A 57,671-nucleotide genomic window follows, 5' to 3' on the forward strand; every position below is an offset into this window, starting at 1 on the left:
TGGAAAGCAGCAAAACAACAATAGCGAGAATTATTAAGAGAAATGAGCCAGGTGGAAGAGTGCCTATCTGGCTAATGCGTCAGGCTGGCAGGTCTCTTCCTGAGTACCGCAAAGCAGTAGAAAATATGAATAATTTTATGGAGATATGCTACAACACAGATTTAGTGACAGAATTGACGTTACAGCCGGTGACAAGATTTGACATGGATGCGGCGATAATTTTTTCAGACATTTTAATAATAGCTGATGTTTTGGGTTGTAACGTGAATTTCGTACGCGGTGTAGGTCCAATAATAAAACCCGTGGAAAGTCCTAAGGAATTGAAGGGTCCACAAGAAATTGAAACTAAAACCTTACCAATTCTAAACGCTATAAAAAAAGTCAGAAGCCAATTACCAAAAGAAAAATCTCTCATAGGATTTGCTGGTGGACCATGGACAGTAGCCTCATACATCATAGAAGGTGGGAGCAGCAAAACTTTTTCCAAAGTATTAAATTTTTATCCTTCGTGTTTGAAGGAAATAATTGAACGAATAACGGAAGTGACGATTATTTATCTAATTAAACAGATAGAATTTGGAGCAGATGTTATTCAGCTATTTGACAGTAATGCTGGTGCGTTATCGGAACCATTGTTTAAAGAATATGTTATCGAACCAACAAAGAGAATTATCTTGGCAATAAAGGATAGATTTTCTGATTTTCCAATAATAGGTTTTCCAAGGTCTGCTGGAAATCTTTATAAAGATTACTGCGAACAAACAGGTGTATCTGCAGTAAGTATAGATTATAATGTTCCAATAAAATGGGCGAAAGCGAATCTAAACATCCCTCTACAAGGAAACCTTGATCCTAATCTTTTAGCCTATAATAAAACGGAAGCAATCAAAGAAGCAAAACGTATAATAGATTGCTTTAGAGATTTACCCTTCATATTTAATCTTGGACATGGAGTACTCCCTGATACTCCAGTTGAAAATATTGCTGCGTTGGTAAACCTGGTAAAAAGCTACTAATACAATACACAAAATTCCTAGCTTTTTTGTTGTACGGGGTTTATCATTTAAATTTAGCTTCAGTAAAATATGTCAGACCTTGCAAAAAGAATGTTCCTAATAAAACCATCACCTACGATTGCTGTAACTGATAAGGCAAATAAGTTGAAAAATGAAGGAAAAAAGATCTGTGTTTTAGCTGCAGGAGAACCGGATTTTGATACTCCAGATCATATAAAAAAAGCAGCTATTCAAGCAATAAGTGAAGGTAAGACTAAATATACTGCTGTTGATGGAACGCGTGAGCTGAAAGAAGCAATAATTAATAAGTTAAGAAAGGATAATAAACTCGAGTACACGCTTAACCAAATCTGTGTTGGTACAGGTGCTAAGCAGGTGTTATTCAATTTGTTCATGGCAACAATTAACTCTGGAGATGAAGTTATTATTCCAGCTCCTTATTGGGTTTCATATGTTGATATGGTAAGTCTTTTTGGCGGCTTGCCAGTTGTAGTAGAATGCAAACAAAATTTTAAACTGACAGCGGAATTATTGAAAAGCAGGATAACTAAAAAAACTAAATGGTTAATTCTTAACTCACCGAACAACCCTGCAGGAGCTGTGTACACATGTGATGAATTGAAAGACATAGCACAAATATTGCTTGAATATCCACATATGAATGTCGTTACAGATGATATTTATGAGCATATAATATACGACGAAAAGTTTTTTACTATCGCTCAGGTTGAGCCGAAGCTTTATGATAGAGTTTTTGTAGTCAATGGAGTATCAAAAGCCTATGCAATGACAGGCTGGAGAATAGGGTATATTGCAGGTAGAAGTGATGTGGTAAAAGCTATCTCTACGCTGCAGTCTCAAAGCACTTCTAATCCAAATTCGATAGCACAAGCAGCAGCAGCAGCAGCATTAAACGGTGATCATAGTTTTTTGAAAGAAAGAACAACGATTTTTAAGAGTCGTAGAGATTTTATGGTGAAAGAGCTAAATTCTGTCCCGGGATTATCAGCGTCTGTTCCACAAGGTGCGTTTTATTTATTTGTCTCATGTGAAGGATTGCTCAGTAAAAGCACAAAAAGTGGTAAGATAATAAATAATGATTTAGATTTTACTGAATACTTACTGGGAGATCATTTGGTTGCTGTGGTTCCAGGAATTGCATTTGGTCTAGAAAATTTTATCAGAATTTCTTATGCAACCTCTCAGGAACAATTAGAAATTGGATGTGATAGTATTACTAAAGCGTGCCAGGAGTTAAAATGAAATAGACTATCCATAAGTTGTATATTTTGCCATACTTCGCCAAGGTTATTTTGAATGTTCTAACTTGTGTTTTTCTATGGAAGGCATTTTTATTGATTGAGCAAGTGTCTTTCTAATATTGAATTCCTCATTTTTTTCATTTTGTTGCAGTAAGTTAATGTTATTTATTTTATTTACTAAATCTTTCCCCTTTTCCAGAGTCTTTAAATCACTTTCGTTAATGTGATGTTCATTGTAAAATTCTGCAACAATTTCTTTTCTTTTCGGATAAGTATTTAAAAATTCCGACACCTGATGTTTAGCAACAGCTTGAATAAATTTCTTATTAAATCTTGAATCGTTATATAGATCTTCTAAATTTTCATCGTAGTGTTTTGCTTCATTTACAGCAAGCTTTATTATCTCTTCTATACCACTTAGAAGTTTCCTATACAATTTGTCGTATCTATTGCCTAGCACGTGTGTAGCGAATGTTTGTTCAATGTATTTTGTTATGTAATTTTGCAGCGTATTATCTATCGTGCTTATATTCATCAGCCTGCTTTAATATTATATTAACTATTTTACACATAAAAAGGTTAATATTGAATTAATAGAATACTTCTGAAGTCAAATTTTACTGAAAATTATGGTATTTAAGATATAATTGTCAGCATGAAATAAAAACATAAATAAAATGGATCTTGTAACAAAAGTGAAGCTCAAGATAAAGATGAATAAGGGTAAAATCATAAATATACTTATCATTTGTGGTGTAATTTTTTTCATATACCTTATTCATGAGCCAGTTGTAGATATGGTAGAAAAAATTATAAGTAAAATAAAAGGTCTCTTTTAAAAATAGAAAAAGTGAACTTTTTCCATCATCCAAACTTGAACCTGGAAAATTTAGTTAATGCATAAACTACTTATGTTGGCTATGAGTTCAACTGTATAAAATTCCGGTAAATTAAAATAAGTATTCATAAAAATATTGTTTTCTATAAACAGAGTATCTATAACGCTAGCTTTGGGGTAAAGTATTGCAGAGGAATTTTTAATCTGGTTGTTGGCGTCACTGTTTTATGCATACCAATATATATTACGCGTAATTCCAAATATTATAATTCCTGAATTGGTAGTAAGGTTTAATATAGGAACAACAGAAATAGGACAATTTTGTGGACTGTATTATGTAGGTTATGTGTTAGCACATATTCCTGTAGGTATTCTTTTAGATAGATTTGGTTCTAAAGTTGTTATACCGATTTGTATTGCATTAACATCTTTAGGTGCTTTACCTTTAGTCAGTTCTAATGATTGGAGTTATTCTATTATTGGAAGAATAATTACTGGTATTGGATCCTCTGCTTCAGTACTTGGACTCTTTAAAATAATAAGAATCTATTACCATAGAGAAAAATTTGCCATGATGTTCAGCATATCGGTTATTATTGGCATTTCAGGTGGTGTATTTGCCACCAAACCATTACATGTCTTACTTGATAAGTTTGGGTGGGATTATTTATTTACTGTGTGTATAATGCTTGGATTATTGCTTGCTTTAACTACCTTTATATCTATACCTAAAGTTGGCACCTCAGACGAAGAATTAAATATTAAAATTTTAAGCAAAGTTATATTTAATAAAGATATTTTATTGATAGGTTTGTTTGGCGGTTTTATGGTTGGACCATTAGAAGGCTTTGCAGATGCGTGGTCTGCAACATTCTTGCATGAGATGTACGCTATAGATAGACACATTGCATATAGCATTTCAAAATGGATACTAATAGGCTTTGGCTTTGGGCATTTATTACTTCCTTACATATTAGCAAAAAATCCAACCAAGCACTATGAAATAATAATTTCTTGTGCTATGGCCATGATAATTGTGTTCTTATTACTTTTTATATGCAATATTAGTGAACTCCTGGCATGTATATTACTATTCATTATTGGTCTTGCTTCTGCATACCAAATTGTTTTTACTGCTAAAGTTGTAAGTTGTGTAAAAAACGAAGCAGTAGCAAGTGCAGGATCTGTAGGTAATTCCATAGTTATGAGTTTTGGTTATTTTTTTCACGTCATTATTGCAAATATAATGAATTTTTATTGGAACGGTGAAATTATCGATGGAAAGCCATTTTATGGAACTGATGTAATGGTTAAGTCTATGTTAATAATACCTATATGCCTACTAATAGGAATGATAGGCTTTTGGTTACTTAAAGTTATAAGCTGTAAAAAGAGCTAAGCAGATTTAGATGATTAATATAGTATTGTTTTTTATAACTAAAGTATCTATAATCCTAAATTTTAGCTGAGATTCATGTTGCAGAGGAATTTTTTAATCTGGTTGTTGACGTCACTGTTTTATGCATACCAATATATATTACGCGTAATTCCAAACATAATTGCGCCTGAATTAATAACAAAATTTAACATAAGTATTGCAGATGTTGGCCAGTTTGGTGGGTTATACTATGTAGGCTATACGCTAGCTCATATACCTATTGGTCTTTTCCTTGATAGATTTGGACCAAAGTTTGTTTTACCTGCTTGTACCGTTTTGACATTTACCGGAACACTACCGCTTATATGCTTTGATGAGTGGAGTTATTCAATAATTGGAAGAATAATTGTGGGAATTGGGTCATCCGCTTCGGCAATTGGAATCTTTAAAGTTGCAAGCATGTATTTTGCGCAAGAAAAATCAGCAAGAATGGCCAGCTTATCTATAATTATAGGAATTTTGGGAGGGATATGTGGCGGGTTACCTTTAGACTTCTTACTCGATAAATTTGGCTGGAATTATGTTATCTATACATTCTCAGCATTTGGGTGTTTACTTGCTCTGTTGCTGTTCTTAGTAACGCCTGAAAGCAATGCTCAACAGGAAAAAGTTAGCATTAGAGACTTAAAAAACATACTTTTCAACAAGCATATTATTCTAATTAGCTTTTTTGGTGGACTCATGGTCGGTCCAATGCAAGGTTTTGCCGATGGTTGGGTGAAAGCATTCTTTTTTGAAGTATATAAAATGAATGAAGACTTGGCATCTTCTCTCTCTTCCGTAATATTGATAGGAATGTTAACAGGATCATTCTCTTTGGCTTATTTATTGGAAAAATATAAAAATAAGCATTATGAAGTAATAATTGCATGCTCATTTGCAATGATCGCTAGTTTTCTTTTGCTTTTTACTCAGATTGGTGGCTTGTATGTTGTATTACCTACGCTTTTTATTATTGGCTTCACATCTGGATATCAGGTGGTTACCATTTACAAAGCGATAAGTTATGTAAATAATAACTTAGTAGGCCTGGCTACAGCTGTGTCAAACATGATAGTTATGGTTTTTGGCTATTTTTTTCACACTGGGATCGCAAAAATAATAGATTTGTGTTGGGATAGGACAGTGATACAAGGAAATCCTGTGTATAGTGCTGAATTGCTGATAAAAGCAACATCTATTATTCCTGTATGTTTGCTGATAGCTGTTTTTGGGCTCTTATGGTTAAAAAAGCAGGATAAGCAGTCTTAAAATTGCTTGTGCATCTTAAAATTAAAGCGAGGTTTGATCTATGATGAGTGTTTTAAAAAAAATCTGTGGCTCTAAAAATAGTTTAAAGTCTTTTGATAACGAGGTTTATCAGTCTATAGAAAAAGAATTACAACGCCAAAAATCACAATTGCAATTAATTGCATCAGAAAATTTTGCAAGCAAAGCGGTAATGGAGGCACAAGGCTCTTTTCTGACTAATAAATACGCAGAAGGTTATCCAGGTAAAAGGTATTACTGTGGTTGTGAGCATGTGGACAAAATTGAAAGTCTGGCTATAGAGAGACTTTGTAAGTTGTTTGGTGTAGAATTTGCAAACGTTCAACCTCACTCTGGTTCTCAGGCGAATCAAGCAGTGTTTGCTTCACTACTTGCTCCAGGTGATACGATACTTGGATTGTCACTGAATTGCGGTGGGCATCTAACTCATGGTGCGGCACCAAGCCTTTCTGGTAAATGGTTTAAGTCAATTCAATATACAGTGAATAAAGACACTTACTTGCTGGATATGGATGAGATAGAAAAGCTGGCGCTGGAGCATAAACCGAAATTGATCATAGCTGGTGCTTCTGCTTATCCGAGAAAAATGGACTTCAAACGCTTTCGCGAAATTGTAGATAAAGTTGGTGCTTATTTGCTTGCAGACATTGCTCACTATGCAGGGCTTATTGCAGCGGGCGAATATCCATCCCCTGCTGAATATGCACATGTTATGACTTCCACAACTCACAAAACTTTGCGTGGTCCTCGTGGTGGAATAGTGATGACCAATGATGAAGCATTACACAAAAAAATTCAATCTGCAGTTTTTCCAGGATTGCAGGGCGGGCCACTTATGCATGTGATAGCTGCAAAAGCTGTTGCATTTAAAGAAGCATTAGCACCAGAGTTTAAGACTTATAGCAAGAAAGTCGTGGAAAATGCGAAAGTGCTGGCTCAAGAATTGCAAAAGCATGGACTTGACATTATAACCGGTGGCACTGACTCTCATATAGTGCTAGTTGACTTAAGATCGCAGAAATTAACTGGAAAAGACGTTGTAGATAGCCTTGAGAGAGCCGGTATTACCTGTAATAAAAACTCTGTACCATTTGATACAGCAAAGCCGACCATCACTTCAGGGCTCCGTTTTGGCACTGCTGCTGAGACAACACGCGGACTTGAGGCAGAAAATTTTAAAGGAATAGCCGGCCTAATAAATGAAGTGGTTCAGGGATTAATCAGCGGAAATAGCCCTGATATTGAAAGAACGGTAAAAACTAAAGTTGAAAAGATTTGTAGTAATTTTCCTATTTATTAATTTATGTGGCGTTATTCAAGTAGCCCGCAGAAACAAAAAACTTACTTGACACCCTTCGCCAGCCCCCTTATCATGAAACTGAAGCTATTGTATTTGCTTTCGCCAATCTGCAGATTAAAAGGTAAGGATTACTTAATGTATCGGCGTCTTATGTTCAATTTTTTGCAGTATATAGATACTGTATGTCTTTACAAAACTTCATCTACATCTAGGTTTTTATCTAAATAAGCTGAACGCGCTTATAAAGCGTTACAAGACATCAAAAAATGCCAATACTCGACAGAGATAGTAAAAGACTAGCTAACTCGGGGATTCTTTGTCTTTTTTTCTGCTTAGTAAATTTCTTAAACATTTGCAGCGTAAGTTAGTTGCAATTAAAAGCAGCTGAATTTCGCTTGTCAAGCGTTTAAAACATAAAAAACGCCAATATTTTAAAGCGGATAATAACCCCAGGGCTTCTTTTGCCTTTTTTTTCGTTTGGTAAATTTCTTAATGTTTGTAGCTAGCATGAACAAACATTTGAGAGTAACTTCTGCTGGTAGGGTGTCATCCCAGTGCTTGACACTGCTCTCCTTTGTCATCCCAGTGCTTGACACTGCTCTCCTTTGTCATCCCAGTGCCCAGACACTGGGATCCAGGAATTTTATTAAGTTGGTAAGCATAAAAGTAGCCGTTTTATGTTAAAATACAACATTTTAATGATTATGAAAAGGCTGGATTCCAGCGTCACGCGCTGGAATGACATTGTAGGGTGTTATCCGAGTCCTTTTTCCGTCATCCGAGGACCGTATGACGTCATCCAAGTAGCGTGACTACTTGGATCTAAGCTGTATTACCAAGTCCAATTAAGTGCAGCATCATCACTTGTTGGAGGCTCAAAATACGGTTGTGAAATTTCCTCTTGCACAGCTCTTTTAAATTCCGGACTTTCTATGCTTATCTTTGTTACATGCTCTTGTAAGGCTTTCTCAGCAGCTATTTCAGCAGCTGTTGGACTTTTACCATCTGCTCCTGGATCCCCTTTCTCTCCTTGTGGGCCTTGAGCTCCATCTTTACCATCTGCTCCTTTAGGACCAGTATCCCCTTTATCTCCTTTTAGCCCGGTGTCTCCTTTCTCTCCTTGTGGGCCTTGAGCTCCATCTTTACCATCTGCTCCTTTAGGACCAGTATCCCCTTTCTCTCCTTGTGGGCCTTGAGCTCCATCTTTACCATCTGCTCCTTTAGGACCAGTATCCCCTTTATCTCCTTTTAGCCCGGTGTCTCCTTTCTCTCCTTGTGGGCCTTGAGCTCCATTTGCTCCTTTTAGCCCTTTACCTACTAAGAACTCCTTTACTGTTTGGTTATTTTGACCATCATACTTTGCTTTATCTGGGCTATCAAGAAAGTTTCCTAATGTATCTACTAGAACTGATTCATTATTATCTTTTGTACTAAGTAAACTTCCCAGAGCTGTTGATAGACCAGTTATTTTGTGCTCTGTTATTTGACCACCATTTGGTGTATATCTCACTTTAAGATCATTTGTGGTTATATCCAAAGTATATTCATTACCCGTATTATCTGCCAAAGTTACAAGTTTGACTTCTGACAGAGTTGCTGCTGCTGTTCCTGCAGCACTTTCAAATTTTAAACTAGCTGGCATATCACACTCCACTAATTACAAAAACCATAGCATGCATGAAAATAGTATAATTTTCGTTAATGCTAGATTTTACATAAGATTTCCTTGAAACTTGTTGTTTCAGAATTCTTCTCTTGTCATTCAAGTGTGTAGCAGATGATGTCATTCCAGTCTGGAATCCAGCCTTTATTATGCAGCCACTTATTTAAAGTTAAGTTTTCTGGATCCCAGTGGGCTTTGTTGCATCGCTACTTATGAAAGGCTAACTATAGTTAGGATTATAAGCAACCTATTGAAAATCTTGTTTTTTTGCAATCAATCTGATCAAATTTAAGAATAGTAATTTGTTATTTATATTAATAAATTTAATTCTATTGAAAATAGCTAAAGCATTGAAATTCTTGAATTTTAGCCAGATTAGTGAGTGGTAGTGAAATTTCTTTTACTCAAATTTAGGTATTCACTGACCGTTCTTGTTATAAATACCAGAATAATAAGCTACTGATATTCGCTATCTTTTTTATCTTTAATCCATCATAGCTAGCGATGCAACAAAGCCATCCCAGTGTCTGGGCACTGGGATGACACCGAAGGGGCTACTCGGATGACAAACCCTGTCATTCCAGGGCGTGACGCTGGTTTCCATCCAAGACGGCAGTGCTTGACACTGGAATGACAAGAAGAGGGCACTGCCCTCCTTGTATGTATTAGATATAGGCCGAGTTGTGGTCGTGATAAATGTGATCGCTTGCGCAATCGAACATTTTCACAAAACCATTCTCTAGATAAAGATTATATTCGTGATGTTGATCTGATAATACAATATTATCTTGCTCCCCTGAATTGAAATGACTTGAATCTGACAGCAATTCGTAATTTGGATTATCTATTTTACTAATGCTGTTTATTACTTTGCCATTACCACTTGATATAGCTAAACTATAACTATCACCATCCTTCATTATCTTGATGGACACCTTATCTTCAGGTAACACTATAAGCTTCTTTGTGCCACTATCGTGGATTACGAATTTGCCTTTTTCAAAATAGTATTTGTCTTCCGGCAAAGCACCAACCTTATAATCTGATGTGTGCAGTTTGTTCCAAAAATCTAACACAGATTGCTTTTCTGCTCCTTCCGCTCTATCATACAAGGCTTTCACATCATTATAATTTATCGTTACATTTGCCTTATGCTTCCCTTCTGAGTCCTGCTCGTAGCTCTTTTCTATTTTGAGAATTGTGTCTTTTAATACTACCTGTTCTTGCTCTTTCTCCTCCACTGAAGCTGACCTTTTTGCCCTTGTTGGAATTTGTGGCTGATCAGACTGCATTTCACTATTGTCGTTTGATGCAGTTTTCTCTTCAGCAGCTTGTGCAACAACATTAGTAGTACTATGAACTTCTGTCTTAGTTTCACTTACTTGCCCTTTTGGACTTTCGGTTTGTTTCTCTTTTGTAAATATTCTCTGATAGTCCGTGTAGCCTCTATTAGTATCACCGATATCGCCACTGCCTTGATCAAAAGTTATTTTTTTACTTCCATTTCCCATATCTTCAATTTCAACTTGAGGAGAAACAGATGCTAGGAAATCGTTATAACTGTAGTTGTAGTCAGCAGAAAAGAATATTTTCCCTTTGAAGTTATGGAAGTTATTAGATAACATACCAATTTCTTCGTCGCCATCAAACAATTTTACTTTAGTGAAATATGTTTGATCTTTTATTCTAACTATTTCACCGCTAGAGTTTTTTTGTATGTGGTAATCATTTGGGTCGTGCTTTATAGCAAAAAGTTTGCCAGAGCCATATTTCTCTAAGTTTATAAGGCCCACATTTACATGTTTATGGGAATAATCTCTCTTTTCATATTCATGTGCAAATATTGGATCTATGTATCTATATTCGTCTGATATATTTGGCATACCTACTGGATGTTCATTCCCATCTTTCGTCACCGGAACAAGCTTATATGCTCCATCTTTTTCCACTAATTTTAGGTGAGTAATACTTTGTGGTAGTTGAAACCTTACATTTGCTCCATGGTCATGAATAAATAGATCACCTTTCTCAGTAATATAAAAGCCCATATTTTTGAACTCATGTAAGCGCTCGTCTCCTTGCTTTACAACCGCTTCGTGTACATCATCGTCTGTTCTATCTGTTCCCTTATTATCCAATAATTTTCCTTTTTCCACGATTACTCCATTTGCCTTTTGCTCATTAGAATATTGAGCATGTTCTGAATCCTGATGATTCAAAATTTTGGTACCCCTAAGGAGCAGAGAATCTAAATCTTTTTGGATGTGTCCAGTGCTAGGATGCAACAATTCATTTTCATGTAAATGCGCCTCATCAAAGTATTCATCGCGTTCAACTGTTCTGCCATCTATTAGGGAAGCTTTATAATGACCATTTTCTTTTGTAACTGCCATGTAAGCACCGCCTTCGTATGAAACATTTAAGTTGTGTAATATATCCTCAAAAACGAAAGTTTCTTTAGTTTGGCCTTCAACTTGCTTAAAAAATCCTGATTCGCTCAATAATTCTCCAAGCTTTGTATTTCCGTCATATATAGACAGTGCACCCATATCTCCTTGACCATGAGCTTGCATAGAAAAAATCTTACCTTCTTGTAGATCAATATGAGTACCTCTGATTAAGTTTGGATCGATATTGACCAGCCCATCTAATATTTTTGCTGCTTGGGAATTATTTTCAATCTTATCAACAGCTTTGTTTTTTAGTTGATCAAACTTTAAAAATGCTGGTCTGTATTTTGTATTTTCCTCATTACGTAACTCTTCAATAGTAATCTCTCCTTTATGATATTTTTGATACATTTCACCACGTTCTTTATTCAAATTATCAAATTCATCTACCTGATTCTTAATTTCTGTATCATATTTTGATAATATCCTTAAAGCCTGATTTTTATACTCTTGACTGTTTCGATATTCATTACCTTGTTGGTCAGAGTAAGTTAGTTTATCCTGTCCATCGGAAGTTTTTACTACCTTGAGGAAATGATATTCCTTTGATATATCAAGTGTATCATTTGTTGCCCTATTTATAGCACGAGCAACATCATAAAATGCAACGTGTTCTACAGGAGAAAAACTTCCAACGTTTTCTCCATCCATTTTTTCTATATTTGCTTTATAGTAGGATACGTTTTTAATTTCTCCACCCACTATTTCTTGACCAATTGCTATGAAATCTCCTTTTGTAACTTGCAAAGCGTTGAGATGTTCCATTGCAGTTTCTGTATCATTCTCAGCAAGCCAACTTTTGAAGTCAGTATCGTGTCCTTTTATGTCTTTCAAGAAACTTTTTGACTCATCTGAGTTACCTTGACGTAAAGCATCTAGGTAGTCTCTTAATAAACTAGGATCTTTTTCCTGTAAGTACATTATCAACGCATGACCTGTTTTATAAACCAAGCTATTTGCTTCGCTGTCCTTTGAGTATTCTAAACTTAAAATTTTATCTAAATCCAAATTTGCAGCTTCAGTTTTGTCGATACTTGATCCTTGAGAATTGAATTTATGATCTGAATGATGCTCAAAGTAGTCTGCAATTCCTTCCATTAATACTGTAGGTAAAGATTTGCCTCCTGTAGCCAAGTAAGTTAAACCATGTGCAAATTCATGCTGAAGGTTATGAACGCCACCTTGCTGGTAGACGTACATTTCAGCAAAAACGTCAGCTTTCCCTTTGTAGTAACATTTACCACCTTCGTCTCCAAGGTAAGAACCGAAACGCTCGCTTCCGCCAAGGTGAGTGTAATCATCCTTGTCATCAAACATGTAAATTTTAAATGTTTGTTCTGAACTGCCGCGTTCTAACTCGAATGCGTTTTTAAAATTAGTAGCTGTTTCTCTTATCTCACTTTCAATGTTAGCAACTTTACTTGCTCTTAAATTGTGAGAATAAACCTCTACTTTAATATTTAAATCTTCAACTTCTATAACATGTGGCGAATTAAACCCTTTGCCGTTATTGTTGAAATATTCTGCTTTAGTTATATTTTTATTTACTTGTTGACTAATTGTCATAATTTTAACCTCTAATTTGCTGATTTTTCAATATCAAGCATAAAGTAATTTCCCTAAAAAAAACGTAAATCCCTGTATTAATATAATTTATATCTTAATAAATAAAGTATAGATAGTTAACTTAATATGTAAAATTTAGAATATGGCTGAAATTCTATACAGCTATATTCCGGAATCACATTGGACAAGGACAAAAGCAAAGTGGTTTATTGACTTTCATTCCACCAAAGCACTATACTAAAACCACGATGGGTAATTAGCTCAGTTGGTAGAGCACTTGCTTGACGTGCAAGCGGTCGCTGGTTCGAACCCAGTGTTACCCACGTTTTTGTTTATGAAAAGATTTTATATGACAGCAGTGCATAACGGTAAACACTCAGCAGCGCAGTCCAAGCGCTTAATCTATTCCATAATAATAGTTGCGATAACAATGTTTATGGAAATAGTAGGTGGAATAATTTCACATTCGCTTGCTCTATTATCAGATGCAGGGCATATGCTCACTGACCTCTTTGCCTTGGTTTTAAGCTGGTTAGCACATAGGTTTTCAGCTAAGAAATCCGATTTGCAGAGATCATACGGATATCATCGGTTGCAGATAATTGCAGCATTTGTTAATGGTTTAACTCTATTCCTCATTGCAGTAATCATTATAATTGAGTCAATAAAGAGGTTTATTTTTCCAGTCAATGTTGAGTGGAAAGTAATGTTAGTAATTGCTACACTTGGCCTGATCTCTAATATCATAGTCTTTTTTATATTGCATAGTAAATGCGAGAGCAATATAAACATAAAAAGTGCTGTACTACACGTTATAGGAGATATTTTAGGTTCTGTAGCTGCTATACTTGCATCCATAATTATCATGTTTACTGGATGGCAAATGGTGGATCCGATTTTATCGGTATTTGTCAGTGTAATCATTTTGAATAGTGGCTACAAAATTCTAAAGAATTCTTGCCACATACTTCTTGAAGGTACACCTGAAGGGATATCTACTGAGGAAATAAAAAGTAAGATCACATCAGAATTACCTGAAGTGATAGATGTGCACCACATACATGCATGGTCACTGTCTGATAATTATTTTATAATTACCATGCATGCCAAAGTAAAGCAAGATGCACAACACACTGATATTTTGTATGAGATAAAAAAAATACTACTAAATAGGTTCGAGATAGCACACTCTACAGTCGAGATCGAATACGATGAGTGTGCGGATAATAAAATACTTAAACATTGACGTTTTAAATTATTATGCTATTACTAGAGTGCAATGATGTCAAAGGTAGGCTATGATAGGCATTTCTCAAATACAATTTCCTTCAAAGGAATCTAGCAAGCTAAAGTTTGTTAGTTATTTTGCAACTTTTGTTTCTTTAAGCATTATCACTAATCCCGTTAATGTTCTTTTTTCTCTTGGTACTATATTCTTCAGGTCTGAAATTAAAACTCTTTATATCTACAAAGAAATAAAAACGGCAAAACAGCAAAAAATGAGCAAAAGGGAATATTGGGAAATATTTTTTAAGAACAATACAATCAAGGTAGCAGCCTTCCTCTTGTTTTCTGCTTTCATAACATATCTAACTTTCACTACCACTTTCTTGCTTATTTCGTTACTGGGAACTATACCACTTACAATGCTATTAATTTTATTGCAGAGTGAACTAAGGCCAAAAGATTTTAACCCATTTACGCTGCTTAAAGCTTCTATAAATTTCTTTTTGGAAGGTATAAAAGAGAATTTACGTGGTATGGTTAATAGTTTTGATGTCAAGCTTGAACATTTACTGCCCCATCAATTAAATGATGATATCATTAAAAATATTGATAAATTAAAAGATAAGTATGGTGAAGAAGTATCCAAAGACGTTATTAATGATAGGGAATTCAAGCAATTTATTGAATATATAAATGATTTATATGAACTTAATTATCGTCAATTTAGTGATGAAGATAAAGGAAGAGTAATTGCATTTTTAAATGACTTTTGCAAAGATGATCAAAAGCATAGCTCCGGCTTTACAGGTGGACGGATTTTACTTTTAGTTCTGAAAGCCTGAAATGATGGAGACAGAGAAGCTGTAAAAAATAAAAAAGACGCGTTAATTACAAATTTGCTTGATAGCCAAACTTTCTCTAGAAAAGAGCGAATTCCTAACACTTGCTTCACCGGTATTATCTATAGAATGTTAAGCACGCTAGAGGGTATTCATCCTGATCCAGAAATTAGATTTACTCCTCCAAGGCAAATATTACTTTCAGAAGCACAAAATGAAGCACGTAAGTTCATGTTAGACAGGTTAAAAAACAAGAAAAACAATAAAGAAATTTTTAAGGCTTGGTATGACGTTCAAAATGGTTATGAAGACGATGAAAGTCAAAAAATAGTTGATGATTTTATTTCAGAAGTAAGTATTCCTTTAATGAGAAAATTATTGAGTATTACTTCTCAATATAGTGAACAAATTGTGCTGACGTTAATGAAAAATATTAGCTCTATAAAGTTAAATAAATTACAATGTTGTGAGCTGGTTCAGCACATGAGAAATAAACTGCAGGAGCATGGTTTAGGTGACCAAGAAAGTTTACTCGAAAACATCGGAAAAAAAGTATTCTTAGAGCTATTAAATCGAGATCTACTCGAGACAGATTTTTCTCTCAAGGATTCATCTTTGGATGGAGCTAAAAGAATAGCTAACAAAATAATAATAGGAGAAGTTGAGAAATTTAGGTCAGAAGCTGCTGAAAAGGCTAGGGAAGTTAACTCTATAGAAGTTCAAGTGGATGTTACATTGCGGGGTCTGTCAACCTTGCCGCGAGAAAAGAAGTGTTGCATTGCATATAGCAGACTAAGTGGCCAGTATGAAGGTGATGAGAGAGAGATAATGGAGAACATCTTACTAAAAAAATTAGAGATAACGAAAAAAGAAATGAATAAGATGCTAGAAGAGAATGATATACGTAAACTAAAATTAGCACTTGATGATGCATGTAAGAAAAGTGGAAAAAACATGGAAGAAATGATAAAAGAAGTAGAAGAAGTAGTCTCAAGTCGTTTCTCGCATGAAGTATCTGTTAGTAATATAGCAACAGAGTCAGCACACTTATAAAAATTTATTTTCCTTACCTTGCAGAAGATTCACAATATTTCTGTGGTGTTTTAGGAAGACCAGTGCTCCTATAATTAGTAATGTTAAGAACAAATTCCTCTGAAAAAAAAAGGACCATGCTACAGCCGTTGAAGTAGCACTGAGTGAAGCAAGGGAAGAGTATTTAAAGGCAAGAAAGACTATTATCCAAATTATTACGAATACTGAAGTAATATCAATGTTAAATGCTATCAGTATCCCTAGAGTGGTTGCAACGCCCTTTCCTCCACTGAATTTTAGCCAAATAGGAAACATGTGTCCTAAAACTGCTAAAATTGCAGATACATATATATAAAAATCGTTATTATCACAAAATTGTTGTGCTATATAAACGGCAATAAATCCCTTAAAGGAATCCAGAAATAATGCCAAAGCAGCAAGAAATTTATTTCCCCTCCTTGCAACGTTTGTAGCACCAATGTTTCCTGAACCTACTTCTCTTAAGTTTATCCCTTTTATTCTTGTAATAATTAAGCTAAACGGTATTGAACCGAGTATGTAGGATAGTGTAAGGACTATAACTAACACAGGTAAAATTTACTGATTAATAATCGCAAAATTTCGTCATCCCGCTGCTTGTTAGCGGGATCTATGCTGAGATACCGCGAATAAATCGCGGTATGACGTAGGGAAATCTTACTTATTATAGCTATACCTCTCCGCATATGCCAAAATTTAATTGATTTTATTATTCCTCAGCCTTTTTAGGTAGCACTGAACTTCCTCGTTAATCTGATTACTAAACAGTATAAGCGCTGTCATGTTGATAAGAGCTAAACAAGAGAATAAAGTTCCGCCAATATTAGCAATAGCCATTATGTCTTTAGAAAGGCCAGAGAAAAACGCCACAATTATTACCGCTATGCGATATATCACTATACTTTTTGCACCAAACAAATATAACCACCCCATTTCACAACAATATACAAATGAAATTACCGAAGAAAATGCAAACAAAGGTGCAGCTATGGTTAAAAGTATAGGAAACCATGGAGAAACTGTCTCAAATGCCTTTTGAGTAATTAATATCCCTTCACCAACACTAGTCTGGTATGCACCTGTTATTACTATTGTTATTCCTGTTAAACAGCAAATTAACATTGTGTCAAAGCATGGTTCTATCATAGCAACAAGCCCAGTTCTTACTGGTTCTTCATCTTTAGTTGTTGCATGAGTAATTGAAGCAGAACCAACACCCGCTTCGCTGGCAAAGATTGCCCTTTGAATTCCAGCAACAAATGCTCCTACCATCCCTCCACCAACAGCATTGAAATCTATCATAGTGGAAAATAATATTTTTAACGTATAACCAAGGTTATGAATATTAAATGCAATAATAATAATACAACTAAAGATATATATAAGTGACATAATAGGCACTAGTGCAGAAGATACTCTAGCTATCCTTTTAATTCCGCCAATAATCACTAGAGCAAGCAGCGCAGAGATTATGGAAGAAAGAAACCAAGAGTGACCATCTACCCAACTTGAATAGCCAGATAATATTGAAACCATTTGATTGGTTTGAAACGCTACACTTCCACCAAGACCTGATAATACAAAGAATACTGCATACATGGCAGCCAGCACAATACCAAGTTTTTTAAATCCAAATTCCTCCAGACCATTCCTTATATACTGAAAGGGACCACTAAACAATTGGTCCTGATCTTCTGTTCTATGTCTAAACGCCAACGTTACCTCAGCAAATTTTGCTGACATACCAAAAAAACCTGTAATCATCATCCAAGGCACCGCTCCTGGCCCTCCCATTGAAACTGCAATTGCGACTCCAGCAACAGTTCCAAGACCTACTGTGCTTGAAAGTGCAGTCATAAATGCCTGAAAATGCGTAATATGACCATCATGGTGATTCGTGTCATATTTTCCACATAAAACAGCAAATGCATGCTTAAACATTCTTATGTTGAGAAATCCAAACCGTAATGTTAGAAACACATAACCAAAAACTAGTAGAAGGATTATAAATGGCACGTAAAGGATCTTGAAAAACAGTACTTCATTCATGAAATTATTTATTCCGTTCAACACAGCGTCATAACTTTCGTAAAAACCTGAAGCAGCGTACACATCATTAAACAATAGGCAAAATAACACCATACAAAGCAATCTATAAATCATGTTAATACCCTTTAGAATTGTAATAAGAATCTATTGTATTCAAAACTTCCCTTCTTAGTAGATATATTGCAACAGCATTTGGAATCATAAGGCACATAAACAAACTGTCACCTAGATAAGATATAAATTCTATATTCTTTGACATACAGCTGATATACACTGAAACCACCATAAGAATTTGGAACGGTATCAGTATTTTTTTACTACCAAATAAATACAGCAAAGCAACTTCACAGTAGTAACAATAAGCTATTATTGTGGAAAATGCAAAGGAAAACATCATTAGCGGAAAAACTAACTTGCTGAACAAGGGCAAAGCTGTTGAAAATATCGAACTAATTAGTGTAATATCACCCACGTTATCAGTGCTATGCATACCAGTGATAATTATCACAATACCAGTCAAAAATGAGATTAATATTGTGTCTATAAGTGGTGCAATCATTGCAACGCACCCAACTTTAATTGGATCTTCTTCTTTTACAGCTGAATGTGCTATAGCTGCTGTTCCGGTACCTGCTTCGTTAGCAAACACTGATCTTCTCACTCCGGCTATTAATCCGCTCAATACTCCGCTTCCTATAGCTGATTTATTGAAGATATCTTGGAATATTATGGATAGAGCATTCAGCAAATTACTTCCGTTTACATAAATTAAATATATACACATACCCACATATAGCACTATCATAATTGGTGCTAAGCTCGTTGAAACGAAAGCAATGCGCTTTATTCCTCCCAATATTACAATAAAGACAAGCAGGGATATAATAATGGATGCGTTGTATTCTAGGAGGTTATTTGATAGTGCTGCTATTTGATTTGCTTGAAATGGTATACCGCCCAAAATCATTGCAATAAGTAGCATAATCGCATAAGTGAAGGCAAGAAATCTACCAGTTTTTGCAAATCCAATTTTTGCAAGCCCGTACTTCATGTAATAAAAAGCCCCGCCAGTTGTATTTTCAGAGCGATAAGTAAATGCAAGCACCACCTCGGCAAACTTTATCGACATACCAAGTATTCCGGTAATTACCATCCAAAAAACTGCACTTGGGCCCCCTATTGTGATAGCTATTGCAACTCCTGATATTGTTCCAAGACCAACTGTTCCTGAAATTACTGTTGCAAACGCTTGAATATGAGTGATTATGCCATTGTTGCTGTTATTACACTTTAGATTGAATAGCGTCTGTATTCCATATTTAAGTAACCTAAAGTTAATGAATTTGAACTGGGCAGTACAAAAGATTCCAGTTGCAATTACCCAAATAATTATAAATGGAATGTTGAATATCTTTATATACAGAAATGAATTTAATAGTTCACTTATCTTCAAAATCATGCAGTTTTCTATTTTTTGTTAGCTAACGAGTTTTATATGTAAAATATATGTAAAACCCGATGCTTATTGGAATAGTAAGTGTATACACTATACCTAAAATTGGTAGAGTCATCCAGGGCTTACTGATGAAAAATACAATAAGTACTCCAAAAAATGACACAAATATATAGGATAGGCTTTTGGGAATATAAATATATTTTGCAGAGAAAGTTGGAATGTGACTTATCGAAAAAAATGAAATGGCCAGAAAGTAACAAGCTACGTTTCTTGTGTTAAAAAATCGCTCTATGAGAAGTAAGTATTCACTCTCATGAGATTGAAAGGTAATAATTATTGGTAACAAAGAAAGTAAAGCACACACTGGAGCTGGAACACCAGAAAAGAAAAATTTTTCCCAGTATGGTTGTTCTGAGTGTAGCGAAACATTAAATCTTGCAAGTCTTATTGATATGCAGATTACGTATATCATTACTAAAATCCAACCTATGACTTTGATTTCGTTTAGCTTCCAAAAATACAAAAGAAATGCAGGCGCTGCACCAAAATTTAGAAAATCTGCAAAAGAATCAAGCTGGGCTCCAAAATCGCTAGTTGATTTTAGAATTCTAGCTATTCTGCCATCCATTCCATCTATTATTGCTGCAATGATGATAAAAATTACTGAGAATTCCCATTGTTCATTAAATGTAAATTTAAGTGAAGTGAGACCAGAACATAAACCCAATAAAGTTATAAAGTTTGGGAATAATTTAGTAATAGGTAAGAATCTACTGTTACTTCCATCGTTATTCATATAACGTCAAAAGTAAGCTTCTCTTGAACGTTTTCCTTATTTAAGTTTGCTATAATTGTTTCACCACCAATAACAGTTTGCCCTTCTGAAACTCTGACTTCTGTATCAGCAGGAACATAGATATTCACTCTACTGCCAAACCTTATAATTCCAAACCTTTCACCTGCTTTTACGTTCTGGGATATTCCTAAATTACAAACGATACGACGTGCAATTAATCCAGCTATTTGCTCCACAATAATTTCTTTCCCCTTTTCGTATTCAATTACAATAACCTGCTTTTCATTTTCATTACTAGACCTATTGCTCATTGCGGATACAAACTTGCCTTTTTTATAACTCATTTCCTTTATCGTACCAGATATTGGTATACGGTTCACATGGACGTTCAAAACACTTAAAAATATGCTAACAAGCGTAAACTTCTTCTCCTCTCCGTTTTCTGCTGATAAAGGATAATTAACTTCTTCAATTTTTGAAATCACACCATCAGCAGGACTTAATATAAGATTCTTATTGTTTGGCACAGCTCTTGCTGGATCACGAAAGAAATAAGTACACAATAATGTCGGAAACAAGCACGTAACGCCAAACCCCCAAGATATAGAGAATGCTATACACGTTACTATAAAGGAAACTACTATAAATGAATAACCTTCCCTGTTTATATTAGGTAAACCAAAACACATAATCTTATTAACAATAACCTATTGTTAACAATTTATCATTTATAATTTCTCATGAAAAGCTTTTTTTAACTGCTTCAGCAAAGTCTTTTTGATACAAGGTAACATTACAGATTGTTATATTAGCACATAGAATTACCGTCATACTGTAACAACCCGTCCAACACAAAATCTAATGCCTAAGTTTAGATCAGAAAACTGATTCTTCTAAAAGTTGCTCACTATCCTCGTCTATTATGATAGAATTATCATGATTTCTGAGTAAATCTCTGATTTTTGTTTCTATTTCATTTGCGACTTCTTTGTTTGTTTTTAGGTAAGTTTTTACATTCTCTCTTCCTTGCCCAAGACGTGTGTTGTTATATGAATAGTAAGCGCCTGCTTTTTCAAGCACACCAAGCTTTGCTCCCATATCTATTATTTCTCCGAGTTTTGATATACCTTCATTGTACATTATATCAAATTTCGCTTCTCTAAATGGAGGAGCAACTTTATTTTTTACAACTTTAACTCTTGTTTCATTACCTGTAATATTTTCTTTGTCTTTTATTACACCAACTTTTCTTATATCAAGCCTTACAGAAGTATAGAATTTTAATGCATTTCCACCCGTGGTAGTTTCAGGATTTCCATACACTACTCCTATTTTCATACGAATTTGATTAATAAATATCAATATACAGTTCGCTTTTGAAACGGCAGAGGTTAGTTTCCGTAGCCCATGACTTAGAAGCCTTGCTTGCAGCCCCATATGTTGATCACCCATATCACCTTCAATTTCAGCTCTTGGAGTTAATGCTGCGACAGAGTCAATAACTATCACATCAACCGCACCAGAACACACTAAATACTCAACAATATGCAACGCCTGCTCTCCAGTGTCTGGTTGTGAAATCACTAAATCATCAGTGCTTACCCCAAGTTTACGAGCATATAAGACATCCAATGCATGTTCTGCATCGATAAATGCGCATGATCCTCCTTTTTTTTGTGCTTCAGCAATCACGTGCAAGGCAAGAGTGGTTTTACCAGAACTCTCGGGGCCAAATATTTCAATTATACGCCCTTTTGGCAGACCTCCAACACCTAGAGCCGAATCAAGCGCAATTGATCCTGTGGATATTGTGTCTATTTTTTCTACAGGGTTTTGCTTCAACTTCATTATTGCACCTTTACCGAATGCTTTTTCAATCTGGCTTATTGCGTTATCTAGCGCTTTTTGTTTATCACTATTTCTTTCTTCTGGGTTACTTGCCATAGATCATTTATTAATTTATATAATTCTCTATGATAATCAAACGCGAATAACCTGCCAAGGTTTTTCTAGTATTTATGTATTATTTCAATGAAAAATATTAACGTTTTCATAAAGCAGATATTTGTTTGCCTTCGTTAGTAACACACTATACTTTAGTGTACGAACGTTGCAATTTGCAGCATAGCAGGTGGTGTCATCCAAGTAGCCAACACTGAAATGACTAAATTCGAAATGGCTACATGAATTTATTGTAAATTACTACCGTATAAGGTGCGATGCAACAAAGCCATTCCAGTGTCAGCTACTTGAATGACACCTCTTAGATGGGTCAGCTACTCAGATCTGCCATGAAAACTGCAACCCTAAATGTTGGAGCACTGTCGTACACTAAGCGCTGTAATGACAATTTTAGTCGCTTCATACACTTGTCATGCTAGTCATAACAGAAATAATTTTTACCAAAGATATTTATGAAATAATTGACATAGTTTGGAAATATGTATATTATAGAACATTAATAGTTAGAGGTTGTCCGGAAACAAGTAAAAGGCTATAATATCTGAAATTTTAGTACGGGGTAAAGATGAGAAAAAAGTATCCAACAGATCTAAGCGAAAGGGAATAGGCAAGAATAGAAAAACACTTCAGAGTATCATACAAGAAAGGAGGAAGGCCGCCAAAGTATAGCAAAAGAGAAATATTAGAAGCAATTTTCTATGTATTGCGTACAGGGTGTCAATGGCGGTATTTATACCAATTCTCATTGTTGTCCAGTCAAATAGGAAACATTGCAGAGTTGTTTAGTTGTGGAGCTGGCAAGAGAAGTAATAAATTTGCACAAAGCACCCTCAAGTAGAGCAATTGTATCGTATATTTTATTGCGCAAAATGTTCTGTTTTATATATAACCAAAGCCTCTCAACAGGATTTAGCTCAGGTGAGTATGGAGGTAGGTATATAATGTCGATATTTTTAGGTACCTTTAAATTTTTTGACCTATGCCAACTAGCACAGTCCATAACGAGAAAAGCCTCTCGTGTTTCTAGATATTGCGAAATTTGCTCAAGAAATATGTTCATGCAATCAGTGTTGACATTTGGTGCAAATAAGCTAGAACTCTCTCCATTTCTAGGATTAACTGCACTATAGAGATAGAAATTTTGCCTACCTAATTTTGTTTTAACCTGTGTTCTAATCCCCTTTTTAAACCACCCATGTCCAACTTTTGAATGTGTGCCAAACCGTGATTCATCAAAGAAAAATAGCTCTTTTTCTGGATACTTGCTAATAGCTCAATTGAGATTTTTTTTTGAATTCCTCTTGTTTGCTTTTATCTTGTCCATTATGAACTGGTCTTGGTGTAATATATGAGAATTTCATCTTTTGCATATGGCGGTGTACTGTAGATTTGCTGATATTTAATCCGAACTTTTCCTGGATTCTTATTCTCATTTCTTTAATGGTGATATTAGGATTTTCTTCTATCCACTCTTCAATTTGCTGTAGTTGAGCCTGATTTAATTTAGTTTTTCTACGACGTTGTGAAGGAGCAAACAGTTTTTCTTCTCTGCCAATTTTCAAGAGTTTTACCCACGAAGTTAGTGCGCTTCTTGAAATGCAATATATTTTTGCTACAGCCGTTATACTGTACTTTTTTGCTGCAATTACAGCATTTAGTTTTTTTGAAACATATGCATTATTCCTTACTTTCTTCAGCATTTCTTTTGCTGATTCTACTACTTTTTCATCCAATAATTTTGATCTTAATGCCATTTAAACCTCGCTATTTTACTTACTTCAGTATGGCTTTTCTTCCATCATTGTCCATCTGTTTGCCCTGTAATGGGAATTGGTATAAAACCAAACTTTTCTGCTTGAGCTCTTAATGTAACTACTGGGTTTTCCTTTTCTTTTGGTGTAGAGCTGTTCATCATTAATACCTTGATATAGACTGCTAATGGTATAATAACACATAAAAATGATTAATAAGTTAATAAAATACCTACTATAAGCCCTATGATAGCAAATATAGTTAGGGGTAACTTAGGCTTACCGACGATTTTAAAAACAACAAATTCGTCATTCCGTTACGTGTTAGCGGCTGAGATACCGCGAATGAATCGCGGTATAACGTTAGAGAGCTGTGCTAGCTATAGTGCATACCTGACCATAAGGTGACAAGATTTTAAAAAGGCTCTATAACAGTTTTACACATGTATGAATCTCAATGAGCAATCAGATTTTTCTAAATAGCAGGCTGGAGAATATACCTAAATTTCATTCCGCAATATTACCTAAACTTTGTGGTGGGGACAAGGTGGTGGATCTGCTGTTTTATAAGCCACTTAGTTATGTGGATAGAAGCAAGTTACTATCTGATGCTCGAGTTGGAGAATTTACAACTTTCATTGCAAAAGTTTATGAACATCAGTCGCCCACTTTTAGAGGTAGACCATATAAAATAGTCGTTGAAAGTGAGAGTCAGTATATATTCATAGTCTTTTTTAATTACTCAGTTAAGTATTTATATAAACTATTTCCAATTGGAGCGAATGTGATCATCAGTGGCAAACTCGAAAAATTTGCTGAACATTGGCAAATTACTCATCCAGATTACGTGTCGCTTGACATCAACCAATTTAAAGAAATAGCTTGCATAGAGCCAGTTTACCAATTATGCCGTGGCATTACCAATAAGCGCATTGGGAACATAATAAGCTCTAATCTAAAGGAATTGCCTGATTTACCAGAGTGGATAGATGATACATTAATCAAGCAAAAAAAATGGTTAAGTTGGAGGGAAAGCATCATAAAGTTGCACAGACCAAGCTCATTGGCGGAAGCTGAGGTTTGTAGAAAAAGGCTTGCTTATGATGAATTGTTTGCGTATCAGCTAGCGCTGAAACTTGCAAGAAAAAATCATGTGAAAGAAAGGGGAAGAGAATTTATAATATTGAGTAAATACAAAGAGCAAGTTTTAAATGAATTGTCGTTTCAATTAACAAATGATCAAACTCGTGCAATAGATGAGATCTCAGAGAGACAAAAATCCAAGTATCGCATGATAAGCTTGCTGCAAGGTGATGTTGGTAGTGGCAAAACCGTAGTTGCACTTTTTGCAATGATAAATGTGGTAGAAAACAACATGCAGGCAGCTCTAATGGCACCGACTACTATCTTGGCGGAGCAACATTATAATTGGATTGAGGAAGTTTTATCCTGTACCGATATAAAAGTTGCGCTGCTTACTGGTAAAACTTCGCGCAAGGAAAGAAAGATTATCATGAACGAACTTGCAAGTGGTGTTTTAAATATAGTGATTGGCACTCATGCACTATTTCAAGCTAACGTTACATTTAAAAATTTAGGGCTTGCAGTCATAGACGAGCAACAGCGATTTGGAGTGATGCAGAGAAATCGCTTGGTAGGAAAAGGAGAAAATGCCGATATACTTTTCGTTACTGCAACTCCCATTCCAAGAACCTTGCAGCAAGCTATGTATGGTGATGTTGAATGTTCAATTTTGAAAGAAAAACCAAAATCCAGATTGCCAATAAAAACTGTAACTATGAACATTAGTAGGGTGCCAGATGTTATTGAAAAGCTAAAAGGTGCTATAAACAGGGGCGAAAAAGCATATTGGATTTGTCCATATATAGAAGAAAACGAAGAGACCAATATTGCTGCAGCAGAGATGCGTTTTCAGGAATTACAAAAAACATTTCTTGATAAAGTCGGGATAATACACGGAAAATTGACTCAGGAGCAGAAAGATCAAGTTATGTTTTCCTTCAAAAGGAATGAATTTTCTCTGCTTGTTGCAACCACTGTGATAGAAGTTGGTATAGATGTGCCAGATGCAACCATCATGATTATAGAAAATGCAGAGCAATTTGGGTTATCACAATTGCATCAGTTAAGAGGCAGAGTAGGGCGAGGAAACAAGCCATCTTTTTGTGTATTATTATACGATAATTTAAGTAAAAGCTCATCTTCAAAGTTAAAGATCATGTGTGAGTCACAAGATGGATTTTACATTGCTGAAAGGGATATGATGCTAAGAGGCAGTGGAGATATTTTAGGCACAAAACAATCAGGATGTATGGAATTTAAATTTGCTGATTTATATCAGGACAAAGAGCTGCTCAATCTCGTGTATAATAACGCAAAAGGCGCAATGGCTGATTTTGAATTACTGCTTGATATATTTGAATATAGGAGTAGATTACATTTTTCAAAATTTCAGTAGAAAAACCAGGTAGCCCGCAGAAACAAAAAAACTTACTTGACACCCTTCGCCAACCCCCTTATAATGAAACTGAAGCTATTGTATTTGCTTTCGCCAATCTGCAGATTAAAAGGTAAGGATTACTTAATGTATCGGCGTCTTATGTTCAATTTTCTGCAGTATATAGATACTGTATGTCTTTACAAAACTTCATCTACATCTAGATTTTTATCTAAATAAGCTGAACGCGCTTATAAAGCGTTACAAGACATCAAAAAATGCCAATACTCGACAGAGATAGTAAAAGACTAGCCAACTCGGGGATTCTTTGTCTTTTTTTCTGCTTAGTAAATTTCTTAAACATTTGCAGCGTAAGTTAGTTGCAATTAAAAGCGGCTGAATCTCGCTTGTCAAGCGTTTAAAACATAAAAAACGCCAATATTTTAAAGCGGATAATAACCACGGGGCTTCTTTTGCCTTTTTTTTCATTTGGTAAATTTCTTAATGTTTATGGCTAAACGACAACCGTCATCCCGCTGCTTGTTAGCGGGATCTCTTGTTAGCGGCTGAGATACCGCGAATGAATCGCGGTATGACGTAGATTGCTGTCATTCCAGTGCTCCTTTTTTTGTCATCCAAGCAGCCTCCTATGGTGTCATCCCAGTGCCCAGACACTGGGATCCAGCATTTCATGCAATCCCATCAAGAACGTTGTATTTTACATAACACTTTTATGCTTACCAACCCAGTGTCCAATCAAAATTCCTGGATCCCAGTGGGCTTTGTTGCATCGCTCTTCGGATAGTAGGTAACGTACAATAAATTCATGAAGCTATCTCAAACTTAGCCATGCCTATTTCAGTAAATTTGTTAAGCAAATAACATTTGAGTAGCAGTTCCCTCTCACGATTCATTTCAGATTTGTTCCTAAAACTAAATCCAAATGTCTTTTTTAATCGCGAGAAAAAACCTTCTATATAAGATCTTTTTCCATAACTCATCTCTTTTTTCCACTTCTTTATACCATCTTCATCATATGACTTTATGAGCTTGACTGCAGAATTTCTCTCAGCCATATAGTCTAACTTTGGATGCTCTGCTGCGTTGTTTTTCGGAGGAATTTTCGTTTTTATACCATATTGATTACACAGCTTATAGAGCTTTTCTCTGTCATATGCCCTATCTGCATATAGTACTTTTATGACATACTGAAAATCGACTTCTTTTAGCAAATCACAAGCTCCATAGTGATCAGAGTAGACACCGTTACTGTATTTTACAGCTATGGCTTTTTTGCTGTTTGTATTCAACATTACATGCAATTTTCTTGTCTGTTCATAGCTGCGATACTTTCTATCTTCGCTATTTTCTTTGCTATGACCAGGAGTGTTGTTGTATATACTAATTCCTGTACTGTCTATAGCAATTTCGATATCTTCCATATTATTTTCTGCAATCATTGATCTTAATATTGAGTTTCTTAAACCTTCTTGATGATTGTGAATAGCTGATAACTTGCAAATTTTTCCCAATTTGCTCAAGGTATCCTGCTATAAACCCAACTGTTTGCCTCAGGCCTATTCTAAATAAACAAGTTATTATGTGCACCAAAATTACAACTTTATCGCTATAAATATTGTTGCCACCTGGTATTTTTGGACCATTCTCGTACCACTTTTCTATGGCTTCGTTGATATAATGAAAAATATTTCCTCTTTTTTCTAGAAATTTGTTATATTCGCTATGGTTACTGACCCTCATTTTTTGTGGCATATTTTTTCTTCAACAGTTAAATCGCTATTTATAATGAATTTTGTCAGTAGCCACCAGATTTTTCAGTTGCTATGCAACAAAGCCATCCCAGTGTCAAGCACTGGGATGACACCATAGGGGCACTGCCGTCATAAAGGAACCAGTGTCAGCTACTTGAATGACATCATAGGGGCGCTGGCCTGACAACCGTCATCCCGCTGCTTGTTAGCGGAATCTGCTGTGGCGACATAAACTCAAATCATTTCAAATTTCAATCCAAAGAGGTATCATTATGTCAAACAACTTCAATTTTAAAGAATTTTTTAACCACTATGAAACAAATAGTACGTCAGATGATATACAAAGGTATTATTTGCTGTGGAAATCAGTAATAGCGCAGGCAATGATTGATGCAGCAAGTCACTGCAAAAAAACAGAAAGCTTGGTAGAAAAACGTAAGGCAATTTCTTGGTTATCAGACTTTAGTCAAGATTTTGTGCACACATGTATATTGGCTGATTGTGATCCGGTATACGTAAAAAATAAAATACAGCCAACCTTAAAAAGCCTTACTAGATAAAGCCTTTTTATATACTTAATGAGGTTTACTCCTTTTACCGAAAAAAATATAATTCAATCTCCTATCTATAGTTGCCTCTATATCTTTGATTAATAGCTGCTTTATCATGTTTACTTTTCGCTTTGCATCTTGAGCTTGACGCTCATTGTTACCACTGTTATTGCTGTAATTATTCTTATCACTATAACTACTGCCACTTGGTTTGCTACTGTTACTGAACTCACTACCCTTTTTTCTTCTTGTGTTGAGTATCTGTATTATCTTTTCCTTTAAAAAGGACTTCCAGCCTGTGCCAAGTAATAATTTATAGAGAAAATGCGGAGTAAGAAACGCCACTAATATTCGAATAGAAATTCCGTAACCGAGATCTTCCCTATTTTCATAATACCACTTGCAATATTGAAACAAACGGTAAAACGCATTTTTGAAAGAGCAAAATTCTACAGCATACCAAAAACCATTGCTGAGAAACATGAGCACAATGCTGAATGTGTAAAGATACATTGTGAAGAGAAACAGTTTCACAATTATATCTTTGAGACTACCTAATATATAATTCAATAATCTTAATTTATAGAAAAGTGATATCATTTCACACCCACTTCAATATGGCTGGGGTGGAAGGATTCGAACCTTCGCGTGGCGGTATCAAAAACCGCTGCCTTACCACTTGGCTACACCCCAATACTACTTACATCAATAACACTATTAGCCCAATTAGTAAAAGATTTATTTGCTTTTTCTATGGGCATCACAGCAATAGCTGGCTGATCATAAGAATGCATTGCTTCGATTTTTTCTACAATTTTATCAACTTGATCATTCCTGCTCTTCATAATTGCCACTACTTCACAACTATTACTAATTTTACCTTCCCATAAATACAGAGAATTCACTTCGGGAAATATATTTACACATACAATTAATTTCTCGTTTAACAATTCTTCAGAAACAGTTTTAGCCTCCTCAAAATTTGAAAAAGTTGTATAAACCAAAACTAAATTATTCATTAGTAGCTACATAAATGCATTGCTACTATACTCTACCGAGATTTATTCATCAAGAGAAAATAACGCCAGCGCGTACTGTATGAACATTTGTTTGCAAAGGTAGTATGTTAAGTGTTATAGCTAGTTTGCCTCAAACGTAAAGGTGTCATCCCAGTGCCCCTGTGATGTCATTCCAGTGCTTGACACTGGAATCCAGTTTTCCATATAATCTCATCGAAAACGTTGTAACCACTTTCTATGCTAGTTTGCTTGTAAACAAGCAAACTTTCCTGGATCCCAGTGGGCTTTGTTGCATCGCTAGCTATGATGGATTAAAGATAAAAAAGATAGCGAATATCAGTAGCTTATTATTCTGGTATTTATAACAAGAACGGTCAATGAATACCTAAATTTGAGTAAAAGAAATTTCACTACCATTTACCAATCCGGCTAAAATTCAAGAATTTCAATGCTTTAGCTATTTTCAATAGAATTAAATTTATTAATATAAATAACAAATTACTATTCTTAAATTTGATCAGATTGATTGCAAAAAAACAAGATTTTCAATAGGTTGCTTATAATCCTAACTATAGTTAGCCTTTCATAAGTAGCGATGCAACAAAGCCATCCCAGTGTCAGCTACTCGGATGACACCTTTCCTAGCAGAGAAATCACAATGTTCATACGGTTGTACGCATACCGCTGGGATCTAGGATTTTTCTATAGTTTAAAAACAAAAAAAGGACGTTACTCATTGAGTAACATCCTTTTGGAGAAGGTAGAAGTTTTACTTATTACACTGTTCCTGGAGTTGCTGTAGCTCTTGAGTTGACAGGTTCTGCACTAGGTTGATCTAGAGATGCGCGTCGTTTTGCCAACTTTTCTTCGAGTTCTCTGTCAAATTCTTCTTTTAAAGGAAGAACTTGTTTTCTTGTTAGCGTAGAAGAACCAGAACCCATTCCACTATCAGTAGAATTACTGTGAGTGAGAGTTCCGTTACTCAAACTATCCAGGTTTTGCTCCACAATAGGATCACTGAGAACATCTTCACTGAAAGAACTTTGTCCATTTAAGTTAGTCAATGAGGCGCTTCTAGGTAGTTCTGGTGGAGCAACTGGAGTAAGCTTAGGAGTTAAGCTACTAGATGAATTGCTTCTACGGACTGTTGCAAAGTTCTGAGAATCTGAATCAGAGACAGTAGCAGTACTTTCAGTTCCTATAGAATTTAGTGAATTGCTTTTTGACAAGCTGTTAGATTGTTCAGAGCCTTTTCTTCCCAGTGAAGAGAATGATGATGACACAGACCTAGTTAAACTTTTGACAGAAGGCCTGTTAGCTTTTTTCTCTGCTCTGTCAAACATATTGCTTACGCTTGAGTACAAATGATTTTCTCTACATTCTTTAATAACCTTCTTAATTTCATCGTGATGTTCAGAGAAAACACTGTCGATGAAATAACTACCTTTAGGTAATGACCTTTGTGTTAACAAGTTATGCAAGCTTTTTTCATTTAAATTATTAATGAATTCTTTCCGTACTTGCCATCCAGAAGTATGTTCAATCTCCCCTGATTTTGCCTTCTCTGCCATTTTTAAATCAATTTCTGACGATATTCCAGAAAGTATATTTTTCACTAACCCAGAATTATTTCCTTTATCAGCAAAAATTGCTTTCATATCATTTCTTATTTCGTCAGATTTCTTAATTGCATCTGGAGTAAACCTTTTTACCTTATCTAAATAGTCCGTCTCACCAGATGCCTTATGGAACTTATTTGCCACTCCTTCGCCTACAAAACTAGCGCCTTTTTTCAGTGAATCTACTGAATGTTCATAACCTTCTTTCACCTTATCTTTAACATGCATAGCACCATCTCTAACTTTTCTGGCAGCGTATGTTGATGCGTCCTTAACTTTCCCAGCAGTATATTTCGCCCCATCAACTGTTTTTTCTGCTGACCACTTGAGCCCTTTATATCCAGATTGAACTGCTTTTACAGCGACTTTTACAGCGAAATATAAAGCAAGACCAACTATAGCACCCGGTATAGCAAGTGTTGCACCAACTGCCAAAAGTGGTAGTACTGCCGTAAATAACCCACTTGCTGTACTTACTACAAGAATCTTATCTCCTTGTTTCATCTTAGAGAATTCTGTATCTCCTTTTAACAGGTCAGTCATTCTTTCTTTTAGCTTCTTGTGATCATTAGCAATATCTGAATTTGATAGATTTTGCATAGTTTTATTCAAATCAAGACTACCTTCTTGTTGTAGGCCTATTTCAGTTTCAACAGAATTTAAACTTTTTTTATTAGGTAACATTTTTAACCTCACTATTAATTAAATATATTATAATTGTATTCCTTGATTCTTAAGTTAGTGTTAAATTGATTGCCAGTATTTATTTGTCTTCAAATAATTTCGCTTGACGTGTTTTTTGATAGTGTGGAAAATTAGGTCAAGAAGCTGCAGCATTTATGAAGTATAGAAAAAGAACACTCATCTTTTTGGCTGTTATAACTTTAATAATAATAGCTTTACTATTTAGGTATAATTCCCATTTTCACAAAGACGTAGTGCACTTAAAGAGTGACAACAAAGAATTCAAAAAAAAGCCAGAAAATTCCATAGAGTCGACCATATTACATAGAGAAAAGGAAGTGTACGATCATGTTTTCCATCCTGATGATTAATTTGTAAATAAAATAGCAATTTATGTTTGCATTTTCTTATTAAAGAAGTAATATTAGCGTATTAATTATAGAATCAATCATTATGTTTGATGATAATAATCCTTGGAATCTGGGAAAGAAACCGGTAGGGAACAAAACTCCTAATAATGAAGATATTTTAAGTAAAGCTGTATCTGATATAAGGTTCTTTCTTAATGGATTAACCAGAAACAGGGGCAAAAAACCTTATTTCATCATTTTCATTATTTTGCTGTTCTATGCTTGCACTGGCTTTTATATTGTCCATCCTAGTGAAGAAAGTATAGAACTTACCTTTGGTAAATATTCTAATACAGAAACACCTGGTTTGCGTTATCACTTCCCCTACCCTATTGGCAAGGTTTTTAAAGTGAACGTTAAGGAAGTAAATCGTGAAGAAATTGGGGTAAGTAGTTCTTATGGGCGAGATACAGATCGCGGTGAAGGCGTGATGCTAACTGGAGATGAAAATATAGTCAACGTTAACTTCGAGGTTCAATGGCGCGTTAGAGATGCTAAGGACTATTTATTCAAAGTGCGGGATTACAAACCCGGTTTCAGTGTTAAAAATGCTGCTGAAAGTGCCATGAGAGAAATAATAGGTAAAAACACGATCTCTTTTGCACTTGGTCAAGGCAGACCAGAAATTTCTAGAGATACTAGAATTCTATTGCAGCAGATTCTTGATGGATACCAAATGGGCATAGAGATTTTATCTGTTCAAATGAAAAAAATTGATCCACCAGAAAAAGTAATCAGTTCGTTTAGAGATGTACAAAGTGCTCGTGCAGACAAAGAGCGTACTATAAACGAAGCATATGCTTATAATAATGATATTATACCTCGAGCAAAGGGTGAAGCGATAAAGATAAAATTAGATGCACAAGCATATGAAAATGAAGTAATAAATGAAGCAAAAGGTAATGCAAATCGCTTTTTATCTCTTTATGAGGAATATAGACAGAATCCTTCTCTCGTTAAGAATCGTATTTATCTTGAAACTATGGAAAATATTTTCAGTAAGGTAGACAAAGTTGTTGTAACTGATGATCTGAAAGGTATGTTTTCTTATTTACCTCTTGCAAATTTAGGAAAATAACCATGAGTAGTAATATTAAAATTGTTTTTGTTTCTGTATTTGTTGTTTTATTGATTGTTTTATCTAATTCAATATTTGTTGTGCAAGAAACAAAGCAAGCAATAGTTATACAACTGGGTAAAGTTGTAAGGGATGTTAGGGAAAGTGGCTTATATTTTAAGTTACCATTCATAAATAGTGTAGAGTTTCTTGATAAAAGAGTTTTAGATTTAAGTCCTGATAAGATCCCAAGGGAAGTGATAACAGCGGATCAAAAACGTATTATAGTAGATGCGTATGCAAAATATAAAATAACAAATCCTGTTACTTTTTACCAGGCTGTGAGGAATGAATCAGGTCTGGTTAGAAGATTATATCCGGTTATAGAAGCTCACATAAGAGAAAATATAGGCAGATTTTCGTTGATTAGCTTGTTGAATGAAAAAAGATCAGAGGTTATGCAATTGATTCAGCGTGGAGTTTATTCTGAAGCTGAAAAATTTGGCATAGAAATAATAGACGTAAGAATTAAGAGAGCAGATTTACCAGAAGAAAATAGTTCTGCAATATTTCGCCGTATGCAAACTGAAAGGGAAAAAGAAGCAAAAGAAATCAGAGCAGAAGGAGAGCAAGCTGGGCAGGAAGTTAGATCAAAAGCTGATAAATTAAAAAGGGAAATTATCTCCAGTGCAGTAAAAGAATCGTACGAAATAAGGGGCCGTGGTTATGCTGAAGCAACTAGAATTTATAATGAGGCATTTAAGGTTGATGAAGAGTTCTTTAACTTTTATCGCTCTATGAGCGCTTACAGTAAATCATTTGCCGAAAATAATACTAAATTTGTACTTTCACCAAACAATAACTTTTTAGATATTTTAAATAAAGGATGGAAATAATTTATGAAAAGTAAGGCATTTATTTTATCTATATTTGCATATTTTCTAATTGCGTTTTCTTCGTATGCTAATATGTTTGATTGGAATGCAAAAAAGGTCGTTGATGCTAGCACTACTGCATGCAACTGTAATCAAGGACTTGCCGATTTAGTGGAAGAACTCATTCCTGCGGTTGTAAATATTTCAAGCGAACAAATCATCAAACAAGAAAATAACAGCAGAACTAGAGTTCCATCTATGCCAGGAAATAATTTTTTTGATGATTTTAGAGAGTTTTTTGAGCATTTTGATCAGTTTTTTATGGATAGGGGCCCTAGTGTTAACAAAGAGGTGGTGTTGCTTGGTTCTGGGTTTATTATAGATAAAGGTGGAACTATAGTAACCAATTATCACGTTATTAAAAACGCCAAAGATATCACAGTTACTATGAACGATAATACTTATTTCAAAGCAGAAGTTTTAGGCTATGATGCAAGAACTGATCTTGCTGTGCTTAAGATTAATTCTGATAAAGATCTTTCTTCTGTTGCATTTGGTGATTCTGATAAAGCAAGGGTTGGTGATACGGTTATGGCAATAGGTAACCCATTTGGTTTGGGTGGCTCTGTAAGCACAGGAATTATATCTGCAAGGTCCAGGGACATTAGTATTGGCACTATGAATGAATTTATTCAAACTGATGCTGCAATTAATAGGGGTAACTCTGGAGGACCGTTATTTGATTTAAATGGAAAAGTTATAGGTATTAATACTGCTATCTATTCTCCATCTGAGTCTGGCGGCAACGTGGGTATAGGTTTTGCCATACCATCTAATTTAGCTATGTCAATTATTGACACATTAAAAAGTGGCAAAAAAATAAAACATGGTTGGCTTGGTGTGCAAGTTCAGCCTATAACGAAAGAATTTGCTGAGTCCTTGGGTTTAAAAGATATAAAAGGCGCATTGGTTGCAAGTATAGTAAAGGATAGTCCTGCAGAAAAAGGTGGGATTAAAGTAGGTGATATATTATTAGAATTTGACGGTAAAAAAATCGATAGAATGACACAATTACCTCAAATGGTTTCAAGAGCTGGACCTGAGAAAAAAGTGCAAGTTAAGTTACTTAGAAAGAGCAAAGAGGTTAATATTAAAGTTGTGATCGGAGAATCTACAAATGATGGCCAAGATAACAATCAAGAAGAAAATAAATCAACATCTGATTATGTAACCGGTTTAACTGTTTCAAATCTGCCAAAAGAATCAAAAGAAAGTAAAAATAATGTACCTACAAAAGGTGTGATAGTTACCAATGTAGATAGTAACAGTAATGCCACGCTGCGTGGTATTAAAAAAGGGGACATCATTATCCAATTGGATGGAACTGATATAGAAAATACTAACGATTTTCAAAAACAAGTTGATTTAGCAGTAAAGAAAAACGGTAAAGATTCAATAATGTTGCTCATTTACCGCAATGGAAATCAATTTTTCGCTTCAATAAAGTTAAAGAAGTAATTTTATTCACTAAATTTACAAAACAGTAGTGTTGTAAGCTCGCTACTGTAACACTTCAATCTTATAAAATAAATAAAAATCTACACTAGATTTCTTGCATAACCATATAAAAAATCAAAGGATGTCATTCCAGTGTCAGCTACTTGCATGACGCTGTCATAAAGGAACCAGTGTCGGCCACTTGGATAACACCATAGGGGTTACTTGGGTGATACTATAGGAGGTCTAACATGAACTTTCTAAAATTCATTGAACTGTGCTTTCAAACAGTGGTGCCGGGATGTGAGTATAATGATTATCAGTACATAAAAGTCATAGCAGACAGGCTGGAAGCAGCCAATGCTGGCGAAGTAAGGCGCATAATATTCAATATGCCTCCGCGTTCAATGAAGTCCATATGTATGAGTGTTGCGTGGCCCGCATGGATACTGGGAAATCAGCCAACTGCAAGAATAATAGTTGCAAGTTATTCTAAGTTGCTTAGTGAAAAACATTCGCTCGATACCAGGTGCATAATGCAATCTGATTGGTATAAAGAACTATTTCCAGAGGTAGAACTATCCAAAGACCAGAACACTAAATATAAATTCCAAACAGTGCAGAGAGGATTTAGAATCGCAACATCAGTTGGAGGAACATTAACCGGTGAAGGTGGTGACTTTATTATTGTGGATGATCCGCTTAACCCTGCTCAAACTTTGAGTGAAACATTTAGAAAACGTGCCACAAACTGGTTCGATCAGACTTTAGTAACGAGACTCAACGATAGAAAAAAAGGAGTAATTGTGCTTGTGATGCATAGGCTCCACCTGGAAGACTTAACTGGGCACCTCTTATCTAAGCCAAAAAACATATGGCATCACATTTGTTTGCCAATGATTTCTGAAAATAAGGAGGTTATTTATTCAATTAATAACCATACTGGTGTCATTCCAACCCCCCCTCCTGTCATCCCAGTGCCCAGACACTTGTATCTTGTATCTGGGATCTCGTTCCTTAACTTTATAGTGTAAATTATTTCAAATTGTGTCTAGCTGCAAGTATAATAATTTCCATTTATAGATAAAGTATGTTGCAAATGTTATGCCAAAGAGTATAATAAAATCTATATCAAATACTTTACAAGAAAAAGTGGGATAGAGGCAAAAGCAAATATTAATAAGGATAATTTAAGAAAAGCGCATGCTAGAGTTTGAAGAAGCAGTAAAAATAAAAAATATTATTGAAAGGTTAAATAGCACATGATATAATATATATATAGTGTAAAAATGTAAATAATCTTATTGACATCTTTACATTAATAGTTCTTAAATATTTAGTACTGTAGAATTAAATTATTAAGTTTTATGAAGGAAGTAAAAATGGTGGAAAGCTTTTCAAATAATAATAAAGATAGTAATTTTATCGAGGGGGCAAAAATAATAGAAAATTTTTCAGATAATAACGGAAACGGTAGCTCGATCTTCCAAGGAAAAATCAGGGAGCAAGATTTCTCTGCAGAGCAGAAGTTAAATGAACTAAAAGCAGCCATAGAGGAGCTCACCAGACAAGATTTGCTCAGGAGGCTCGAGTGTGAGCGTCAGGCTTCTAGTTGTATCGATGAAATATCATCTCAAGCAGAGCTACATATCGGAAAAGGTGGTGATGAGGATTACTTCACTGGTGAAAAAGGAAGAGTACTCGGAGATTTCTGGAATTTCTTTGAATCTCTCTTCAACCTTTTTGAAGTAGATGTAGATGATCCGAAAATCTACCAAATGCTCAAGAAGAAGAAAGAAAAAAATTGGCCTCTTTCGATAATTAAGTTTTTGCGTGATAAGCTTAAGGAGTTAATCAAGAAGATTTTTGCACGCGATTTAAGTTTCGATCAGAGGTTGGACAAAGAGATAAAAGAATTACAAGAGAAATTAGGCAGTGGTGAGTTATCAGGAGAAGAGTTTGCAAGGGCGTTAGAAAGATTAACTGCATTGCAAGATCTAACGCCTACGACAATGTTACAAAAAATAATATAGAGTTCAAAAGCGTGATTTCTAGGGAGTTTCTGCGCTCAAAGGCAAATTGAAAGCTTGAACCTAGAAGCTATACGAAAAGTCTGGTTGGTAGAAGTCATAGCCCTTGCGATTGAGTGTCATTTCTATAACTTCCCCGTACGAACTTACATTACCCACAAATATGAACGTTTGTTGCATAGCTCTTAATGGTATAACTTTTGCTTGAAATAACTGTTTATATGGTGCAACTTACAGCTTTTAGTTGCTAAAATTATAACTCTTAATTTAATAATTTTAATCTAATAATCTTTCAAGTTAATAAAATTATTTGAGTAAATACAATACCATGTCTTTATTTGTGGGTAATAGTAAGATTTTTAATGTTGACATAAAATTAGTTGCCAAGAATACTATAATAGAGTAGATGTGAGTTTTAAAATTTTGCAAAAATTTACAGCAAAAAAGTTGGAAGCAGAACCCTTTTTAACTCATCTTTTTGAGACTTTTTACAATGTTTTAGAACTGAAGATACCGTCTTGCAAGTCAACAAAAAAATTACAAAAATTGTTCAAGCTGTATCATAAAATCAAAAAATACTTCCTATTCACATTTTGTGTAACGTTACACAGATTATAGTTAGTGAATATGTTGATAAGTAAATTTCCGCTTTTTTGTACGTATAAAATTAATTTACTTATCAACATATTCACTAACCAACTACAAAATTTGTGTAAGATACTATTTCACATAAGATGTGATTGGAGCATTTTTTGATTTTAAAGCACTAAACTTTCAGCCAAACTCCTAGCTCTGTAGTTTTTGATATGATCTGGATCAAAAGCCTTTTTTGACCTTAAAACACCAAAAACAATATGGAGTAACTTACGCATTGCAGCTCCCACAATGGCCATGTTATGCTTGCCTTTCTCTTTTAACCTTTCGCAAAAAGTCATAATAATAGGATTATGATTCTTAGCTACTATAGCAGGAAAGTACATTGCCTTACATAATGTTCGTGAACCAGATTTACTTAATCTGGGCTTGGCATGTACAGATGTACCTGACGTTATATTTTGTGGTATAGTTCCTGCATATGCTGCCAATTGTCTGGCATTTATAAAAGCTTTTATATCAGGAATTTCAGCTAAAATAGCTATTCTCTCCTATTCCTGGAATAGTTAATAGAAGTTGAAAATCCTCCAACAAATATTTGTGTTGTTTTAATAGTTCACGTATGGAATTTTTTATTGTTTCTATTGATTGTTCTATATTAATTGCTAAGTTTTCCCAAACATTTACAACTTCTTCAGGCAGTCTCTCTTTCTTTTCTAAATGATTATTTACTAATGTCAATTCATCTTTTAATGCAACTGAGCAGCGATAAAGCTGTTTTAATTGTTTCTTTTCATGAGAAGGTGGTGTCCAACGAGAAGGTTCCTGTCTTTGACAATAATCTGCAATAATCTCTGCATCAGTCTGGTCATTCTTCTGTCGTGCAAGCTTACTTTTTGCATAAAACCTTATGCAAGCTGGATTTACAACACTAACAAAATGTCCAGCGTTGTGGAGGAATTCAGCTAAAGCTTCACTATAACAACCAGTAGCTTCCATGCAGGCTTTTACTTCTTCTAGGTTATGTTTTTGTAGAAAGTTCATCAGACCTTGAAACCCAGTATCATCGTTTTTAAAATTCCTTTTCCTACTTTCACGTTTTCCTTTTTTGCTTATGAATGAGAGAGAAACATCAAAGCGTTCTTTTGAAACATCTATACCTAAAAAGTTGTTGATCATATATAACCCCATATGTTACCATTTTAAATGAAAAGTAAGGCTAACCTTGTGAATACAGAATTAGAACCATTTAGGTTTTTCTAAGATACCGTCCAGCCTTTACTTTTGAGAAGGGAACTCTTATCTTCAGTACAGATTTTATATCTAAGGAGGAGAACAGAGTTCTTCCCTTCTCCACCTAACGCTTAAGCTTAAAACATTAGATGCTTTTTTCAAGATACAAGAAGGAAAGGTGTATTTTTTTATTTATAGCTCTTTCCATAAAAGTCCGGATGTGATAGGATAAGGGTAGATGATGATAAGGAGGTTGAATGCCAGCAGCATATAGTTATGATTTAAGAAAAAAAGCAATGGAAGCGCTAGACGAAGGAGAAAGCAGAGAAACAGTGGCAGCAAGATTTAAGATTGGACGAACTACTTTATGGGAGTGGCAGCAAAGAAGAAAAGAAACAGGAGACTTTCAATCAAAAAAACTTGGAAATGGGGGTTACAATCACAAAATTACCGACTGGGATACCTTTGCCAAATTTGCCAGAGAACACGGAGGAAAGACTCTATCGGAAATGGCTAAACTTTGGAACAACGTTAGTATCCAAACGATCTATCGAGCCCTTAAAAAAATTGGATTTACGCGCAAAAAAAGACATATGGATACAAGGAAAGAAACGAAGAAAAACGTGCTGAATTTTTGAAAATTATAGCGACAAAAGAACCTAAAAACTTAGTGTATATAGATGAGTCTGGCATTGATAACACCGAAGACTACCCTTACGGATATTGCCAGAAAGGACAGCGGTTTTATGCCTTAAAATCTGGAAAGAAAACTCAACGAATCAGTATGGTTGCAGCCTTAAGTGGAAGAAAGATAGTTGTTCCGTTAACCTTTGAAGGCCACTGTAATATGGATGTTTTTAATGGATGGTTTGAGCAATTTTTGACACCGATCTTGGAACCTGGACAGACTGTCATTCTTGACAATGCTACTTTTCATAAGTCTGATAAGATTATCGAGCTTGCTAAAGGAGTTGGTGCAGAAATTTTGTATCTGCCGCCTTATTCTCCAGATTTCAACAAAATTGAGCATCATTGGTTTGCTATAAAAAACAGAGCCAGAAAAAACATTCCTCTATTCGAATCCTTTCGTCGTGCTGTTGATTCTGCCTTCCTATGACCTGTTCGGACTATTATGAGAAATGCTATACTTACCTGTGTACTATGGTAACCACTAAAGAATTAGTGAGTAATGGTTATAAAATATGGTTGAGGTAGCAAGATCAAATAAAAATCCACTTAACATTTTAGGTCAGCAAAAAAGCGACAGCAATATTCAAGATATAACGTCTCCTTCAGGAGCAGAAGCTGACCCAAATATACAGAACCAAGATGAAAAATTATTTAACATTTTAAATGAGGTAGCAATCGATAGAAATCTATTAGGTAATTATGTTCAACGTATAAGTCTTCTTCTAGAAGCAGGAGCTAATCCAAATGTACAAAACCGAGAAGATGGAAAAACTCTGTTACATTACGTTGCTGAATGTAACGATACTAGCGGTATAAGGTTTCTTTTAGAAGTAATAAAAGCTAATCCAAATGTGCGAGATCAAAGTGGAAAGACTCCGTTACATTATGCTGCTAAAAATAACTGCCTTCAAGCTAGAGAACTTCTTTTAGGAGCGGGTGCTAATCCAAATGTGCAAGGTCAAAGTGGAAAGACTCCACCATCTGAATATGCTACTGAAGATGAGTGCCGTCAAGCTATTGAGGATTCGAGCCATAGTTTAGATGATTCTCATGAAAATAAAGGGAATCCGGCAACACCTGATAGTTCGGTAGGTGAAAGAAACGATTGTTCAAATAGCTCTGGTGATGATAGTCAGGCAAAGCCTGCTGAATTGAGTGATTGTAATGCAAAAAAGGATCAGGGCCATGGTTCAGATGATTCTCGTGGAAATGAAGAGAATCCGGCAAAGAGCCCTAACAACGACAACCGGATTTTTAAAGATCAACAGAAAAGCTCAGAGTTGCTAGAAGTTAGTAGTTCGTCAGAGAGTGAGGACTCAGAAGACAGTTCGGACTATGATCATTATGATACAAGTTGTGGTACACGCTACAGTCATTTAAGATATGATGGAAACATAAACGTAATACGAAAAAAAGATTCTTTTTCTTTAGCTAAAATAAAACTGAATAAAGTAGAAAGAGAAAAGTATGACAGTGTTTGGCAAAAAATATACGAAATTCATGGTGATCTAGATAAAACTTGCGATAAAGATGAAGATTATTATAAAAAATGTGAAGAAGAATTTGATGAAGTTATACGCCAAGCGCTGGATCAAGGAGTAATGTTCACTTTTCCATATAAAAACTACGAATCCTTTGTGGACCTTATGATTAGTACATTGCAAAAACTATTTTTGTCATATGATACTACTCGGATTCCTGAATTCATAGAACGGACAAAGATGTCACATATAATATTAGGAGGTGCAACTTTAAATGAATTCACTCAAAACGAGCATGATGATTTTGTAAATATAATTTGCAAGGATGAAGATATTTTAAGCAAAAGGGATAAAAATATTTCAAGACTTAATAATTTAGCGTATGAAAGTATTGTAAACAAAAATAATAAGCAAACTCATGAGTATGACTTTAAAGCAGAAATAGATAACGGGCACTTTTGTATAGAATATCCACAAGATAGTATTGTTGAACCTGTGAAAATCTTTAACAAAGCTGAAGCTTTAAAAGATAAAGATTTAAATTTAAAAGTCGGCATACTTCAAATTGGGGAGAGTATAGTAAGAGTTGAAAGCGTAGGCGGAAAAAGAAATTATAAAGATATCTTAGAAGGTAGCATTGAAATGTCTTTTACCACTGAGGTAGGAGAGATTAGTATTTATCTGAATCCTAGTAAGAAAGGTGGTAATAAAATAGAAATAGAAATTGATGAGAAGAGCGAAGCAAGGCTTAACAAGTTAAAAGCTGAGAAGAAAAGTTTAGGAGAAAACTGTCTTTTGGGAGGAAAAAGTGTTCTGGAAGCTATAGAAGCTAAAGGTTTTAAGAAAAATGGTAATGTACCTACAGAGCCAACCGAGACTATTAAGGATGATCTATCTACTAATCTTACGCAAGTTCGTTTGCAGCAGAATAGAGAAGTAGCTTTAGGGGTTAAGTTATTCAGGTAAGATTTTAAGAAATTAGTTATAGCGGTATGGCTCAATGATTTTGAGTATGAGATTTTAATGTTCCCAGAAGTCCGTTATGATGATCAGGTGGACAGTACGGTACAATATTTACAGTGGATAAGAAAAATTAACACCAGCGCCTTTAGGGTCAGAGACTTTGGCCTCAACCCTAATAAAACACTTGGGTGGCTGAGGTATATCTAAAAACCTCAATTTTTCTCCAAAGCTTTTGACATATACTTTGCCTGTTGCAGATCACACTCTTTAACCTTTGAAGAGACACTTCCCTTATGTGGCACAGCAGGAGAACCCATAGAACAAAAACCACTACCTCTATCAACTTTTTTAGAACTAGGGTTAGCAGGTAATTGTGCGTTTACAGATCGCCTTAAGTTCTCTTCCTGACTCTCGAAATTTTTTTTCATCTTCTCTTGCCCACTAGGAGTATACAGCAAGTGTTTAAGCTGCTCATCCTCAGGGGAAAGAGAGTTGGAGTCTAGCTTCTTTTGCAGCTCAGGAGAAAGAAGTGGGCGTAGTTTCTCTCTCTGATCAGGATTAAGACGTTGTTGCCACTCTGGTCCACCTTCATGCGTAGGAGAAGTCACTTCTGAGGGTGGATTACTTTTTGCTTTTATTCTAGTTGGGAATGAAAAAAATGGCTTAGACACAGGTGGTTTTTTAGTTACATGATACACAAGATCACTTTTACTTGAATACATCGTATCACGCTCTACACTATGTCGCTTAAAAGATGAGAAATTTGTTAGTGGCAACCATCTTTCTTTACAGAGGAAACCACCCTTATGTTTCTTCGGAGATTCACTCTCTTTTGACTTTGCTTCAGAACACTCACCACTAACTTGCTGTTTTTCAGGTTCCACACTAAAAATGCTCTTTACATCTTCAACATCTGGAGAATGTGATGATGACGCATACCAGATACTCTTCCCTGTTTGCACACCTTCATTAGCACCTTTCGATGATGAAGGTCTAATCTGTGGCAATGACCATAATCCTGCACTTGAAGCCGATGATGACCAAGGGTTTATTGGCTGAGACCAAGCACTAGTTCCTGCTTGCACATTTTGAACAGTACCTACAGATTGCACTGATGAAGATGTCTCTCGAACACCACCACTAACTGCAGTAGAACTCAGACGTGTCAATGGCCCACCACTCGTTCCAGCAACATCTAACGGATCCAACTGCGGCACAGAAACCAACCCTTGCCCGGGAGACTCCTTTAATACTCCATCCTGACTTCGTGTGGGAGACTCCCATTCCATCTCTGACAGTTGAGTCGATGGCCCTGGACCACCACTTGAAGACCGTGCACCAGAATCCTTAGGTTTCGGAGGTGAATTACTATCATAACCACTGTCTGTATCTGTTTTCCTTCGGTTGGGCGGTGTTCTTAGTCCACTCGGTCCTGCATGCATAGGAGAATTGAATGGCGACTGTACAGGCGACAATGCTCGCTCAGGGTCAATGGCCAGTTCATGGTCTTTGTTGATTACAGAGCTTTCTATTATTTTGGTTATCACACAGTGAGAAATTTCTGGATTAGAAAAGTCTATGCCATACACTACATTGCTTCCATTCACTGATAATTTTGCTTGAGTTTTACTATTAAGATCACCAAGCACAACATTATTAAATGCATAATTTAGTTTAAGAGCTTCTTCGTGTGTTAATAATCTAGCTCCTTTATCATCTAGTATAACAGGCACAAGAACTGATGCCTCTTTTCTATCTAAAGGGGAAGCACATACAAAGCCATATATTGTCACTCCTGTCGATTGACTAATAGATTCTATTATCATATCTTTAAATAACTTCACTCTATGATTAGTGCTACTGTCAACTCCAAGATACATACCTTCAAGCCATGTCTTATACCTTACTACACTATCAATAAAACGAGCGTCATCAAAAACGTCCCTGATATATACACTATTGCCTTCAACCTTCAGAGGGTTCTTAGGAGCATTCTCATATCTTTCCCTCATCCTTGATAAAAACTCACGCTCAAATTGCTGACGTAATCTTTTATTATCAAATTCACCGTACCATAAATAACCTTTCCTGTCAGATGCCCTAATGTTACAAGTTGGCATGCCTTCTATAACATCCTTTGCAAGTGAAGCAGCCAAGTGAGACTTTAAATTAAAAATTACACCTTTATCTACAGGTGTTACAAACTTAAACCCATGCTGTTCATCCCAAGACCAGTCTCTATCACTGATATCAAACGGGAAAGAATTAACATCAAAAATCAGCTTAGCTGTATCCAATATTTCTGCATCATTACTTTCTTCAATGCCGTAGAATTCACGTATTATCTTCCTTTTTATACTGTCCAGATATCTTCTACACTGATACGTATCCATACTCTTCTCAAATGAGACTACGATATAGTCCTTCTTGCCCCTGCTTTGCAGCGTAAAATTAGTTTCAACTGTGTTACGATTATAATTATGTACATTAAAAGCGTTAATCAACGCCCTTACTGTTTTTGTATTAGGCATACCAACCTCCTCATTTTTAAATTACAACAACTACCCTTTACTTAACGTCTAGGACCACCAGGATTGTTTTTCTGCTCAGACTGACGCCTCCTTTCTTCTACTCTTCTGGCTGCGTCACTATGATCATCAAACCTTGCTCCTTCGATTCGCAGCAATCTCCCACCACCTGGACCTGGATTTTCACGTTTCCACTTTTCAGCATCAAAACCTTTTTTATCATTACCGCTATGCATATTGACTCCCAAGTAAAAATATTATGTAACTAATATACTAAAAATAAATTGTAGTGCAAGCACTTTTTTTATATTTTTTAGCATAAAATTTTATTCATTCTTTATTCATAAAACTTAAGTTTCCTAGATTCCGCTAACACGTAGCGGAATGACGAACTGTCGACATCTATCTATATGCCCCTGGATTCCAGTGCCTCCTCTTCCTGTCCTCCCAGTGCCCAGACACTGGGATCTAGTCTTTTTTGCAATTTCATCAAAAACACTCCCTCTTAACATAAAACCCTACACTTATCAAACCCAATGCACATCCTGGATTCCAGTGTCACGCACTGGAATGACAAGAAAGGGACACTGGAGTGACAAAAAAAGACGCTGAATGACGCCTGTGTTTCTTTTTGCCATCAACTCCTACTCTTTTAATGCATACCAGTACCTCTTTTTCTTGTCATCCCAACTAGGAAGGGCGTCATCCAGTACTGGGATCCAGTCTTCTTTGTCATCTAAGTAGCTAACACTAGCTATCTCGATGGTGCATTACCATTTCCTCTTGCTGCACGTTCATTCAATACATCAGTAACTTTTGATCTAGGATATTCTTGAGCACCACCCACAGAGCATTGCTTAGGTTCATTCTCAGCACCATTCCAAGTACCCATGTTAGTAAAATCAAATCCACAATCAGCAACAGAGCTTTTAGCAGATTGTTCGGGAGCGTCTTTGCTAGGAATAATAGAGTCTTGAGTGTTCAAAGCTTTTCCATTAGGGACAGGACTCTTAGTAGATTGATTCGAAGCTTTTTTGTCAGAAACAAAGCTTTGAGCAGATTGGCTTGAAGCTTGATAGGTATTATTGTTATTTTGCTCTGTCTTTTTTATCCAATTACCATCGCATCCTTGAAAATAATTTCTTCCCTTTCTCACCCCCGTTGTATTCGCTGCAGTCTTTGGAGCAGGTGGACACACCTCTTTCTTCGGTTCCTCTGGCTTCGCTTTTTTCTCTTCTTCCACTTTTGGTTTTTGTGAATTTTCATGAGATTTTCTTTCAAGCTCAGCAAGACGCAATAGATGTTTCAAAGGATCTGACGCAATTTCAAGATCTGGTTTGCTCAGAACAACTGGCCTTACAAATCCTGGTGAAACCTCAAAAAGGGAAACTGGCACTTTAGGCTTTTCTCTTTCATCTACCTTGATTTCTACTTCTTCATGAACTTCTTTAATTGCTTCTAATGATGTTTTTTCTGCTTTTTTATCTTCTTTTTCTGTAGATGCCTCTACCGCAGCCACCAACTCAACTCCAAACATTTCTGCGAACATTGTAACAATCCATCCGACAACGGCCAGCTGTAACTTGAGTTTCAGATCTTGCAATGCAGTTAATCTTTCTAACGCCCTTGCAAACTCTTCTTCTGATAACTCACCACTGCCTAATTTCTCTTGTAATTCTTTTATCTCTTTGTCCAACCTCTGATTGAAACTTAAATCGCGTGCAAAAATCTTCTTGATTAACTCCTTAAGCTTGTCACGCATAAATTTAATTATCGAAAGAAGCCAATTTTTTTCTTTCTTCTCCTTGAGCATTTGGTAGATTTTCGGATCTACATCTACTTCAAAGAGGTTAAAGAGAGATTCAAAGAAATTCCAGAAATCTTCCAGTGGTTTTTCACAATTGAAGTAACCCTCATCATCACCTTCTCCGATATGTAGCTCTGCTTGAGATGACATTTCATCGACATAACTAGAAGCCTGACGCTCACACTCGAGCCTCCTGAGGAAATCTTGTCTGGTGAGCTCCTCTACGGCTGCTTTTAGTTCATTTAACTTCTGCTCTGCAGAGAAATCTTGCTCCCTGATTTTTCCTTGGAAGATCGAGCTACCGTTTCCGTTATTATCTGAAAAGCTTTCCACCATTTTTACTCCCTTCATAAAACCTAATAATTTAGTTCTACAGTACTAAACATTTAAGAAGTGTTAACGTAAAGATGTTAATAAAATTACTTGCATTTTTACACTATATGTATTATATCATGTGCTATTTAACCTTTCAATAATATTCTTGCTGCTTTTTCAAACTCTAGTATGCGCTTTCCTTTTAATGTTCACTTTTGCCTCCACTACCACTTTTTCTTGTAAAGTATTTGTTTATTATACTCTTTTGCATAACATTGTACAACATACTATATTTGGAGTGTAATGATATAAAAATTACTATCAAAGGAGAGAGCACCAGAGGCAGAGCAATACAAATAGTGACTAAACCTCAAACTTGAAAATGGAGGAAACGCTTACTTACTAAAGGTGCTCAAAAATATCCAAGATCTTAACTCTAGACCAACGCATCCCAAAACGAACGATTCTCACACTTACCTGTTTTGGGTTGCTAAACATGATTATATTACTTAAGATATTAATAAAAATATTGCTAAATTAATATTATTGAACTCGGAAATAACGGGAAAATTTATAACAGTTTTTATCCCCAATAGAATAAAATCCTTTTTATTGGTATCGTCCTTTTTGTGAAAAATATTCTTAACTTCTCTACCACACAAGATATACACTGACTATAATTTATACACCTCTACACATGGTGCAAATAGAAAGTATTTTTTATTTCACAACATAACTTAAGATTCAATTTTTATAATTTTCTTGTTGAACTACAAGACGGCATCTTTCTGTAGATGAAATTTTACAACTTCAGAAAGAAACAGATTGATACCTTTGTGACTCCTTCGATTGATTATTTATTGTTACACTATCCAGATAATGATTAGGATTACAATCTGATTTGCTATTATTCTCTGACAGTTGGCTTTTCTGCTTACTACTAATTATAGCAGTCAAAAGATATTCTATTAATTGCTTCATAGAAAACTTAAGCTCTGGGCTACGCTTATGTTCTGCTTCCTTAACTTCTCGATTCGAACCTTCAAAAGGAATTGCTTTGGTTGCTTGTACTACCTCTTTTACATTTTTGCTATTTTGTAAGTTATCAAGATATTCTCTAGCTGTCATGCTCACTTCTTTTTTATCTAAATAATCTAGAAATTTTTCACTATTTAACTTCATATCAGCATTAATAAGCAACGGTACGCTACCTTTTACATTGATTTTAGTCCCAAAGTCATATAATCGTACTCTGGATACTTCTTGACCATTAATTTTAATAAGGCCAAGCTCTTTATCTTGTTTTGCAAGAAGTTGTCGTTCTGTTTGTATTTCTTTTGTTAAGGTTTGCTTATCTTTATCAGCTAGTAGGTCATTAGCTTGATTAACATTAAAGTGTTCAATGAGAAAGCCTTTTTCTCCTATTTCATAGCCAGCAAATTCTATTCCTTTTTCCACAACTTGCATAAGCTGATCAACGCTTTTTAGTTCAGAAATAAATGCCGCATTGCTATCAAAATACGCGTAATTATCACCTATTCTGTAAATGGCTACAACATGGTTACTTGTTACTAAATGAAGAGCAAAATCATCATTAATTTCAGCTATATAATTTGATAAATTACTAAACATTTTATAACTCCTACTATGAGTTAAACTTGAAGGCAAAGTGCTTGTAACACAATCTACCTGCTCTTCAAAACTACTAAGCAGCTTACTAAAAGTAAAAGCCTCTTTTTCTTCCTTTCTAGATATCTGCTTACCTTGAGCTATACGCTCATAAATTTCAGTTGAAGTTTTTAGAGTATTCAAAAATGATTTGTTTTCGTGTAAAGATAAAGCTTGAGATAAACCACGGGTAGTTGCTACGCATTTACCATTAACATTAACTCCTCGCTCTTCAAAAGAAGGCAAATAAAGGCCTTGTTTCACTAATTCAATAGATGCATTTGGAAAGCTGCTGGATACAAACTGCAAAAGTGCTGCCTGTTGCTCTTTATTGAAATGTGATAACTGTGGACGAAAAGACGCTAAGTATTCTAATAGTAAGCGACGGATTTCAGGGTTATTCTGATTGTTTATAATAAAAGACATGACACTATCAGGATTACCAGCATCATCAGAACGAGCTCTACCAGCATTAGTATTAACGTCTTGAAGTTCTCTTGAGATATCTCTTCTTAGAACTTTAAAGTATTCTTCATTTCTAAGATTGTTTTTATCAACTATATTATTCAGACCTGGAACATTTAATGTAAGAGAATTACGCATTTCATCTAACACATCTCTACCTTGGTTTCCAAGATTGTTATTTTGCTGTAAAACTTCATTAATATCTCTAGCATTTTCTAATGCCCAGAAGCCACAATTATATCCATCTCTTTGCTGTACTAACCGATTACCTTGCTGATCAATAAGAATATTATGGAGAGTAACATTATTATCTTCTAAAACTCGTCTAACACTATTTAGAACATTATGACCAAGTGAGTCAGCATAGTAACCAATATAATTCCCATTTCGGTAATCAATCACTAATGTGCCCCAATGATTACCGCCTAAATTAACAATTAAAATTGACCTTCGAGGTCCTACATCTCCGTAATTTTTAAAATGTCTAATATGAGTTTTCAAAACGTCGACCTGATTACCGCTAATACCAATAACATTAAACCCCATTTCATCCACAACTGGGAAATTATATCTTTGTGTCATTGCAACATAAGTTATATCATGTTGTTGAAGCCAATAATGATAATAGCCATTGTCTGTTGCAAAATCTAGTGTAATTAGATCATTAACATCTTGTATGCTATTACGATCTCCAAGAACATTGTTTATTCGTTCTAATATTCCTTGTGCTGCAGGAGTACCACCTCCCCTTATTCTTGACTTTAGTGTTTCTATTGCCTGTGCTCTAGTACCTTGCAAGTAACTAAACGGAACATGTAGATTGTCGTCTATATCAAGCAAAAAAATCGAATTTTGTCCTGGTGCTTTTTCTTCGTAAAAACGCCTAAAGTTTTCACGAGTCTGATCTGATAATAGACCTTCTGGTGGATTTTCATCAATAACACTTTCAGGTCCCACTAATCCTCCTGGTCTTGAGCTGCGAACATGACGATCAAGCCTGTGTACATACTCTTCTCTTCCTACCCCTTCTGGGAAAAGTATAAGATTACCTGCTTCGTGTGCATCTCTATTAAACACAATAGGAAACAAAACCACCTCATTTCCAGAAGTAATAGGTATAAATCCTCTGTGTTGTTTCTTAAGTCTTCCGATTTCTTGTCTCGCATCATTTTGCTGTTGTCCTACTTCTTCTGCATTATTAGCAAGCCTTAACACATATCCAATTGGGTGAGTATCTAGGTCATTCTCTCTAGGTTGTCTTAATAATAAAAGACCTAATCTCTGTTCTGTAATTCTTGTGAGTATTACCCTTTCTCCTTCCTGACCCCTTTTTAAACTATATGTTTGACCAACTTTATACATAGCAAGCACTTTATAAGGATTATCACTAGCATAAAATGTACCATGTAGTATAGAACGGAACTTATCCTCACTATTAACATTTATTGTATCCACAAGCGGCATCAATGCTCCAGAGATCTCTTGAAATAATCCTCTATGCTGAGCTATATTTTTCCAGCCATCATTCATAACTTGATTTAAAGCATTATGTATATTTTCAGCATTAGGCACTTGTACAAGATCACCATTAAGAAAATTATTTGCATTATTATTTTGGTAATCGTGATATAAATCAAGGTCATTTGGTAGATCAATATCTAGCCCAAGTTGGTCATTAAGTGTGCATGAAACTTCCCATACACGAGGATTATTTCTACCAATATCAAGAGTTTGTAAATTGATGACTTCTTGTTGTTGTGAATCGTGAGCTCCAATATGAAGTATAACTATATCAGAACCTTGACCATGAAAGACCATAGTTAAACGTCTTAAATTCTCATCGTTATATCTAAATACATACTTTGCTACAGGTAATTCCCCTCCCCCTGCGAGTTGTAAATGATGCCTATCAAAAGCACTACTTCCAAAAGCAAAACCAGTTATACAATCAAATATTCTGTTATAATTCTCTGCATTTCTTGGTATTCCATTAGGAAGATGCTGAAGCAAGAAATCCCTAATATTTTCTCTAATTCCTTCATTCTCCAAATACTCAAATAATCTTTGTAATAAAGGAAATCTATCCCGTTGAAGCCCTACCGTATCAACACTAAAGGGATCTAGATTTAAATGAAAATTTAGGTCAACACAAACAGCATGTCTTGATTCAGTATGGATGAGTATAAATGAAGAAACATGCAATCTTTTAGCGTGACTTCTGGCGCGGTTTAATGCGATATTGGACGGTGCATTTGTAGCAAGATTAACAACAATAGGAACATTTTCTCTTTCCGCTTGACGACGTACAAGAAAAGCAGCATATGAACTTCCAGAAGACAAATCAAGGTCAATATCTATCGTGTAGCGGTGACTAAAATTTGCTAAAAAACCCAATAAAAACCCGTGACTCTCAAATTTTTGATTGCGATTTTCAATATTATTTTCCAGCACTTGCCTGTAATTATGATAGATGTCAGTTGTGTATGGTAAAATTTCTTCATCTATTCCACGTTCTATATTTTGTCTTTGATTACTTGCTAGCATTTCCATAAAATCGTCAATTCTTTGTTGACCTGGTTCTACTTGTACAAAATTGACAAGCCTATTAAGTTGTACGAGTTGATTTTGATTGAGTTGCATCCTTCCTATTTCTCTAACCGTAAGTACGCTATGTGGTGCAGGTGCATTAATCTCCATAAGCCTATTACGTTCTATATGCCTAAGAAGGCTAATCTCAGATGCTGAATACTTGGCAAATTTATCTCTACCTCTAAAATCCTTTTCACGAATCACCTCGAATACTGTCGCAATTGCTTCTCCCTGACTCTTGCCCTTTCCATACATGCATACTTTATATTGCTCAAAACTTAGGTCTTCTGCCCTTAAATTCGGATTTTGCCGTCTAATCTCTTGTACTAGAGAATCTCTCTCCCTTTCACTAAATCTTAACCCATCACTATTAGGACGATCAGAAATACTGTAACATCTGACAACTTGCTGTCCGTCACGATAAACAGCAATTTTTAGGTTTCCTGTATCTCTATTTCTACCATATGTATCAATACCATGGTTGTCAAAACGAAAATAGATTCTCTCATTTGCATTCAAGACACCAGAAGCATGTGCAGTAGCAAACATGCTAAAAAAGAATACAGGAAGGAAACGACCTGCACTCACATGATACAAGAAAGATGGACATTGATCTAAAAAAGATTCAAACTCTTGTCTGAAACCTTCAAGACCTCCATCCACTAAACTCCTAATAAGTCCATCACCATTATTCATATAAGATACCCCTCTATTTTCTACGGCTAGAAACACCACTCACACTAGGAGCTTCAAACTTGGACTGCGGACCATCACCAGAACCATCAAGTGGCAAAGACGTTTTCTTACTACTACGAGCTTGAGATCGAGTCCGTAAATCATACCTAGGACCATCACCCCCAGGACCAGGAGGCAAAGTTGTTTTCTCTAACTCAGAGAATAACTCTTCTGCAAACAGACCGTAATCTACATTTACTTTTTTACCTTCCCTGCCACGTAATCTAAGATCTTTTGTTATTACTTTTTTAAAGGACTCAAACTTCTCAGGAAAGCAATCTTTGACAAATACCATCATATCCAATATTTCTTTTTTCTCTATTTCTTTTTCCCTATCAGACTCATGAATATCTTCTCGCTTCCAATTGATTATTAATCCTCCAAGTACACTTTTTATAGGAACTGTATAATTAGAAGTATTAACAGAAGCCTTTCTGTATTCAACAAAGCGGCCACACTTCCAAATTTCCATAATAATAGACCTAGCTTGAACGCTTGACTCAGGATTTTTCAACATCATATTTGAAAGTGAGTAAAGAAGAAGGTCATACTCATCCTGTGAGAATATTTTGTCCAAACAGTCTCCTCCTGCTGAAACGCCTTTATAACACCAGCACTGTACCAAATCATGAACCGTATCAAAAAAACATGACTCTATTAATTCAGCAAAAAGGGAATATACTCCTTTATCTTTCTGTGATAATTTCTGTAAAAGAGTATCTTTATCGACTATCTTATTTACACAAAAATCTAAAATAGGGGCGTCTTTCTCAACAGATTGAGGACGAGAAAGAGCAAGAATAGCTTCTGTGAGCTTCTTTTCCTTATCTTCTTCTTTTAAATGATTATAAAAATACTCTACCCCTTCACTCCACTTAAGTTTTACAGCACTATCAAAACCTTCTACTGCATCATACTTCTTTAATTCCCCAGATTCTCTATCGATCCAGAAATCAAACACGCTACCATTTCTTTTTATAGTATCTAGTAGGGAGTTTCGTACGTATTTATCAGTTATAGGATTACCACTACCATCACGCGCACCAGGACGAAAACCGTTCTTGAGAAACTCAAATCTTTTTTGAAAGAGAGGATGAATTTTATCTACTACACAGTAACTACAAGCCATCTCATATTTGCGAAGTGGATTATCTATTCCATCTATTTTTTCTTCAGTAAGTCTTTGACCTAAAACAGCATTATTTAATCTTATACCTGACCAGCAACTTTCATCTTGGAATACATTACGCAAAAACTCCAGCTTATCATCCTTGAAGTATTTTATATGTTCCATAAAGTTGTCATAAAGGACTCCCACCCATCTCTTGATAGCTGACTTCCTCCCGGCAGTAACTGTTGGATCTGGATGTTTAATAGCTTCCTGTAATTTTTTGGACATCGTAGCCCGAAGCTCTTTCTGTGTTGGCATTAACCCCTCCTATTAAGTATTTATGTAAAAAAGGCATTGTACAGATATTAGAATGGATTGCAATATCTAGAATAGAGGGTTTAATAAAAAAACGTTATGGCTAAAACTTCTTTTCTTGAATTTTCTCAATATAATCAACAGAAAGACCAGTAGTTTGAGTTATAATGTCAATAGAAACTCCTGCTTTAAGTAGATTCTTTGCGACCTCAATTTTCTCTGCTTTTCTGCCTTTTTCATGTCCGATTTGGATGCCTTCTTGTCTACCTTTTTCAGTAGCATCATCGAGTTTTTGTTCCAAGATAGCAGCTTCTTTCTGTAAATCCATTACTCTTTCTTCATATGCTAATAAGTCCTTCTCATTCCAATGAAATTTATCTAACTCATCATATGCTAATTTTATTATTGGTGATTTTTCTGCTATTTTCCTTAAATCTTCATCAGTTGTTTCTTCTGCATATTTAAAGAAAAACAGCCAACGGTCTATCACATTTTCTAGCTGCTCTTCTCTGTTCTTAGGAAACTTTGGCAGCTCAATGAAGATAAATTGAAAATCTTTTAAATCATGCTCATTAGTTTTTTCATCTCTTATGGTATGGCTAGATATATAATCAAGCTTATCAGGAAATAAATTACAATTGGAAATAGCAATAAAGAAAACCTTCTTTAAATCAATGTACTTACCACCTTTATCAGCCTGCCTTGAGTAAGCCTTAGCAGCATATAATTGAGCCCGTTTTTCGAAGCCTTTATCACGAGCGAGTTGCATCTCAATCACGTATCTGGCCCCAGTGGAATCTCTGCACAGAACATCGACAATACTCTGCTTATCAGAGGCAATTTCAGGGTCCATAATGGTGCTAAGGAATTCGACTTCTTGTATAGTATTTATTTCAGTAAACCCCAAAATATCATTCAAAAAGTGGATAAGAATATTCTTATTTTTTTCAGTACCAAAAATTTTCTTAAAGGTTAAGTCCAGTTTTGGATCTAGAAACTTCGAAAGAGCCATGAGAAAGTAAGATAAAAAGCATTAATAATTATACACAATTGTGAAGAAATATTCAACTAAAATTAAACTATAGGAGAGCTTGCCATAAAATTTTGGCCTGGGTTTTTTACAATTATTTCTGTTTTGAAATTAGTGAAGATGCCTAATAGAGATTGATTTTTATTAACATTAAAGCTATATCTTCATCAGACTGAGAGTTGGAAATATGGCAATAATTCTTTTAGATACAAAAACAATAAATCGTATAGCAGCAGGTGAAGTAATCGAAAGGCCAGCAAGTGTAGTAAAGGAATTAGTAGAAAATGCAATAGATGCTGGAAGTTCAGAAATAGAGATCAAAATAGAAAGTGGTGGGCGTAACCTTATCACTGTGACAGATAATGGAAATGGAATAGAGAAGAACGATCTAGAACTAGCATTTATGAGGCATGCCACTTCAAAATTAAGCGATAGTGAGTTAATAGAGATCAAGCACCTTGGGTTTAGAGGAGAGGCTCTACCTTCAATTGCAGCAGTAAGTAGAATGAAATTATCATCTAAGGCAAGTGGAGCAAAGGAAGCATGGTCTATAAGGTATGAAGGCGGAGAAAAAATAGGGGAGCTTATTCCCTACTCTTTATCACAAGGGACACATATTGAAGTACGAGATTTGTTTTTTGCTACTCCAAATAGGCTAAAATTTCTGAAAACCGAAAGAGCGGAAATGCAAGCTATAGTTGATATAGTAAACAACTTAGCAATGATAAACTATAGAATAGGGTTTACTTTCAATTCAGGTAATAAAAAGCTCTTAAAATACGCTAAACAAACTTCATTCTTTAACAGACTATGTGAAACAGAAGAAGAATTTCAGAGCAATTCGCTGGAAGTTAAAGAGGAAGAAGAAGGAATCAAACTTACGGGACACATCTGTAAACCAACTATTAGTCGTGGCAATTCAACTCAAATCTATACGTTTGTTAATGGAAGGCCAATAAAAGACAATTTACTTGTTGGTGCAATTCGATATGCATATCAAGATTTTATTCCAACTGGAAAGTATCCTTTTGCAGTGCTGCAGTTAGAAATACCGTACGACCAAGTAGATGTAAATGTGCATCCAAATAAATCAGAAGTAAGATTTCAGAATAAAAGGTTAATATATGAAATAGTGAGAAGAGGGATAATAAAAGCATTATCGACTAGGTTCGCAGTAAGTGATGTTGAGTCTCAAAGTATTGAAGAGTTTGATAGCCAAGAGCAGGTTAATAGTAAAGAGGAAAAAAATCAAAAAGAGTTTTATGAAAAGAGACCAAGTCTTTTAGAAAATCGTCTAATGAAAGAATTCAATGCACCAAATGAAAGAAGGCAAAGTTTACCAGAAACGTTTAAATATGGAGAATCTCCACTAAAAAAGGGAACTATGGTTCTAGAAAGGGAGCAAATTGATTTAATAGAGGATTATCCTCTGGGATATGCACGCTGTCAGGTCTACAATACTTACATTATTGCTGAGGCTGGAGATAGGCTGATTATAGTAGATCAACATGCAGCCTATGAGAGATTGATATACGAGTGCTTAACAAGTATAAAAAGACAAAAACTTCTCATTCCTGAAATAGTTGAAATTAAAAACCAAGCTGGAATGGAGATGGTTAAAACTTATAAAGATAAGCTTTTTGAAATGGGTTTTGGTATTGAAATAGAATCAGAAGATAAAGTAAGGGTAAAAGAAATACCTGCAATCTTGGGAACAATAGATATAAAAGAGATGCTAGTTGATATAGTAGATAAGTTAATGGAAATAGAAGATACGCTACCAATAGAGGATAAGGTGAACAAAATATCATCCATAATCGCTTGCCACGGGGCAGGAAGAAAAATGAAATTGGAAGAGATGAATGAGATACTAAGACAAATTGAGAAAACTCCATATTCTGATCACGGAAGACCAACTTATATAGAAATGAAACTAAGTGATATAGAAAAATTGTTTGAAAGGAGATGAGTTCAGTTTGTCAAAAAGGTTGCCAATTAAGTATACGTAACAGCTCTTCTGGTTATGGAGTATAAAATGTGAAAAAAGAGAATAAATGCTCTAATTTTTTAGATTACAAAGTAATAGGACAGGAAGTAAGAAATCGTAGATTAGCAAAGGGATATACTCAAAAAGATTTAGCAAAAAAAATCGGAACAACATATCAGGTAATACTGCAATATGAAAAAGGAACACGCAGAATTTCAATTAAGAAGTTATATGA

Annotated in this window: 43 protein-coding genes, 2 tRNA genes and 7 pseudogenes (1 of these 52 running past the window's edge); 27 read left to right on the forward strand and 25 right to left on the reverse strand. The window is 35.2% G+C overall.

Annotation, left to right across the window (positions count from 1 at the left end; genetic code table 11):
* Positions 1 to 42: 42 nt before the first annotated feature.
* A pseudogene (hemE, locus tag ABWU47_RS00005) lies at positions 43 to 993 on the forward strand (uroporphyrinogen decarboxylase); the annotation flags it as partial.
* Positions 994 to 1,085: 92 nt separating this feature from the next.
* Positions 1,086 to 2,279 carry a pyridoxal phosphate-dependent aminotransferase gene (locus ABWU47_RS00010; protein ID WP_077188349.1) on the forward strand — a complete coding sequence of 398 codons (1,194 nt, stop codon included), beginning with the start codon at positions 1,086 to 1,088 and terminating at the stop codon, positions 2,277 to 2,279.
* 45 nt (positions 2,280 to 2,324) lie between these two features.
* Here ABWU47_RS00010 and ABWU47_RS00015 read toward each other — a convergent pair whose 3' ends face one another.
* Positions 2,325 to 2,813 carry a hypothetical protein gene (locus tag ABWU47_RS00015; RefSeq protein ID WP_006280043.1) on the reverse strand — a complete coding sequence of 163 codons (489 nt, stop codon included), beginning with the start codon at positions 2,811 to 2,813 and terminating at the stop codon, positions 2,325 to 2,327.
* Positions 2,814 to 2,955: 142 nt separating this feature from the next.
* On the opposite strand from ABWU47_RS00015, the gene ABWU47_RS00020 reads away from it, so the two are divergent.
* From ABWU47_RS00020 to ABWU47_RS00040, 5 genes are all read left to right on the forward strand, one after another.
* On the forward strand, positions 2,956 to 3,117 hold the full coding sequence (locus ABWU47_RS00020) for a hypothetical protein (RefSeq protein ID WP_006280042.1): 162 nt from the start codon (positions 2,956 to 2,958) through the stop codon (positions 3,115 to 3,117).
* A gap of 183 nt (positions 3,118 to 3,300) precedes the next feature.
* Positions 3,301 to 4,515: an MFS transporter gene (locus ABWU47_RS00025; RefSeq protein ID WP_077188350.1), complete on the forward strand. Its 1,215-nt coding sequence runs from the start codon at positions 3,301 to 3,303 to the stop codon at positions 4,513 to 4,515.
* A gap of 75 nt (positions 4,516 to 4,590) precedes the next feature.
* Entirely contained in the window at positions 4,591 to 5,805 is a 1,215-nt protein-coding gene (locus ABWU47_RS00030) for an MFS transporter (protein WP_174515890.1), read from the forward strand.
* Between the two features lie 40 nt (positions 5,806 to 5,845).
* Positions 5,846 to 7,123: a serine hydroxymethyltransferase gene (gene glyA / locus ABWU47_RS00035; protein WP_006280039.1), complete on the forward strand. Its 1,278-nt coding sequence runs from the start codon at positions 5,846 to 5,848 to the stop codon at positions 7,121 to 7,123.
* 507 nt (positions 7,124 to 7,630) lie between these two features.
* Positions 7,631 to 7,807 carry a hypothetical protein gene (locus ABWU47_RS00040; RefSeq protein WP_353285643.1) on the forward strand — a complete coding sequence of 59 codons (177 nt, stop codon included), beginning with the start codon at positions 7,631 to 7,633 and terminating at the stop codon, positions 7,805 to 7,807.
* 148 nt (positions 7,808 to 7,955) lie between these two features.
* Here the strand turns inward: ABWU47_RS00040 and ABWU47_RS00045 are convergent, their stop codons facing one another.
* The 3 genes from ABWU47_RS00045 to ABWU47_RS00055 form a co-directional block, all read right to left on the reverse strand.
* On the reverse strand, positions 7,956 to 8,765 hold the full coding sequence (locus ABWU47_RS00045; protein ID WP_353285644.1) for a hypothetical protein: 810 nt from the start codon (positions 8,763 to 8,765) through the stop codon (positions 7,956 to 7,958).
* Positions 8,766 to 9,284: 519 nt separating this feature from the next.
* On the reverse strand, positions 9,285 to 9,434 hold the full coding sequence (locus ABWU47_RS00050) for a hypothetical protein (protein WP_174930912.1): 150 nt from the start codon (positions 9,432 to 9,434) through the stop codon (positions 9,285 to 9,287).
* A gap of 17 nt (positions 9,435 to 9,451) precedes the next feature.
* Positions 9,452 to 12,802 (reverse strand): peptidase M2, encoded by a 3,351-nt coding sequence (locus ABWU47_RS00055; protein ID WP_265040728.1) that lies wholly within the window; start codon positions 12,800 to 12,802, stop codon positions 9,452 to 9,454.
* Positions 12,803 to 13,052: 250 nt separating this feature from the next.
* Here ABWU47_RS00055 and ABWU47_RS00060 point away from each other — a divergent pair.
* From ABWU47_RS00060 to ABWU47_RS07045, 3 genes and pseudogenes are all read left to right on the forward strand, one after another.
* Positions 13,053 to 13,125: transfer RNA gene (locus ABWU47_RS00060), tRNA-Val, on the forward strand.
* Between the two features lie 26 nt (positions 13,126 to 13,151).
* Positions 13,152 to 14,048: a cation diffusion facilitator family transporter gene (locus ABWU47_RS00065; protein ID WP_077188352.1), complete on the forward strand. Its 897-nt coding sequence runs from the start codon at positions 13,152 to 13,154 to the stop codon at positions 14,046 to 14,048.
* A 52-nt stretch (positions 14,049 to 14,100) separates the two neighbouring features.
* Positions 14,101 to 15,921 (forward strand): annotated as a pseudogene (locus tag ABWU47_RS07045) (hypothetical protein).
* On the opposite strand, the gene plsY reads toward ABWU47_RS07045, so the two are convergent.
* From plsY to recA, 6 genes are all read right to left on the reverse strand, one after another.
* Positions 15,916 to 16,488, reverse strand: coding sequence for a glycerol-3-phosphate 1-O-acyltransferase PlsY (gene plsY, locus ABWU47_RS00080; protein WP_077188353.1), 573 nt, complete (start codon positions 16,486 to 16,488; stop codon positions 15,916 to 15,918). The pseudogene ABWU47_RS07045 and the gene plsY overlap by 6 nt on opposite strands.
* Before the next feature lie 147 nt (positions 16,489 to 16,635).
* Entirely contained in the window at positions 16,636 to 18,102 is a 1,467-nt protein-coding gene (locus ABWU47_RS00085) for an alanine/glycine:cation symporter family protein (RefSeq protein WP_353285645.1), read from the reverse strand.
* Position 18,103: 1 nt separating this feature from the next.
* A complete protein-coding gene (locus ABWU47_RS00090) occupies positions 18,104 to 19,447 on the reverse strand; it encodes an alanine/glycine:cation symporter family protein (protein ID WP_006279445.1) in 1,344 nt (447 codons plus the stop codon).
* 22 nt (positions 19,448 to 19,469) lie between these two features.
* Positions 19,470 to 20,240: a CDP-alcohol phosphatidyltransferase family protein gene (locus tag ABWU47_RS00095; RefSeq protein WP_015589351.1), complete on the reverse strand. Its 771-nt coding sequence runs from the start codon at positions 20,238 to 20,240 to the stop codon at positions 19,470 to 19,472.
* The gene (locus ABWU47_RS00100; RefSeq protein WP_007548750.1) at positions 20,237 to 20,929 is read right to left on the reverse strand and encodes a phosphatidylserine decarboxylase; all 693 of its coding nucleotides are present in this window, start codon (positions 20,927 to 20,929) and stop codon (positions 20,237 to 20,239) included. The genes ABWU47_RS00095 and ABWU47_RS00100 overlap by 4 nt, the downstream gene beginning before the upstream one ends.
* A 187-nt stretch (positions 20,930 to 21,116) precedes the next feature.
* The gene (recA, locus tag ABWU47_RS00105; protein WP_010963008.1) at positions 21,117 to 22,184 is read right to left on the reverse strand and encodes a recombinase RecA; all 1,068 of its coding nucleotides are present in this window, start codon (positions 22,182 to 22,184) and stop codon (positions 21,117 to 21,119) included.
* A gap of 631 nt (positions 22,185 to 22,815) precedes the next feature.
* Between recA and ABWU47_RS00110 the strand changes: the two are divergent.
* Positions 22,816 to 22,935, forward strand: a pseudogene (locus tag ABWU47_RS00110) (transposase); the annotation flags it as partial.
* A gap of 9 nt (positions 22,936 to 22,944) precedes the next feature.
* On the opposite strand, the gene ABWU47_RS00115 reads toward ABWU47_RS00110, so the two are convergent.
* A protein-coding gene (locus ABWU47_RS00115; protein ID WP_410530063.1) for an IS630 family transposase occupies positions 22,945 to 23,956 on the reverse strand; the annotation gives its coding sequence in 2 pieces (ribosomal slippage) (positions 22,945 to 23,475 and positions 23,477 to 23,956; 1,011 coding nt in all).
* 454 nt (positions 23,957 to 24,410) lie between these two features.
* Between ABWU47_RS00115 and recG the strand changes: the two genes are divergently transcribed.
* Entirely contained in the window at positions 24,411 to 26,432 is a 2,022-nt protein-coding gene (gene recG / locus ABWU47_RS00120) for an ATP-dependent DNA helicase RecG (protein ID WP_353285646.1), read from the forward strand.
* A gap of 607 nt (positions 26,433 to 27,039) precedes the next feature.
* On the forward strand, positions 27,040 to 27,216 hold the full coding sequence (locus ABWU47_RS00125; RefSeq protein ID WP_353285647.1) for a hypothetical protein: 177 nt from the start codon (positions 27,040 to 27,042) through the stop codon (positions 27,214 to 27,216).
* 19 nt (positions 27,217 to 27,235) lie between these two features.
* Here ABWU47_RS00125 and ABWU47_RS00130 read toward each other — a convergent pair whose 3' ends face one another.
* On the reverse strand, positions 27,236 to 27,871 hold the full coding sequence (locus ABWU47_RS00130; RefSeq protein ID WP_353271095.1) for a transposase: 636 nt from the start codon (positions 27,869 to 27,871) through the stop codon (positions 27,236 to 27,238).
* Entirely contained in the window at positions 27,855 to 28,184 is a 330-nt protein-coding gene (locus ABWU47_RS00135) for a transposase (protein ID WP_007548762.1), read from the reverse strand. The genes ABWU47_RS00130 and ABWU47_RS00135 overlap by 17 nt, the downstream gene beginning before the upstream one ends.
* Positions 28,185 to 28,455: 271 nt before the next feature.
* Between ABWU47_RS00135 and ABWU47_RS00140 the strand changes: the two genes are divergently transcribed.
* Positions 28,456 to 28,743 carry a hypothetical protein gene (locus ABWU47_RS00140; protein ID WP_007549783.1) on the forward strand — a complete coding sequence of 96 codons (288 nt, stop codon included), beginning with the start codon at positions 28,456 to 28,458 and terminating at the stop codon, positions 28,741 to 28,743.
* A 15-nt stretch (positions 28,744 to 28,758) separates the two neighbouring features.
* On the opposite strand, the gene ABWU47_RS00145 is transcribed toward ABWU47_RS00140, so the two are convergent.
* The 3 genes from ABWU47_RS00145 to cutA all read right to left on the reverse strand — a co-directional run bounded on the left by ABWU47_RS00145 (position 28,759) and on the right by cutA (position 29,753).
* Positions 28,759 to 29,217, reverse strand: a complete 459-nt coding sequence (locus tag ABWU47_RS00145; protein WP_022626355.1) for a hypothetical protein — start codon at positions 29,215 to 29,217, stop codon at positions 28,759 to 28,761.
* 135 nt (positions 29,218 to 29,352) lie between these two features.
* Positions 29,353 to 29,427 (reverse strand) — tRNA-Gln (locus tag ABWU47_RS00150).
* Positions 29,418 to 29,753: a divalent-cation tolerance protein CutA gene (gene cutA, locus ABWU47_RS00155; protein ID WP_006279213.1), complete on the reverse strand. Its 336-nt coding sequence runs from the start codon at positions 29,751 to 29,753 to the stop codon at positions 29,418 to 29,420. The genes ABWU47_RS00150 and cutA overlap by 10 nt, the downstream gene beginning before the upstream one ends.
* A 164-nt stretch (positions 29,754 to 29,917) precedes the next feature.
* Between cutA and ABWU47_RS00160 the strand changes: the two genes are divergently transcribed.
* Complete coding sequence (locus ABWU47_RS00160; RefSeq protein WP_353285648.1) at positions 29,918 to 30,118, forward strand: hypothetical protein; 201 nt, start codon at positions 29,918 to 29,920, stop codon at positions 30,116 to 30,118.
* 230 nt (positions 30,119 to 30,348) lie between these two features.
* On the forward strand, positions 30,349 to 30,555 hold the full coding sequence (locus ABWU47_RS00165) for a hypothetical protein (RefSeq protein WP_338482504.1): 207 nt from the start codon (positions 30,349 to 30,351) through the stop codon (positions 30,553 to 30,555).
* Here ABWU47_RS00165 and walE1 read toward each other — a convergent pair.
* A complete protein-coding gene (walE1, locus tag ABWU47_RS00170; protein WP_186809134.1) occupies positions 30,530 to 32,056 on the reverse strand; it encodes an actin bundler in 1,527 nt (508 codons plus the stop codon). The genes ABWU47_RS00165 and walE1 overlap by 26 nt on opposite strands.
* Before the next feature lie 155 nt (positions 32,057 to 32,211).
* On the opposite strand from walE1, the gene ABWU47_RS00175 reads away from it, so the two are divergent.
* From ABWU47_RS00175 to ABWU47_RS00200, 6 genes and pseudogenes are all read left to right on the forward strand, one after another.
* The gene (locus ABWU47_RS00175; protein WP_006279848.1) at positions 32,212 to 32,427 is read left to right on the forward strand and encodes a hypothetical protein; all 216 of its coding nucleotides are present in this window, start codon (positions 32,212 to 32,214) and stop codon (positions 32,425 to 32,427) included.
* A gap of 82 nt (positions 32,428 to 32,509) precedes the next feature.
* Positions 32,510 to 33,544, forward strand: coding sequence for an FtsH protease activity modulator HflK (gene hflK / locus ABWU47_RS00180; protein WP_353285649.1), 1,035 nt, complete (start codon positions 32,510 to 32,512; stop codon positions 33,542 to 33,544).
* A 2-nt stretch (positions 33,545 to 33,546) separates the two neighbouring features.
* Positions 33,547 to 34,419 (forward strand): protease modulator HflC, encoded by an 873-nt coding sequence (hflC, locus tag ABWU47_RS00185; RefSeq protein ID WP_012673275.1) that lies wholly within the window; start codon positions 33,547 to 33,549, stop codon positions 34,417 to 34,419.
* A 3-nt stretch (positions 34,420 to 34,422) separates the two neighbouring features.
* Positions 34,423 to 35,916, forward strand: a complete 1,494-nt coding sequence (locus ABWU47_RS00190) for a DegQ family serine endoprotease (protein ID WP_077188355.1) — start codon at positions 34,423 to 34,425, stop codon at positions 35,914 to 35,916.
* A 230-nt stretch (positions 35,917 to 36,146) separates the two neighbouring features.
* Positions 36,147 to 36,875, forward strand: a pseudogene (locus tag ABWU47_RS00195) (hypothetical protein); the annotation flags it as partial.
* A gap of 402 nt (positions 36,876 to 37,277) precedes the next feature.
* Positions 37,278 to 37,895 (forward strand): annotated as a pseudogene (locus ABWU47_RS00200) (hypothetical protein); the annotation flags it as partial.
* A gap of 788 nt (positions 37,896 to 38,683) precedes the next feature.
* Here ABWU47_RS00200 and ABWU47_RS00205 read toward each other — a convergent pair.
* Positions 38,684 to 39,698, reverse strand: a pseudogene (locus ABWU47_RS00205) (IS110 family transposase).
* 311 nt (positions 39,699 to 40,009) lie between these two features.
* Here ABWU47_RS00205 and ABWU47_RS00210 point away from each other — a divergent pair.
* From ABWU47_RS00210 to ABWU47_RS07050, 3 genes and pseudogenes are all read left to right on the forward strand, one after another.
* Positions 40,010 to 40,869, forward strand: a protein-coding gene (locus tag ABWU47_RS00210) for an IS630 family transposase (protein WP_264705388.1) whose coding sequence is annotated in 2 segments (ribosomal slippage) — positions 40,010 to 40,334 and positions 40,334 to 40,869 — 861 coding nt in all. Because the reading frame shifts where the segments join, the coding sequence is not laid out codon by codon here.
* An 85-nt stretch (positions 40,870 to 40,954) separates the two neighbouring features.
* A complete protein-coding gene (locus ABWU47_RS00215) occupies positions 40,955 to 42,889 on the forward strand; it encodes an ankyrin repeat domain-containing protein (protein ID WP_353285650.1) in 1,935 nt (644 codons plus the stop codon).
* 21 nt (positions 42,890 to 42,910) lie between these two features.
* A pseudogene (locus ABWU47_RS07050) lies at positions 42,911 to 43,093 on the forward strand (hypothetical protein); the annotation flags it as partial.
* A 5-nt stretch (positions 43,094 to 43,098) separates the two neighbouring features.
* Here ABWU47_RS07050 and ABWU47_RS00220 read toward each other — a convergent pair.
* The 7 genes from ABWU47_RS00220 to ABWU47_RS00255 all read right to left on the reverse strand — a co-directional run bounded on the left by ABWU47_RS00220 (position 43,099) and on the right by ABWU47_RS00255 (position 55,431).
* Positions 43,099 to 45,417: a hypothetical protein gene (locus ABWU47_RS00220; RefSeq protein ID WP_353285651.1), complete on the reverse strand. Its 2,319-nt coding sequence runs from the start codon at positions 45,415 to 45,417 to the stop codon at positions 43,099 to 43,101.
* Positions 45,418 to 45,458: 41 nt separating this feature from the next.
* Positions 45,459 to 45,650, reverse strand: a complete 192-nt coding sequence (locus ABWU47_RS00225; protein WP_353285652.1) for a hypothetical protein — start codon at positions 45,648 to 45,650, stop codon at positions 45,459 to 45,461.
* Between the two features lie 123 nt (positions 45,651 to 45,773).
* Positions 45,774 to 45,926 carry a hypothetical protein gene (locus ABWU47_RS00230; protein WP_353285774.1) on the reverse strand — a complete coding sequence of 51 codons (153 nt, stop codon included), beginning with the start codon at positions 45,924 to 45,926 and terminating at the stop codon, positions 45,774 to 45,776.
* Between the two features lie 242 nt (positions 45,927 to 46,168).
* On the reverse strand, positions 46,169 to 47,572 hold the full coding sequence (locus ABWU47_RS00240; protein ID WP_353285653.1) for a hypothetical protein: 1,404 nt from the start codon (positions 47,570 to 47,572) through the stop codon (positions 46,169 to 46,171).
* A 774-nt stretch (positions 47,573 to 48,346) separates the two neighbouring features.
* The gene (locus tag ABWU47_RS00245; RefSeq protein ID WP_353285654.1) at positions 48,347 to 52,954 is read right to left on the reverse strand and encodes a cytoplasmic incompatibility factor CifB; all 4,608 of its coding nucleotides are present in this window, start codon (positions 52,952 to 52,954) and stop codon (positions 48,347 to 48,349) included.
* A gap of 13 nt (positions 52,955 to 52,967) precedes the next feature.
* Positions 52,968 to 54,422 carry a cytoplasmic incompatibility factor CifA gene (locus ABWU47_RS00250; RefSeq protein WP_353285655.1) on the reverse strand — a complete coding sequence of 485 codons (1,455 nt, stop codon included), beginning with the start codon at positions 54,420 to 54,422 and terminating at the stop codon, positions 52,968 to 52,970.
* A 100-nt stretch (positions 54,423 to 54,522) separates the two neighbouring features.
* Positions 54,523 to 55,431: an Rpn family recombination-promoting nuclease/putative transposase gene (locus ABWU47_RS00255; protein ID WP_353285656.1), complete on the reverse strand. Its 909-nt coding sequence runs from the start codon at positions 55,429 to 55,431 to the stop codon at positions 54,523 to 54,525.
* 205 nt (positions 55,432 to 55,636) lie between these two features.
* On the opposite strand from ABWU47_RS00255, the gene mutL reads away from it, so the two are divergent.
* Both mutL and ABWU47_RS00265 read left to right on the forward strand, forming a co-directional pair.
* Positions 55,637 to 57,418 (forward strand): DNA mismatch repair endonuclease MutL, encoded by a 1,782-nt coding sequence (gene mutL / locus ABWU47_RS00260; RefSeq protein WP_353285657.1) that lies wholly within the window; start codon positions 55,637 to 55,639, stop codon positions 57,416 to 57,418.
* Between the two features lie 68 nt (positions 57,419 to 57,486).
* Positions 57,487 to 57,671, forward strand: partial view of a helix-turn-helix domain-containing protein gene (locus ABWU47_RS00265; RefSeq protein WP_353285658.1) — the start only. Its footprint extends 754 nt past the window's final position; 185 of the gene's 939 nt are visible here — the first part of the coding sequence; the start codon lies at positions 57,487 to 57,489; its stop codon lies off the right edge, out of view.

The sequence above is a fragment of the Wolbachia endosymbiont (group A) of Gastracanthus pulcherrimus genome (genome assembly GCF_964028265.1).
Taxonomy (GTDB): domain Bacteria; phylum Pseudomonadota; class Alphaproteobacteria; order Rickettsiales; family Anaplasmataceae; genus Wolbachia; species Wolbachia pipientis.

What these genes read in the sequence shown, in the direction of transcription:
- ABWU47_RS00010 (WP_077188349.1), top strand. Translation starts at nt 1,086, where the DNA reads ATGTCAGACCTTGCAAAAAGAATGTTCCTAATAAAACCATCACCTACG.
- ABWU47_RS00015 (WP_006280043.1), bottom strand. Translation starts at nt 2,813, where the DNA reads ATGAATATAAGCACGATAGATAATACGCTGCAAAATTACATAACAAAA.
- ABWU47_RS00020 (WP_006280042.1), top strand. Translation starts at nt 2,956, where the DNA reads ATGGATCTTGTAACAAAAGTGAAGCTCAAGATAAAGATGAATAAGGGT.
- ABWU47_RS00030 (WP_174515890.1), top strand. Translation starts at nt 4,591, where the DNA reads ATGTTGCAGAGGAATTTTTTAATCTGGTTGTTGACGTCACTGTTTTAT.
- glyA (WP_006280039.1), top strand. Translation starts at nt 5,846, where the DNA reads ATGATGAGTGTTTTAAAAAAAATCTGTGGCTCTAAAAATAGTTTAAAG.
- ABWU47_RS00040 (WP_353285643.1), top strand. Translation starts at nt 7,631, where the DNA reads ATGAACAAACATTTGAGAGTAACTTCTGCTGGTAGGGTGTCATCCCAG.
- ABWU47_RS00045 (WP_353285644.1), bottom strand. Translation starts at nt 8,765, where the DNA reads ATGCCAGCTAGTTTAAAATTTGAAAGTGCTGCAGGAACAGCAGCAGCA.
- ABWU47_RS00055 (WP_265040728.1), bottom strand. Translation starts at nt 12,802, where the DNA reads ATGACAATTAGTCAACAAGTAAATAAAAATATAACTAAAGCAGAATAT.
- ABWU47_RS00065 (WP_077188352.1), top strand. Translation starts at nt 13,152, where the DNA reads ATGACAGCAGTGCATAACGGTAAACACTCAGCAGCGCAGTCCAAGCGC.
- ABWU47_RS00085 (WP_353285645.1), bottom strand. Translation starts at nt 18,102, where the DNA reads ATGATTTATAGATTGCTTTGTATGGTGTTATTTTGCCTATTGTTTAAT.
- ABWU47_RS00090 (WP_006279445.1), bottom strand. Translation starts at nt 19,447, where the DNA reads ATGATTTTGAAGATAAGTGAACTATTAAATTCATTTCTGTATATAAAG.
- ABWU47_RS00095 (WP_015589351.1), bottom strand. Translation starts at nt 20,240, where the DNA reads ATGAATAACGATGGAAGTAACAGTAGATTCTTACCTATTACTAAATTA.
- ABWU47_RS00100 (WP_007548750.1), bottom strand. Translation starts at nt 20,929, where the DNA reads ATGTGTTTTGGTTTACCTAATATAAACAGGGAAGGTTATTCATTTATA.
- recA (WP_010963008.1), bottom strand. Translation starts at nt 22,184, where the DNA reads ATGGCAAGTAACCCAGAAGAAAGAAATAGTGATAAACAAAAAGCGCTA.
- recG (WP_353285646.1), top strand. Translation starts at nt 24,411, where the DNA reads ATGAGCAATCAGATTTTTCTAAATAGCAGGCTGGAGAATATACCTAAA.
- ABWU47_RS00130 (WP_353271095.1), bottom strand. Translation starts at nt 27,871, where the DNA reads ATGATTGCAGAAAATAATATGGAAGATATCGAAATTGCTATAGACAGT.
- ABWU47_RS00135 (WP_007548762.1), bottom strand. Translation starts at nt 28,184, where the DNA reads ATGCCACAAAAAATGAGGGTCAGTAACCATAGCGAATATAACAAATTT.
- ABWU47_RS00140 (WP_007549783.1), top strand. Translation starts at nt 28,456, where the DNA reads ATGTCAAACAACTTCAATTTTAAAGAATTTTTTAACCACTATGAAACA.
- ABWU47_RS00145 (WP_022626355.1), bottom strand. Translation starts at nt 29,217, where the DNA reads ATGTTTCTCAGCAATGGTTTTTGGTATGCTGTAGAATTTTGCTCTTTC.
- cutA (WP_006279213.1), bottom strand. Translation starts at nt 29,753, where the DNA reads ATGAATAATTTAGTTTTGGTTTATACAACTTTTTCAAATTTTGAGGAG.
- ABWU47_RS00160 (WP_353285648.1), top strand. Translation starts at nt 29,918, where the DNA reads ATGTCATTCCAGTGCTTGACACTGGAATCCAGTTTTCCATATAATCTC.
- ABWU47_RS00165 (WP_338482504.1), top strand. Translation starts at nt 30,349, where the DNA reads ATGCAACAAAGCCATCCCAGTGTCAGCTACTCGGATGACACCTTTCCT.
- walE1 (WP_186809134.1), bottom strand. Translation starts at nt 32,056, where the DNA reads ATGTTACCTAATAAAAAAAGTTTAAATTCTGTTGAAACTGAAATAGGC.
- ABWU47_RS00175 (WP_006279848.1), top strand. Translation starts at nt 32,212, where the DNA reads ATGAAGTATAGAAAAAGAACACTCATCTTTTTGGCTGTTATAACTTTA.
- hflK (WP_353285649.1), top strand. Translation starts at nt 32,510, where the DNA reads ATGTTTGATGATAATAATCCTTGGAATCTGGGAAAGAAACCGGTAGGG.
- hflC (WP_012673275.1), top strand. Translation starts at nt 33,547, where the DNA reads ATGAGTAGTAATATTAAAATTGTTTTTGTTTCTGTATTTGTTGTTTTA.
- ABWU47_RS00190 (WP_077188355.1), top strand. Translation starts at nt 34,423, where the DNA reads ATGAAAAGTAAGGCATTTATTTTATCTATATTTGCATATTTTCTAATT.
- ABWU47_RS00215 (WP_353285650.1), top strand. Translation starts at nt 40,955, where the DNA reads ATGGTTGAGGTAGCAAGATCAAATAAAAATCCACTTAACATTTTAGGT.
- ABWU47_RS00220 (WP_353285651.1), bottom strand. Translation starts at nt 45,417, where the DNA reads ATGCCTAATACAAAAACAGTAAGGGCGTTGATTAACGCTTTTAATGTA.
- ABWU47_RS00225 (WP_353285652.1), bottom strand. Translation starts at nt 45,650, where the DNA reads ATGCATAGCGGTAATGATAAAAAAGGTTTTGATGCTGAAAAGTGGAAA.
- ABWU47_RS00230 (WP_353285774.1), bottom strand. Translation starts at nt 45,926, where the DNA reads ATGTTAAGAGGGAGTGTTTTTGATGAAATTGCAAAAAAGACTAGATCC.
- ABWU47_RS00240 (WP_353285653.1), bottom strand. Translation starts at nt 47,572, where the DNA reads ATGAAGGGAGTAAAAATGGTGGAAAGCTTTTCAGATAATAACGGAAAC.
- ABWU47_RS00245 (WP_353285654.1), bottom strand. Translation starts at nt 52,954, where the DNA reads ATGAATAATGGTGATGGACTTATTAGGAGTTTAGTGGATGGAGGTCTT.
- ABWU47_RS00250 (WP_353285655.1), bottom strand. Translation starts at nt 54,422, where the DNA reads ATGCCAACACAGAAAGAGCTTCGGGCTACGATGTCCAAAAAATTACAG.
- ABWU47_RS00255 (WP_353285656.1), bottom strand. Translation starts at nt 55,431, where the DNA reads ATGGCTCTTTCGAAGTTTCTAGATCCAAAACTGGACTTAACCTTTAAG.
- mutL (WP_353285657.1), top strand. Translation starts at nt 55,637, where the DNA reads ATGGCAATAATTCTTTTAGATACAAAAACAATAAATCGTATAGCAGCA.